This window comes from Kitasatospora purpeofusca (assembly GCF_034043715.1).
GTDB classification, from domain to species: domain Bacteria; phylum Actinomycetota; class Actinomycetes; order Streptomycetales; family Streptomycetaceae; genus Kitasatospora; species Kitasatospora purpeofusca_A.
On sequence record NZ_JAXCLC010000016.1, the window covers coordinates 1 to 55,936 of the forward strand.

Here is a 55,936-nt window from a genome sequence, read left to right on the forward strand (position 1 = left end):
CCGCGGGCCGGCCGCCCCCGGCCGGCCCCGCCCCCCCACGGCCGTGCGCATTTTGGCGGGAATATCTTCGGTCCCGGGCGGAGTAAAGTGTCGCTGGACCGGGAACAGGGCGCGCCCGCCGCCCTGGTCCGGGAACGAATCCACCGCACCGCCAGCGCCGCCGGCTCCTGCCCGGCGAGAGCCCGGACGGGCCCGGAACCTGAATACATGTCAGGCCGGTGTCAGAATTCTGGCGGGGATTTCAGGTAATACGTCCGCTATGTCCGGCGGAGAATGCATTACTTTATCCCGATTGCTCCCGTCCTGTCCTGCGGTGCCGCGGGTGAATTCCCCGCCATTGACCCTGTTGCAGAGGGCGTCGATCCGGATACATTCAGCCGCGGTCGACGCAATCGCCCGTTCGCCGGATGCCGTTCGGCGTCATCGGGAGGATTGCGGCGTGCGCGGCTGTGCCCAGGGGGGGTTCCCCGGGCCGGCCTCCAACCAGACCCGGGCCCGCAGACCTGCGGGCGCGTGAAGGGCCAGCACAGCACTAGGGGAGTTCGGAATGGCTCAGGGCACCGTCAAGTGGTTCAACGCGGAGAAGGGTTACGGCTTCATCGCGGTCGACGGTGGTGCGGACGTCTTCGTCCACTACAGCGCGATCCAGATGGACGGCTACCGCACCCTTGAGGAGGGCCAGCGGGTCGAGTTCGAGATCTCTCAGGGGCAGAAGGGTCCGCAGGCGGACATGGTCCGCGCGGCGGTCTGACCTTTCCGACACCCGGGAGTTCTGCTCGGCCCATCGGCTGGTGCACCTCTTGATTCTCACGGCGGGCCCGTGCGACCTCGGTCGTACGGGCCCGCCGCCGTGTCCGGCGCCCCGTGTCCGCCGCCGTGTCCGGCGCCCCGGGGCCGTGTCCGGGTCGGCCGCGGAGATCCCGGCGCGGTCGGGATCCGGGCCGCTCGGAGGCGGTCCGGGGCGCCCCCGGGCGGGTGCGCGGGGCGGGCGGCGCGGCTCGCGGATTGCCCGATTGGGCTTGCACTCACCCACCCGGAGTGCTAATCATTGGCGTTAGCACTCACAGCTTGAGAGTGACAGCGGACCGGGTCGGTGAGGCCCCAGGGAGCGGTAGGGGAATGGACCCCCGCACACCAGGGCCGTCCGTCGCGGGCACCCCTTGGTCCGAGCAGTCGACCGTGTCCCGGAGGACCACTTCAGATGGCTAAGATCATCGCCTTTGATGAGGAAGCTCGCCGCGGCCTTGAGCGTGGCATGAACCAGCTTGCTGACGCAGTGAAGGTCACGCTCGGCCCCAAGGGTCGCAACGTCGTTCTGGAGAAGAAGTGGGGCGCCCCCACGATCACCAACGACGGTGTCTCCATCGCCAAGGAGATCGAGCTCGAGGACCCGTACGAGAAGATCGGCGCGGAGCTCGTCAAGGAGGTCGCCAAGAAGACCGACGACGTCGCGGGTGACGGCACCACCACCGCCACCGTGCTCGCCCAGGCGCTCGTGCGCGAGGGTCTGCGCAACGTCGCCGCCGGCGCCAACCCGATGGCCCTGAAGCGCGGCATCGAGAAGGCCGTCGCCGCCGTCTCCGACCAGCTCCTGGCCCAGGCCAAGGACGTGGAGACCAAGGAGCAGATCGCCTCCACCGCCTCCATCTCGGCCGCCGACACCCAGATCGGCGAGCTCATCGCCGAGGCCATGGACAAGGTCGGCAAGGAAGGCGTCATCACCGTCGAGGAGAGCAACACCTTCGGTCTGGAGCTCGAGCTCACCGAGGGTATGCGCTTCGACAAGGGCTACATCTCGGCCTACTTCGCCACCGACCTGGAGCGTATGGAGACCTCGTTCGAGGACCCCTACATCCTGATCGCCAACTCCAAGATCGGCGCGGTCAAGGACCTGCTGCCGCTGCTGGAGAAGGTCATGCAGAGCGGCAAGCCGCTCGTCATCATCGCCGAGGACGTCGAGGGCGAGGCCCTGTCGACCCTGGTCGTGAACAAGATCCGCGGCACCTTCAAGTCCGTCGCCGTCAAGGCCCCGGGCTTCGGCGACCGCCGCAAGGCCATGCTCCAGGACATCGCCATCCTCACCGGCGGCACCGTGATCTCCGAGGAGGTCGGCCTCAAGCTGGAGAGCGCCGGCGTCGACCTGCTGGGCAGCGCCCGCAAGGTGGTCATCACCAAGGACGAGACCACCATCGTCGACGGTGGCGGTGACAGCGAGCAGGTCGCCGGCCGGGTGAACCAGATCCGCGCCGAGATCGAGAACAGCGACTCGGACTACGACCGCGAGAAGCTCCAGGAGCGCCTCGCCAAGCTGGCCGGCGGCGTGGCCGTCATCAAGGCCGGCGCGGCCACCGAGGTGGAGCTCAAGGAGCGCAAGCACCGCATCGAGGACGCCGTCCGCAACGCGAAGGCCGCTGTCGAGGAGGGCATCGTCGCCGGTGGTGGCGTCGCGCTGCTGCAGGCCTCGGTCGTCTTCGACAAGCTGGAGCTGGAGGGCGACGAGGCCACCGGTGCCAACATCGTCAAGGTCGCGCTGGAGGCCCCGATCAAGCAGATCGCGACCAACGCCGGCCTCGAGGGTGGCGTCGTGGTGGAGAAGGTGCGCAACCTCCCCGCCGGTCACGGTCTGAACGCCGCCACCAACGAGTACGTCGACCTGGTCGCCGCGGGCATCATCGACCCGGCCAAGGTCACCCGCTCCGCGCTGCAGAACGCCGCCTCCATCGCGGCGCTGTTCCTCACCACCGAGGCCGTCATCGCCGACAAGCCGGAGAAGGCCTCCGCGGCCGCCGGCGGCGGCATGCCGGGCGGTGACATGGACTTCTGATCCTGATCGTTTCGATCGGATCGGCAGGTCTTTCGTCCGCGAGGGCGGTTCCCCGACGGGGAGCCGCCCTCGCGGCGTTTCCCGGGGCCGCTCCCCGGGCCTCTCCTCGGGACGTGCCCCGGGGTGGGGGTTCGCGGGTTCCCGGTCGCCGGGCGTTCTTTGGGAGACTGGACGGATGGCTACGACAGACGACATCGAGACGGCGCTGCACACCGCGCGGGCGCTGATCCTGGCCGACCTGACCGCGCGGGAGGCCGCCGACCCCGCCGTGGTGTCCCTGGTGGAGCAGGCCGTGACGCACCGGCGCTGGTGGCTGGAGCAGTGGCCGGACGGCGCCGAGTACGTGCTGGGCCTGGTCGCCCAGGACGTCCAGGACGCGCTGCTGGAGAGCCACGGCCGCTGGCCGCTGTGCGCCGACTGCGCGGCCGACGGCGACCCGCACGCGCTGGGCGTGGAACCGGAGCTGGGGCCGGAGCCGCACTGGGTGTGCGGCAAGCGCGGCGCCGTCGTGGCGGCGGTGGGCGGGCTGTAGCCGCCGATGCTTCCTCCTCCGTTCCGCCGTCGCACCTCCGGGTGCGGCGGCGGTTTTTTTGTGCCGATGGGACCCGCTGGACTGTATATGCAGTCCACCGACATATATAGTCCGTCCGAGTCCTTCTTTTCGGCAATGAGTGGGGAGAACCATGTCCCAGCCCGATCCGGCCCGTCCGGTCCTCGAACTGCGCGCTGTCACCCGGACGCACGGGCACGGCGAGGCCGAGGTGCATGCCCTGCGCGGCGTCGACCTGGCCGTGCACGCCGGCGAGTTCGTCGCCGTCATGGGGCCCTCCGGCTCCGGCAAGTCCACCCTGCTCACGCTGGCCGGCGGCCTCGACCGGCCCAGCGCCGGGCAGGTGCTGGTCGAGGGCGTCGAGCTGAGCGGGCTGAACCGCACCCGGCTGGCCGCCGTGCGCCGCCGCTCGGTCGGCTACGTCTTCCAGGACTACAACCTCGTCCCGGCGCTGACCGCGGCCGAGAACGTCTCCCTGCCCCGGGAGCTCGACGGGGTGTCCGGTCGGACCGCCCGCCGGGAGGCCCTGACCGCCCTGCGCGAGATGGGCATCCCCGACCTGGCCGACCGCTTCCCCGAGCAGCTCTCCGGCGGCCAGCAGCAGCGCGTCGCGATCGCCCGGGCCCTGGTCGGCGACCGCCGGCTCGTCCTGGCCGACGAGCCCACCGGCGCGCTCGACTCCGCCACCGGCGAGGCCGTGCTGGCCGTGCTGCGGGCCCGCTGCGACGCCGGCGCCGCGGCCATGATGGTCACCCACGACGCCCGCCACGCCGTCTGGGCCGACCGCGTGGTCGTCCTGAACGACGGCGGCGTCGTCGACGGGGGCGTCGGGCAGGCCGCGCACCCGCTGCTCGCCGGTGGGAACGGCGGACGGCGATGAAGCTCTCCGCCCTGCGCGTCGCGCTGCGCATCGCCCGCCGCGACGCCCTGAAGGCCAAGGGCCGCAGCGCCCTCGTGATCGCCATGGTCGCGCTGCCGGTGCTCGGTGTCACCGGCGCCGACATCGTGCACCAGAGCGGTTCGCTCACCCCCGCGGAGCGGGTCGAGCGCCTGATGGGCGGGGCGGACGCCCTGGTCTCCGCCCACCGCCCGGGCCGCTCCGTCGAGCAGGCGCCCTTCGCCGAGGACGGCGTCCTGGTGCTGCCGGAGGCCCGGACCGACCCCGCCTCCGCCCCCGCGGCCGCCGCGGCGGCGACCTCGGCCGAACTGCTGGGCGGGCTGCTGCCGTCCGCCTCGGTGCTGCTGCCGGCCACGCCCGGGCCCGAGGTGAGCGCCTCGACCCGGGAGGGCCTGTTCACCACCTCCACCGCCGAGGCCGATCTGACCGATCCGGTCTGGTCGGGACGGCTCGACCTGGTCGAGGGCCGCGCGCCGGCCGCGCGCAACGAGGCCGCCGTCACCCGGGCCTTCCTCGACGAGGCCGGACTGCGGCTCGGCGACTCCACCACGGTCAAGGGACTGGAGCAGACCCCGTTCCTGCTGACCGGTGTGGTCGAGCACCCCGGTGAGCTCAAGAAGGTCGAACTGGTCGCCCGGCCCGGTCAGGTGATCTCCCCGCTGGCCGCCGCGGCCGCCGCCGCTCCGGACGCTCCGGGCGGACCGGTCGCCGCGGGCCGGGACGAGGGCGTCCGCACCGAGCGCTGGCTGGTCCGGCTGCCCGCCGGCACCGGACTCGACTGGGCCGCCGTCCAGAAGCTCAACCGGTACGGCTTCACCGTGAGCTCCCGGGCGGTCGCCCTCGACCCGCCGCCGACCTCGGCCGTCCCCTACGACGCCAACCGGTGGAGCACCCCCGAGAGCGACAACCGGACCGTCATCCTGGTCACCGTGATCGGCATGGCGCTGCTGGAGGTCACCCTGCTGGCCGGACCGGCCTTCGCGGTCGGCGCCCGGCGCTCCCGGCGGCAGCTGGCCCTCGTCGGCGCCGCCGGCGGCCACCGGGGCCACATCCGCGCCATCGTGCTCGGCGGCGGACTGGTGCTCGGACTGGCCGGAGCCGCCCTCGGGGTGGCGCTCGGCACCGGCCTGGTCGCCGCGCTGCGGCCCTGGCTGGAAGGGGCGGGCGGCAGCCGCTTCGGCCACTTCGCGATCGCGCCGCTCGACCTGCTGGCGATCGCCGCCGTGGGAGTGCTGACCGCGCTCGCCGCCGCCGTGCTGCCCGCGGTCCAGGCGGCCCGCCGGGACGTGGTGGCCGGTCTGACCGGCCGCGACACCGTGGCCACGCCCAGCCGCCTGCTGCCGGTCCTCGGCCTGCTGCTGGTCGGCGCCGGTGCGGCGGTGGCGCTGTACGGCGCCGGGACCTACCAGAGCGGCACCATGCCGGTGCTCGGCGGGCTCAACAAGCGGGCGCTCTCGGTGCTCGCCGGCGCGGCCACCGCCGAGGTCGGCATCCTGTTCTTCACCCCGATGCTGATCGCCCTCTTCGGCCGGCTCGCCGGCCGGCTGCCGCTCGGCCCCCGGCTCGCCCTGCGCGACTCGGCCCGCCACCGCGGCCGGACCGCGCCGGCCGTGGCCGCCGTGATGGCCGCCGTCGCCGGAGCCGTCGCCGTCGGCGTCTACAGCACCGGCACCGAGGCCCAGGAGCGGGCCTCCTACCGGCCGGCGGCCCCGCTGGGCGCCGTCGTGCTCGACGCCCCGGCGGCTCCGGGCAGCCCCCAGACGGTCCGGCTGCGCCGCGCCGTCGAGCAGGCCCTGCCGGACCTGGGCGCCCGCGCCGACGTCCAGGACGTGACCTACGTGTTCTGCGACAACTGCTCCAGCAGGGTGCAGGTCAAGGGGTCCGGTGCGCGCCTGGAGCACGGCAACGCCGGGAGCCGGGCGCTGTCCGGTGACAAGACGGTCCTGCACAACCTGTTCGGCGTCCGCGACCGGGCGGCCGAGGAGGCCCTGGCCGCGGGCCGGGCGGTGGTCTTCGACCGCGCCTACGTGAACGACGGCCGGGCGACGCTGACGATGCAGGGCGCCGCCGGCGGACCGGTCCAGCCCGGACAGGTGCCGGGAACGGAGCGGATCGAGGTCACCGTCGAGGCGGTCCTGGTGGAGAACCCCGACGCGGCCCGGTACGGCGCGGTGCTGATGGGCCCGGAGGCCGTGCGCAAGGCCGGACTCACGCCCAGCCCCAACGGATCGGTCTGGCGTCCCGACCTCGCGCCCGACCGCAAGGCGCAGCAGCGCGCCGAGGCGGCCGTGGCCCAGCTCGCCCCGTACGCCCAGCTGGCGGTGGAGCGCGGCTACCAGCCGAAGGGGGACATGAACACCCTCGCGCTCGGCGGGTTCGCCGTGGTGGTGGTGCTCGGCGCCGCGGCCGTGGCCACCGGGCTGGCCGCCGCCGACTCGCGCAACGACCGGGCCACGCTGGCCGCGGTGGGTGCGCCGCCGCGGATGAACCGGATCCAGGCCGGGCTGCAGTGCACGCTGATCGCGGGCATCGGCGCGGTGCTGGGCACGGTGAGCGGGTTCGTGCCCGCGCTGGGGCTGCTGCGGTCGCACGCGTCCGGGCAGCTCGGCGCGCCGGCGGTGCCGTTCGCCGCGCCCTGGGGGCTGCTGGTGCTGATCACGGTGGTGCTGCCGGTGGTGGCTGGGTTGGGGGCGGCCGCTTTCAGCCGGGGCCGGCTGCCGCTGGCGCGGCGGGCGGGCTGACGGCCCGCTGAGGCCGGGCTGACGGTGGGCCCGTACCGGTGGTCGGTCACCGGTACGGGCCCGCGGGCGCCTTCGGGCGCCGTCAGCCGCTTGCGCCCGGTGCCTCAGGCCCGGTGGGGTCGGTGTGTTCGGCGGGCCCGGTTTGTTCGGTGGGCCCGGTGAGCTCGGCGAGCTCGGCGGCGAGGTTGGCCCGGGCGGGGGCGTCGAAGCGCCGGTGCGCGGTGGTCGTGCGGTACAGCGCGGGCAGCGCGAGCAACTGGCGCAGCACCGCCGCGCGCCCGGCGCGGAAGTCCGGCCCGGGCACGAAGGCGTACTCCTCCCGGACGGCCGCCGCGTACGCCGCGTAGGCAGCCGGCGCGCCGCCGAGCACCGCGAGGTCGGCGTCGCACAGCACCTCGCCGTCGCGGTCGCCGGGCTCGGGGTGGTGGGTGACGGTCAGCCGGACCAGCCGGGCGACCTCCGCGACCCGGGCCGCCGGGAGCCCGCTCCCGCCGAGCGCCCGGACGGCCAGGGCGGCGCTGCGCTCCTCGTTCTCGGAGCGGTCCGGCCGGTACACGGCGTCGTGGAACCAGGCGGCGAGCCGGACGGCGTCCGGGTCGTCGGCGTGCTCGGCGAGCGTGTCGATGTGGCCCAGCACCGCGCGCAGGTGGTCGACGGTGTGGTACCGGCGCTGCGGCTCGGACCAGCGGCGCAGCAGCTCCAGCCCGGCAGGTCCGGGGTCGGTGGCCGCGCCGCAGCGGTGCAGCAGGGCGGTCCAGGCGGTGAGGAGGTCCTCGGTGGCGGGGGCGTCGGCTTCCGGCATGGCGCCATTCTGCTGGGCCGGGCCGCGGCGCCAAAGATTCCGCTGGACATGATATGTCGACGAAAGGTATATGTAGCTCCATGACTGAACGGGCGATGCAAGAGCCGACGCTGCTCCTGCTCACCGCGCTGGCCGACGCCCCACGGCACGGCTACGCGCTGATCCAGGAGATCTCCGCGATCTCGGACGGCCGGGTGACGATGCGCACCGGCACCCTGTACGGCGCGCTGGACCGGCTGCTGCAGCAGGGGCTGATCGAGGTCGCGGCCGAGGAGATCGTCGACGGCCGGGCCCGGCGCACCTACGCCCTCACCGAGGGCGGGCGCGGTGCGCTCACCACCGAGGCGCAGCGGCTGAGCGCCGTCGCCGAGGAGGCCCAGAGGCGGCTGGCCGCCGTCCGCGAGCCGACCGCCCGGCCGGCCGCCGTCCGTCCCGTGGCCGGGGGCGGCAAGCTCGCGTTCTTCAAGGTCAGGGAGGCATTTGCATGACGATCCAGTTCTTCCCGGGGGCGACGGACCCGGTGGCGTTCCGGGCCGCGCTCCGGCTCTACCCGGCCCGCTACCGGCGTGAGCGCGGCGACGAGATGTCCGCCGTCTTCGCCGACTCCACGGCCGAGGGCGGCAAGCTCGCCACCGCGCGCGAGGTGCTCGACCTCGGGGCGTACGGGCTGCGGATGCGCACCGGCCTGACCTCCTCGTCCACCGCCGGGCGGCTGTTCGCGCTGGCGGCGCCGCTGATCGCCGGCGCGGTCGCGGGGCTGGGGGTGACCCGGGTGCTGCACGACGCGACCGGCCGGGCCCCGGACTGGATGTGGGAGATGCCGGACCGGGCCGCGCAGGTCCCCTTCCACGCCTGGTACTACGGCGCGCTGCTGGTGCCGCTGCTGCTGGTCGGCGCGGTGCTGACCGGCCGGTGGCGGCTCGCCCGGACGGCGGCCGTCGCGCTGGCGGCCGTGGGGGCGCTGGGGGTGGCGCTGGCGGTGCTGGCCGAGCCCGACTTCTGGCTGATGTTCAACAAGTCCTGCGAGGCGACCCCGCAGCTGTTCGCCGGACTGCTGTTCGCGTTCGCGCCCCAGGAACTGCTGCGGCGGCGGCCGACCTGGAGCGACCGGGCGATGGTGCTGGCCGCGGCCGCGGGCGGCGGGCTGCTCCTGGTGGCGGAGGACTTCTACAGCTCCTGGGTGCTGACGGACGGAAGGGCGGGCGCGGCGCTGGTGCTCGTCCCGCTGCTGGCGCTGCTCTTCGTGGCGCGCGACCGGCTGGTCCCGGCCGCGATGGGGCTGGCGGTGCTGCCGCTGACCCTGATGTTCAGCCTGTTCCGGATCTGGCAGTCGATCGGCGGGGTCTGGCGGCTGATGCCGGTGGTGGGCCTGGTCCTGGTGGCGATGATGGTGGCCGGTGGGCTGCTGCACCGCGATACCGGGGCGGGAGGTCGCCGGAGCCTCGCCTGAGCGGGGACGGCCGGGGCCTCGCCGCTCCGAACGGCCGGACGACCGGGGTGCGGGCCCGGGCCGTCCGGCCGTTCCGCGTTTTCGGGGTGTGCCGTTCCGGGTCCTCCCGGGCGCGCTGTTCCGCGTTTTCCGGGGCGTGCCGTCCGCGCTTTCCGGGGCGTGCGCGTGGTCCGGCCAAGTGGGCGCACGGGGCTCGCCGGGGCCGGGGCGATGTGGCACTCTGTGTAATATGTCTAGACCAATTTTCGAAGTCATCGCGCTGACGCCCCAGGATGCCCAGGCCGCCGAGTCGGGCGGCGCCGACCGGCTCGAACTGGTCACCGACATGGCCGCCGACGGCCTCACCCCCGGGGTGGAGGACTTCGCCAAGATCCGGGCCGCCGTCGACCTCCCGCTCCGGGTGATGCTCCGGATCCGGGACGGCTTCGCCCCCGGCGACCTGGACGCGCTGCGCGACCGCGCCGCCGCGCTCCGGGCCGAGGGCGCCGACGAGTTCGTCCTCGGCTTCCTCGACGCCGACGGCGCGGTCGACCTGGCCGCCACCGAGGCCGTCGCCGAGGCGATCGCCGGCTGCCGCTGGACCTTCCACCGGGCGATCGACCACAGCGCCGACCGGGCCGCCGTCCGGGCCGCCGTCGGCGCGCTGCCCGGGCTGGACACCTTCCTCACCTCCGGCGCGGCCGGCGGCGTGGACGCGGGGCTCGACGTCCTGCTGGCCGAGCTGGCCCGGGCCGGCGAGCCCGGCTACACCCAGCGGATCCTGATCGGCGGCGGTCTGCGGGCCGAGCACCTGCCGGGGCTGCGCGGAGCGGGCTTCGACGCCTTCCACGTCGGCGGCGCGGTGCGGGTCGACGGCTGGCAGTCGCCGGTGGACGTCGCCAAGGTCGCCGAGTGGCGGGCACTGATCGACGGCTGAGCAGTGGCCGGGCGACGGGCGGGGCGCCGGCCGGGCGGTTGCCGCCGCCCCGCCGCCGCCCCGCCGTCGCCCGTCGGGCTCAACCCAGCTGCGCGGGCAGCGGCTCGGCGTGCAGCACCTCCAGGCCGGAGACCGCACGGGTCAGCGCCACGTACAGCCGCCGCAGCCCGGTCCGCTCGTCCGGCTCGCCGGCGACCACCGCGGCCGGCTCGTCCAGCACCACGTAGTCGTACTCCAGACCCTTCGCCAGTGAGGCCGGCACGAGGGTCAGTCGGGCCTCCGCGCTGGTCTCGGCGCCCGGGGCGAGGTGCGGCAGCCCGGCCGCCGTCAGCGCCTCGGACAGCAGCGGGACCCTCGCGTCGGCGGCGATCAGACCGGTCGAACCCTCCTTGCCGAGCGCCCGCAGGCAGGCCTCGACCACGGCCCCGGTCCGCTCCTCCGGGTCGACCCGGCGGACCGTCAGCGAGCCCGGGGCGTCACGGACCGAACCGGCCGGCGCCAGACCCGGGGCGATCGACGGCAGCAGCCGGGAAGCGTACGCGATGACCTCCTCCGGCACCCGGAAGCCCTTGGTCAGCTCCTCGATGTGCGCGGCCGGCTTGCCCAGGTGGTGCAGCGCCTCCGGCCAGCTCGCCGTCGCCCAGGGGGTGGTGCCCTGGGCGAGGTCGCCGAGCACGGTCGCCGAGCCGGTGCTGCAGCGGCGGCCGACCGCGCGGTACTGCATCGGGGAGAGGTCCTGCGCCTCGTCCAGCACCACGTGCCCGAGCGAGGCGGTACGCCGCACCAGGTCCGTCGCCTCGTCGACCAGCACCGCGTCGGCGGAGGTCCAGCGGGCGGTCCGCACCGAACGGCCCGGCCGGGGCCACAGCACGGCGGCCTGCTCCTCGGCCGTCAGCACGCCCTCCGCGCACCCGGCCAGGAACTCCGGGTCGGACAGCAGCCGCAGCACCAGCTTGGCCGGGTCGACCGGGGGCCAGCACTGCTTGACCGTCGCCTTCACGGCGGCGTTGCGGGCCACCGCGTCCTGCACCCGGTCGTCCGGGGCCTCGCCGGACTGCTCCATCTTCAACAGCACGGCGTGCGCGATGCGCTGCGGCAGCGCCTCCGCCGCCGCGCCGTAGCGGGTCTCCCGGCCCTTCAACTCCTCGATGATCTCCGTCAGTTCGTGGACCTGGACGCGCCAGCGGCGGGAGCCGCGGACCACCACGCAGGGCTCGGTGGGCAGGGCGATGCCGGAGCGCACCGCCCGCCGCAGCACCTCGGCCATCCGGGCGTCGCCCTTCAACCGGGCCGCCTCGGGGGAGTCCTCGCCGCGCACCTCGACATGCCCGACCAACTGCTGCACGGTCGCCTGGGCGACCTCCAGCTCGCCGAGCGCGGGCAGCACCTGCTCGATGTAGGAGAGGAAGGCGTTGTTCGGGCCGATCACCAGGGTGCCGGTGCGGGCCAGCCGCTCCCGGTGCGCGTACAGCAGGTACGCCACCCGGTGCAGGCCGACGGCGGTCTTCCCGGTGCCGGGCGCGCCCTGGACGCAGAGGGTGCCGGAGATGTCGGCGCGGACGATCTCGTCCTGCTCCGGCTGGATGGTGGCCACGATGTCGCGCATCGGGCCGACGCGCGGCTTCTCGATCTCGGCGGCCAGCAGGGCGGAGGCGGTGTCGCCCTCGGCCGGATCGGTGAGGTGCTCGTCCTCGTACGCGGTCAGCTCGCCGCCGGTGTAGCCGAAGCGGCGGCGGCGCTCGACGTCCATCGGGGCGGTGCGGCTGGCCCGGTAGAACGGCTGGGAAACCGGCGCGCGCCAGTCGATCACCATCGGGTCGCCGTGGGCGTCGTGCACGTGCCGGCGGCCGATGTAGAAGCTGTCCCCGCCGGAGCCCTCGCTCAGTTCCTCGCCGATGGCGTGCAGGTAGTCGAGCCGGCCGAAGAACAGCGGGGTGTGGGAGAGGTCGGCCAGGGCGGCGATCCGGGCCTCGATCTGCTTCTGCAGCACGACGGCGGTGACCCAGGTGCCGGTCACGTCGCGGATGTCCAGGGACTCGACGTCCTCGCGCATCGAGCGCAGGGCGGACCTGGACGCGGCCAGGTGGTCCCGCTCGCGCTGCAGGGGGTCGGTGGTGGGGGTGGCGGGCACAGCGAACCTTCCCGGCTGCCCCCGGAAACCGGGCACAGCGGATCGTAGGAGCTCACAGTGGATACAGCCGACCGGTTGCCGTGCGGTCGGCACCTCCCCCGGCTGCCCGCGCGACTACAGCGGGTACCACGGTTCGGGAGGGGGCAGACGGACGATCCTAGCCGCGTCGGCCTCGGGGATCCAGCCCTGACGGACTCGGGGCCTTCGTACTCCGCGAGGACGACCTCCGTCCCGTCGGGTACGGCCTTCGGGGTGATGGCGGCGGCCGTTCGGGTGCCTACCGTGGAATGCATGAGCACATCGCAGCACCGCACCCGCACCGCCCCGTCCGGCGCCACCGCCGCCAACGGCCGCCGCCGCAACCCCCTCGCCACCACCGTCCGCAACGTCGGCATCGCCCTGGACACCGCCGCGCGCGTGATCCTCCTCGGCCGCGACGGCGTCCGCTACTGAGCGCACCGCCCTACTGAGCGCACCGCCCTGCCGGGCTTTCCGCGTAACGGGCCCTCGCGCGCCGGGCCCCCGCGCCGCCCGCTACAGCACGTCGTCCGCGTCGATGATGCGGTAGGCGTAGCCCTGTTCGGCGAGGAAGCGCTGGCGGTGGGCCGCGAAGTCCTGGTCGACGGTGTCCCGGGCGACCACGGAGTAGAAGTGGGCGGAGTGGCCGTCCGCCTTGGGGCGCAGGACCCGGCCGAGGCGCTGGGCCTCCTCCTGCCGGGAGCCGAAGGTCCCGGAGACCTGGATGGCGACGGTCGCCTCCGGCAGGTCGATCGAGAAGTTGGCCACCTTGGAGACGACGAGGACGCCGATCTCCTTGTTGCGGAAGGCCTCGAACAGCTTCTCGCGCTGGGCGTTGCTGGTCTCGCCCTTGATCACCGGGGCGTCCAGGACCTCGCCGAGCTCGTCGAGCTGGTCGATGTACTGGCCGATGATCAGCGTCTGGTCCTTCTCGTGCTTCTTGACCAGCGCCTCCACCACCCGGCGCTTGGTCGCCGTGGTGGCGCAGAACCGGTAGCGCTCCTCCGGCTCGGCGGTGGCGTAGGAGAGCCGCTCGGAGTCGGTGAGGGTGACCCGGACCTCGCAGCAGTCGGCGGGCGCGATGTAGCCCTGGGCCTCGATCTCCTTCCACGGCGCGTCGAAGCGCTTCGGACCGATGAGGCTGAACACGTCGCCCTCGCGGCCGTCCTCGCGCACCAGGGTGGCGGTCAGGCCGAGCCGGCGGCGGGCCTGGAGGTCGGCGGTGAACTTGAACACCGGGGCCGGCAGCAGGTGGACCTCGTCGTAGACGACCAGGCCCCAGTTGCGCGCGTCGAACAGCTCCAGGTGGGCGTAGACGCCCTTCCGCTTGGTGGTCATCACCTGGTAGGTCGCGATGGTGACCGGGCGGATCTCCTTCCTGGTGCCGCTGTACTCGCCGATCTCCTCCTCGGTCAGCGAGGTCCGCTTGACCAGCTCGTGCTTCCACTGGCGGGCCGAGACGGTGTTGGTGACCAGGATCAGCGTGGTCGACTTGGCGTGCGCCATGGCCGCCGCGCCGACCAGGGTCTTGCCGGCGCCGCAGGGCAGCACGACCACGCCCGAGCCGCCGTGCCAGAACCCCTCGACCGCCTGCGCCTGGTAGGGGCGCAGGCTCCAGCCGTCCTCGTCCAGCTCGATGGGGTGCGCCTCGCCGTCCACGTAGCCGGCGAAGTCCTCGGCGGGCCAGCCGAGCTTGAGCAGCACCTGCTTGATCTGGCCGCGCTCGGACGGATGCACGACCACGGTGTCCGGGTCGACCCGGTCGCCGACCAGCGGCACGATCTTCTTGGAGCGCAGCACCTCCTCCAGCACCGGGCGGTCGGTGGTGCTCAGCACCAGGCCGTGGGTGGGGTGCTTGGTCAGCCGCAGCCGCCCGTACCTGGCCATCGTGTCGGCCACGTCGACCAGCAGCGCGTGCGGCACCGGGTAGCGGGAGTAGGTCACCAGGGCGTCGACGACCTGCTCGGCGTCATGGCCCGCGGCCCGCGCGTTCCACAGCCCGAGCGGTGTCACCCGGTACGTGTGCACGTGCTCCGGCGCCCGCTCCAGCTCGGCGAAGGGCGCGATGACCCGCCGGCACTCGGCGGCCCTGGGGTGGTCGATCTCCAGGAGAAGAGTTTTGTCGCTCTGGACGATGAGCGGTCCGTCGTTCACGCGGGGAAGCCCTCCACTGGCTGACAGGTCTGTCGGGACCGCAGATCCTGCGGTACACCGACCCTCCAGTGTCGCGCATCCGGCCGGGTGGCCGGGACCGCCCTCGGCGAGCGGCTACTTCCACTCGTAGTAGGCGCCGGTGGACTTGCCGTCCGGGGTGGCCTCGTACTCGAAGACGCCGACGATGTGGTTGAGGCGGTCGAGCTGCGACGAGGCGGTGGAGAAGAAGAGGGCGCCGCGCCAGCTGGTGCCGCCGCCCTCGGTGAAGTGGCCGATGCCGTGGGCGCGCCAGGTGACGCTCTGGCCGTCGGCCGTCATGTCGACGCCCTGGCCCTCGCCGCGCAGACTGCCGTCGGCGCGCAGTTCCGACTCGTAGGTGCCGAAGCCCTTGACGGCGGTGCCGTAGTAGCTGCCGTCGGCCTCGAACGAGACCTCGACCACGACGTGGCCGTCCCCGGCGTCGAGGACGCGGCGGCCGGTGTCCCGGTTGTCGTTCCGGCCGATGAGATCGCCGAGCATGATGACTCCTCTCGTCACCCCCGTGTTCCGGACTACGCCGGTGGGGACGGGGCGTCAACCGGTGGCACGGCCCGTGCGGCCGGGGACGCGGGGGGTGACCGTGGCGGGAGTGGCTCGTTGATCCGCGTATGAACAAGTCGAAGCGTGTCCTCACCGCTCTCGCCCTGGCCGGTACGGCCTTCGCCGCCACCGCCTCCTCGGCCGGCTCCGCGCACGCCGTCGCGGGTGTCGGCGAGGGGCCCGGCGGGCTGTTGGCGGCGCCCGGGTTCCTGCTCGCGGACCTGGCCGGGGCGAACTCCGTGATGCCGGTCGGGCAGGGCGACCTCGCGGCCATGGCCGACAAGGCGATGAAGGAGAAGCAGGCCGAGCAGGCGGCCCAGCAGGGCCACTGAGCCGGCGGGTCACTCGTCGAGTTCGGCGACTCCGGTGATCCGGTGCAGCGCGAAGGTGCGCAGCTCGCCGTCGTGGTGGTCGAAGGCGGTGACGTAGCCGCCCTCGACCTTCACCGGGTCGACGATCCGCTGGCTGGCGAGGCCCTCCGCGTTGAGATAGCCGATCCACATCCGCTCGCCGAGCAGCACCGCCGTCTGCAGGGTCGCCAGGGTCTCGGCGGCGGCGGTGCGCGGCAGCCGGCGCCCGGACGCGGCGGCGGGCTCGCGGCGGACGGCCGTGGCGGCCCGGTCACCGGCCCGGATCGCCTTGACGGCGGCGGCGAGCAGGGTGTCGTCCGGGGTCGGCGGGCCGTCCGGGACGGGCACCGGCGCCGCCCGGGGCGGGGTGCGGTGGCTGTCCGGGCGGGTGATCAGCACATCGCCCTCGGCGGACTCGGCGGCCGGCGCGTACCCCATCGAGCGCAGCGTGCCGAGCACGACGTCCGGCGCGGCCTGGGCGGCCAGCACGGTCGGCGCGAGCAGCCGCAGCCGCAGGTCGGCGGAGCGGCGGTCGGCCAGGATCTCGTTCAGCAGGGACGGGTCGTCGCAGCGCAGGTAGGACGAGGCGGCGCCGACCCGCAGCAGGCCGTGCCGACGGGCCACGTCGTCGATCAGGTAGCCGAGCGGCTGCGGGAGCGGCGTGCGGGAGTGCTGGTCCAGGAAGGCCCGCAGGTCGGCGGCGCTGCGCCCGGCGTCGAGGGCGCGCCGGACCGACTCCGGGGTGAAGCGGTAGACGGTCGCGCCGCCCTTGGACTCGATGTCGGCGCAGAGCGCGAGCGCCTGGGCGAGCGGAGTGAGCAGCGGGCCGGGCGCGATCGCGGTGAGGTCCGGCTGGAGGATCACGTGGTCGAGCGGCTGGGGCAGCAGCGGGGCGAGCACGGTGGCGGGATCGGCCTCGGCGGTGAGCAGCGCGCGGGCGGGGGCGGCGAGGGCGCCGCGGCCGGTGACGCCGAGGAGTTCGGCCTCGGCCAGGGTCCAGCCGACCAGGTGTTCGCGCAGGTCGCGGCCGTCGGGGTCGGTCGGCCCGCCGCGCAGCGGGCGCTGCCAGCGCAGGGTGGGCAGGAGGTCGGCGGGAGTCGCCGCGGTGCCGGGCGGGAGTTCGGCGAGCAGGGCCAGGGCGGCACGGCGGACCGACGGGGCGAGGGTGCGGTCCAGGTCGGGGCCGAGCGCGGCGCGCTGCTTGCCCTTGCCGTCGGCGGTGCCGGCCAGGGCCGGGACGCGGGTCGTGGCGAGCCAGGCGCGGGCGAGCACGGTCCAGCGTCCGGCGGTGTCCAGGCGCAGCCACTCGTCGAACCCGGGTGTCGGCGCCCAGTGCTCGTCGACCTCGCCGTCCGGGGCCAACAGGCCGGACACGTGGGCGAGTTCGAGCCAGAACGCGGTGATCTGCTCGGTGCTCTCCAGGGCCTGGGCGGTGCGCTTGAGATCGCGCACCCCGAGGCCGCCGGCGCGCAGGGTGGTCGGCGGGGTGAGGCCCCAGAGCTCCAGCAGCTCCTCGACGGTCCGGACGGCGGCGTGTGCCTGCCCGGCGGCCGCGCCGTCCACCGTCCCGGGATCGCGCGGGGCGGCGGTGGGCGCGGGCTCGGGCTGGAGCGGTTCGACGACGCGGTGCGAGCGTCCGCCGCGCAGGTGCAGGGCGAGTTCGCGGGGCAGCACGACGCTGCCCGGGCTGGTGGGCAGCAGCAGGCCCCGGGCCAGCAGCCATTCGACCGGGCTCTGGGCGTCCTGCGCGGTGACCGGGCGGGTGGCGTCCGGGACGGTGCCGGTGGGCGGTCCCCAGACCAGCCGGTCGAGCAGTCGCAGCGCGGCCTCGGGGGCGGTGGCGAGCAGGGCCTCGCAGCGGGCGCGGTCGCCGAGCAGGTCGGTGAACGCGGCGACGGCGGTGACCGGGTCGGGCGTCGCGGGCTGCCCGGCGGAGGCGAGCAGTTGCTGGAGCCGGGCCGGGGACATGCCGGCGCTCGCCTCGGCGAAGGTCGGGCCGAGGCCGGTGCGGCCGGGGTTGGCGGCGGTCGGCGCGAGCGCCTCGCGGGCCGCGATGACCAGGCGCAGACCGTTGTCGGGACCCCAGAGCAGGGCCCGGTCGCGGAGGGTGGCCAGGGCGCGGGGCAGCGCGGCCGCGACGGCGGCGCGGTCGGCGGCGCTCAGCGGGGTGGCCTCGGGGTGCGGCTTCACCTTGGCCGGTCCGGTCAGCAGGGTGCGCACGGCGGCCGGCGAGGAGGCGTCGGGGAGCGCGGCCAGGGCCTCGGCGGTCTGCAGGGTGAAGCGGTCCAGGCGCTCCAGCGCGCGCAGGGCGGAGGCGCGGGAGGAGAGCCGGGCGGTGAGCTGGGTGAGGTCGCCGGGCACGGGGTTGAGCAGGTCGGGCCGGGACCGGAGCAGGGCGACCAGGTCGTCGTCGGGCCGGGCGCGCAGCTCCTCGGCGAGGGTGCGGGCGCCCGCGGGGGACTTGGCCTGGCGCTGTGGGCCCTGCTGTGTGGTCATTCGACCTAGGTTAGTCGGGCGGCGGCGGGGCGGGAGGGCCCCGGCGCCGGTGGATCCGGGGGCGTCGGCGGGTACCGCGGGGGCGGCCGGGTGGCGTTCCGGCTCGCGTGGCGGGGCGGCGGGTGGGTACCGTCACGGTCGGCGGGGCTGACGCCGCGTCCGGGGACGGGTGGCGGGTCCGGTTCGGGGCGGCGATCGGTACGGGCGGTCGGTACCGGCCATCGGTACGGGCAACGGGTACGGGCAACGGGTACGGGCGAGGCGGGGTGCGTGGGGATGTCGGACGGCGAGTGGTGGCGCAAGCAGGGGCCCTGGAGTGAGCCGCCGGGGGGTGTCGGGGCCACCGGTGGAACTGGCGACGGGGACAGCGTGTACGCGGGGGAGCCGGCGCCCGCCGTCCCGCCGCGCCCCCAGGAGCCGCCGCGTCCCGCCGGGCCGCCGTCCGGCGGGTCGGACGGCGGGACGTCCGGCGGGTCGTCCGGGTCGCCGGTCGCGTTCCTGCCGCCTCCTACGCGTTCCGGCCGGGACCAGGGCCGGGACCGGGGCCGGGACCGTGGTGCTGACCGGGGCGCGGACCAGGGCCGGGGCGCGGACCGGGCCGGCGGCTCGCCGTGGACGGCGAAGCCGGTCGAGGACGCCCCCGCCGACCCGGAGGCGCTGCCGCCGGCCTACCGCGCCGTGAGCACGGGCGACTGGGACTACGTGACCATCGACTTCGGGGACGGCCCGCTCGCCTCCAACCGTCCGATCCCGGAGCAGCGGACCGCCGCCGACGCCGGTTCGGCGCCAGGGGCGGGCGGGGACGCGGCCGAGGGCGACCCGGCGGCGCCGGACGCGGGGGACGCGGCGCCGACGGAGGGCGGGGCGGCCGGGAAGGGCGGCCGGAAGGGCAGGGCCAAGGGCAGCGGGAAGGAGCCGGCCGGGAAGAGAACGGGCGGGAAGAAGGCCCCGGCCCGGGGGAAGAACGGTCCCGCCGGGGCGGGCCCCGCCGGGGGCGCGCCCGCCGCGAAGGGCGGTCCGGCCAAGGCCCCCGGCGGGCGGCGCCCCTCGCTCCTGCTGCTGCTCTCCGCCGCGGTGCTGGTCGGCGGCGCCGTCACCGGCCAGCTGATCGCCATGCTGATCGGCTGGGCGCTGGGCTACCTGTCCCGCCAGCTGTCCGACTTCACGCGGAAGCTGGCGGTGTTCGGGATCCCGCTGATGGTGATCAGCGGCAGCTCGCTCTTCTACTGGGGCCGCGCGCAGGGCCGCTGGGGTGTGGCCCCGCCGCCGGGCGAGCAGGGCTCCCACACGATGTGGGAGGCCGCGCCCGGGGTGCTGCGGGTGGCGGCGGTGCTGTCGGCCGTCTTCCTGCTCCTGATGTCCCTGCGCCGGAAGGGCGGCGGAGCGGCGGGAGCCGGCCAGTAGCGACGGTCGGCCGGACCGCTGCCGGGCCGCTGTCGCCGGGTCAACTCCGTTGGCCGGAGCGGTGAAAGGGCGAAGACGTCGTCTGCTGTTCACGGGGCGCTCCATCCCCGTCTGATGGAATTGCCGGCCGTGGTGTCACCCGTGCGCAACAGCTGCAGGAGGTCTCCCGTGCCGTCGTCCCCGTCCCCGCTGCCGTCCCCGTCGTCCCCGCCGCCCAGCCCCTCGTCCCCGCTGTCCCAGGTGTTCCCGGTGCCGTCGCCGTCCGCCCCCGGGCGGCCCCGGGCCGCCGCGATCGGCCGCCGCGGCCTGCTGGTCGGCGCGGCCGTCGCCGTGGGCGCCCAGGCGCTCAACATCCGTACGGCGCACGCGGAACCGATCCGCCGGGACCCGTTCCTGCTCGGTGTGGCCAGCGGCGACCCGCTGCCGGACGCCGTGGTCCTGTGGACCAGGCTGGTCGCCGACCCCTTCGACGCCGCCGCCATGGGCCCCCGCTCGGTGCCGGTGGCCTGGGAGGTCGCGGCGGACCCGGGCTTCCGCCGGGTTGTCCGGCGCGGCGTCGCCACCGCCGAGGCCGGCCGCGGGCACAGCGTGCACGTCGACGTGCGCGGGCTCCAGCCCGGCCGCGACTACTGGTACCGCTTCCGCGCGGGCAGCCGGCTGAGCCCGTCCGGCCGCACCCGCACCGCCCCCGCGGCCGGCGCCCACCCCGGCCGGCTCCGCCTCGGTGTGGTGAACTGCCAGGACTGGCAGAACGGTTACTGGCCCGCGTACACCGCCCTGGCCGCCGAGGACCTCGACGCCGTCGTGCACCTCGGCGACTACATCTACGAGACCGACCCGCACAGCCAGTACCCGGACCGCCTGCACACCACCCCCGAGACCCCCGGGCTCGGCCAGCTCCTCACCCTGGCCGACTACCGGGCCAGGCACGCGCTGTACAAGACCGACCCCGCCCTCCAGGGCGCGCACGCAGCCTTCCCCTGGATCGTCACCTGGGACGACCACGAGGTCGAGAACAACTACGCCGGCCTGGTCGACGAGGTCGACGACACCGGCGCCCGCCACCAGGACACCGCCGCCCTCGCCCGCGAGCGCGCCGCCGCCTACCAGGCCTACTACGAGCACATGCCGCTGCGGAACCCGTACCGCACCGGCTCGCCGGACTACCGCCTGTACCGCCGCTTCGACTTCGGCGACCTGCTGCGCCTCAACGTGCTCGACACCCGCCAGTACCGCACCGACCAACCGGGCGGCCACTCCCAGGACTTCGGCCCCGCCGCGGACGGCCTGGGCAACACCGCCGGCACCCTGACCGGCGCCGAGCAGGAGCAGTGGCTGCGCCGCGGCCTGTCCGGCTCCCGGGCGCGCTGGAACGTCATCGCCCAGCAGGTGATGATGAGCCGGATCCGCTTCCCCAACTTCCTCGACCCGGCCCACCCGCTGCCTCCGCTCGCCAACCTCGACCAGTGGGACGGCTACGACCCGGCCCGCACCCGGCTGCTGCGCTTCCTGCGGGACGCGGCGGTGGCCAACCCCGTGGTGCTGGCCGGTGACATCCACTCCTCCTGGTTCAGTGACCTGCGGATCGACCCCGACGACCTCGCGGCCGCGCCGGTCGCGGTCGAGTTCACGGCGACCAGCGTCAGTTCGGACTTCCCGGTCGCGTTCGACGCGCCGCTCAAGGCGCTCAACCCCACGCTCAACCCGCACGTCCGGTACTTCGACGGCCTGCGCCACGGCTATCTGCGCCTGGACGTGGACCGCGAGCGGTGGCTGACGGACGCCCGGACGGTCGACAGCATCGCCGTCCGGGAGTCGCCGGTGCGGACCTCCGCCTCCTGGGCGGTGGCGGCCGGCGAGCCGGGCCTCGTCCCGGCCTGACGATGCGCCGCCCGGCCGGGCGTCGTTCCGGTCGGTCGACGGTCCGGTCGGGCGGTGGTCCGCTCGGGCGGGTGGTCCAGTCGGGCGGTGGCCACGGGAGCGGTCGGGCGCGATCAACCGGCTCCGCGTGGTCGACCCCGGTCCTTCCTAGCCGCCCTCGTGCCCACCGCTCCTGCGCCCGCCGCCGCCCTGGTCGTGCTTGCGGCCGCGCAGGAGGCCCCGGCTGCGCCGACCCTGGCCCGGGCCGGGGCCCGGTCGGCCGCCGTGGCCGTGGCCGAGCCGGTGACCGGGAGGGGGACCGGGGGCGTCCTCGGAGCGGTGGGCGCGGACCTCCATCCCGGAGCGGACCGTCCGGCTCAGAGCGCCGGCCGCCGCCGCCAGAAAGACGAAGTTGTAGACGATCTGCAGAAGCACCACCAGCCGCGGCCCCTGGCCCGACGCGGTGATGTCGCCGTAGCCGATGGTCGCCATCGTGACGACCGTGAAGTACAGCGCGTCCAGACGGGTCACCAGCCCGTCGAACTCGCCCGGACGGTCGGCCAGGACGTAGTAGGTGCCGGCGAAGACGGTCAGTGAGAAGCAGATCAGGAAGGCCAGCCAGACGCCGGGATGGCGGCCGGTGCCGCGGATGCTGTCGACGATCCGGGCCAGCAGCAGCCCGGTCAGCAGGGTCAGCACCGCGGCGAAGAGCACCCAGCTCAGCAGCGGGTGGTCGTCGCCCAGGGCGCGCAGCGGCAGGGTGAAGTAGCCGAGCATCAGCAGGGCGAACGAGCCCAGCAGCAGTCCCCAGGCCCGCGGGTCGGGATGCACCAGGGGCGGGGTCGGCGGCGGCTGCTCGTTCGCGGACATCCCGGCCAGCCTGCCCCGGTGCGGCCCGGCCCGCCGTCCGGGCTGCTCCGTCCGGGCTGTTCCGTGGGGCCTGTTCCGTGGGGCCCGTTCCGTCGGGGTTGTTCGGTCAGGTCGAGGGCTGGAGGCCGAGCACCGGTACGGCTGCCGGGCCGGACACGACGAAGCCCCCGCCGTCGGGCGGGGGCTTCGGTCGGCTTAGTACCGCCGCAGGTCAGGCGGTGGTGGACCGGGGCGTCTCGGTGGCCTTGGTCACATTGGTCGGGTTGACGGCGGCCGGGCGGGGCTCGGCGGCCGGCTGGGCCGGGGCGGCGGTGCTCTGGGCGGTACCCGGCGCGGCGTCGGCGGTGGCGGGAGTGTCGTCCTCGCGCATCGCCTTCGTCTCCGCCTTGAGGATCCGCATCGACTTGCCGAGGCCGCGGGCCATCTCCGGCAGCTTCTTCGACCCGAACAGGAGGATCACGACAGCCAGCACGACAAGCACGTGCCAGGGCTCCAGACCGTTACGCAGCATCCCTGGCCACCGGTCCCTTCTCGTCTAGAGTCATACGTCACAGTTGGGCAAAGCGCCCGTCCTGGCCAGTATGCCTGTCCGCGGCGGCGAACGTATACACCGGCCGGGAAACGCTGGTCAAAAACCAGGTGCTGCGCGGACGGACGACCGAGGGGTCCGGGATGCCCGTCCGCCACCCGTCCGGTCAGGTCCGACGGGCCAGCAGATAGCCGCGGCGGGTCGGCGCCTCCTCGGGGTACGGGTCGCGCTCCAGCCGGGCCGTGACGGTGAAACCGGCCTCCGTCAGCAGGCCGGCGACGGTGTCGGGCTCCAGGGAGCGGAAGTCCACGTCCACCCGGTGGCCCCACCACTGGTCCAGCGTCGTCACCTCGGTGCCCTGGTGGAACGAGACCAGCAGCACCCCGGACGGCCGCAGTACCCGCCGCATCTCCGCGAAGGCGGGCCGCAGCTCGCCGGGTTCGAGGTGGATCACCGAGTAGAGCGCCACCGCGGCGGCGAACTCCCCGTCGGCGGCGGGCAGCGCCAGCAGGTCGCCGACCCGGAACTCCGCCCCGGGGTGCTCCCGCCGGGCGACCGCCACCATCGCGGGCGACAGGTCCACCCCGACCGCCGCCGCCCCCCGTTCGCCCAGCCATCCGGTGATGTGCCCCGGCCCGCACCCGAGGTCCGCCACCGCGCCTCCGGCGGCCTCCTCCAGCACCACCCCGAGCAGCGCCCGGTCCATCACCTTGAACGCCAGCTCGCCCCCGATCCGCTTCCGGTACTCCTCCGCCACCGTGTCGTAGCTCGCCCGCACCCGCCCGTGTACCCCGTTGTCGCTCATCCCGGCAGCCTGGCACGTGGCTCCTCCCCGCACGGCCGAACGGCCGAAACGGTCGAACAAGCCTGCGGCCGGGCCGACAAACCCTGCGACCGGACAACCCTGCGACCGGACAACCCTGCGACCGGACAACCCTGCGACCGGACAGCCCTGCGACCGGACAACACCGCGGCCGAACGCGGCGGCCCCCGCCCGGGTGGGCGGGGGCCGCGATGACGCGCGTGCGGGGGACCGGGTGGAGCGGGCGGGTCAGGCGGTGGCGGGCTCGGGGGTCCTGGCGGCCGGGGCGGCGGCGGGGAGGTGGCGCATCAGGCGGTAGGCGAGGAGGGAGGCGACGACCGCGAGGACCAGGCCGACCACGGCGGCGACGTGCAGGCCGTCGGTGAACGCGGCCCGGGCGGTGGCGAGCAGGTCGGTGCCGAGCCGGCCGGGCAGCTGGGCGGCGACGGTGACGGCGCCGCCGAGGGTGTCCTGCGCGGTGCGGGCGGCCTCGCCGTCCAGGCCGGCCGGGAGGGCGCCGTCCAGCCGGGAGCGGTAGACCGCGGCGCCGGCCGCGCCCAGCAGGGCGATGCCGAGGGAGCTGCCCAGTTCGACGGCGGTCTCGGAGGTGGCGGAGGCGGCGCCCGCCCGCTCGATCGGGGCGGCGGAGACGACCATCTCGGCGGTGAGGGTCATGGTGCCGACGGTGCCGGCGGCCAGCACGCCGGCCGCGGTGAGGATGAGCGCCAGCGGCGAGTCCGGGCCGACCAGGGTCATCATCGCGAAGCCGGTCGCGCCGATCAGGAAGCCGCCGGCCATCATCGCCGCCGGGCGGACCTTCCCGGCGAGCGCCGAGCTGAGACCGACGGCCGCACCGACGCCCACGCTGGGGACGAGCGACCAGAGCGAGGCGGTGAGCGGGCTCATGCCCTTGACCAGCTGCAGGTACTGCGAGGTGAAGAGGGTGAAGCCCATCATCGCGAACATCGCCACGGTGTTGACGGTGATCGCCCCGCTGAAGGCGCGGATCCGGAACAGGGCCAGGTCGAGCAGCGGGTTGGCGGCGGTGCGCTGGCGCCAGTAGAACGCGCCGGCCAGCAGCAGGCCGACCGGGACGGCGAGCGCGGCGACCGGGTCCCAGCCGTCCACCGCGAGCGTCTTGACGCCGTAGACCAGCGGCAGGACGGCGGTCATCGAGAGGACGGCGCCGAGCAGGTCGAAGCCGCCGCGCTGCGGGGAGCGGTACTCGGGGAGCAGGGCCGGGGCGGCGAGCAGGACCAGGGCCATCACCGGGACGGCGAGCAGGAAGACCGAGCCCCACCAGAAGTGGTCGAGCAGCAGGCCGCCCGCGACGGGGCCGAGGGTGGCGCCGGCGGTGAGGATGCCGCCCCAGGCGCCGAGCGCGATCTGACGCTGCTTGGGGTCGTGGAACATGTTGCGGATCAGCGCGAGGGTCGAGGGCATCACGGTGGCCCCGGCGATGCCCAGGGCGGCGCGGGCGGCGATCAGCTGGCCGGCACCGTCCGCGTAGGCGGCGAGCAGCGAGGCGCCGATGAATCCGGCCGCGCCGGTCATCAGCAGCCGTCGGCGGCCGATCCGGTCACCCAGCGCGCCCATCGTGATGAGCAGCCCGGCCAGCAGGAACGAGTACATGTCCATGATCCACAGCTGCTCGGTGCCGCTCGGCGCCAGCGTGGTGGAGATGTAGGGGACGGCGAAGAAGAGGACGCCCATGTCCATGGTCAGGACGAGGGTCGGGAGCAGGAGGACGGCGAGGCCGATCCATTCGCGACGGCCTGCGCGGCCGGTGGTGGCGGTCATGAGGAAGACGGTACGGACGTGTCAGACGTTTGTCTAGTACGAATGTCTCAATCGATCGTGCGAGACCTCGGTGCTAGACGGCCGTGCCAGACGTTCGTGCAAGACAAACGTCTTGATCGGACGTAGCATGCGGGCATGGGAAATCGTGAGGACCTCATGGCCGGCGCCAAGCAATGCCTCTTCGAGAAGGGCTACGCCCGCAGCACCGCCCGGGACATCGCCACCGCCTCGGGCGTCAGCCTGGCGGCGATCGGCTACCACTTCGGCTCCAAGGAGGCGCTGCTCAACGCGGCGCTGATCGAGGCCACGGAGGAGTGGGGCTCGGTGCTGGCGGCGGTGGTGGCGCGGGCGACCGAGGCGTCCGACGAACCGGCGGAGCGCTTCGTCGCGGTCTGGGACGGTGTGCTCGGGACCATCGCCGAGCACCGCGGACTCTGGGCCTCGCAGTTCGAGGTGATGCTGCAGGCGGACCGGGTGCCCGAGCTGCGGGAGGCGCTCGCCGGGATCCAGAAGGAGGGGCGGCTCGGACTGTCGGCGCTGTTCCAGGGACTGCCCGAGGTGCCGGACACCGAGGAGGAGCTGTCCCGGGGCATCTTCTACCAGGCGCTGCTGGTCGGCCTGGCCGGTCAGTGGCTGGCCACCCCCGACCTGGCGCCCCGCGGGCAGGACTTCCTGCGCGGGCTGGAGCTGGTCGGCGGCTCGGTGCTCAAGTCGAAGGGTGCGGCGGACGCTCCGGGATGGCACGGGCCCACCGGCTGAACCTCAGACGGTGACGGCCGTCAGCAGCACCACCGAGTCGACGTGCGCGAGCAGGCCGTGCCGCTCCTGCGGGACGGCCTGCAGCTGACCGGCGGCGAGTTCCTCGCGCCGCCCCGCGACGGTGACCGACACCCGGCCGCGCAGCACCTGGAGGCTGGCCGCGGCCGGGGCGTTGTGCTCGTCGAGCGAGGTGCCCGCGGTCAGGGCGATCACGGTCTGCCGCAGGACCCCGTCGTGCAGCACCAGATGGGCGCTGCGGCCGTGCGGGCTCTCGGCGGCCCTGGCCGCGTGTTCCGCGACGAGCTGTTCGAGATCGACCATCGCGCGTCCTCCTGCCGTCCTGCTGTCGCCCCGTCGTGCCGTCCCGCGGCGCGGCCGTCCGGCTGCCGCGTCGGGGGATCCCTTGCGGCCCAGCGTCCCGGACCCGCCCCGCGCCCGCACGCCGAGCGGCGCCCGCACGCCGAACGGGGCCCGCACGCCGGGCGGCGCACGCGTGCGGACGCGCTCGGCGTGCGGAGGCGGCCGACTGCGTCCATCGTGGAGGACATGGCGACCAACGAGCGTTCTTTCAGCGGGTTCCAGGTCAACCGCTCGCTGCTGGCCGGCGGCGCGGTGCTCACGGGCATCGGCGCGCTGTTCGGGACGGCGGGTGCGGTGATGGTGTGCGCGGCGCTGGCCACGGCCGGCCGCGACTGGATGCGGCGGCTGGACACCGCGCCGACGGCCTTGGCCCAGCGGGCCCTGCACGAGGCCAAGGTGGCGTCCTCGGCGGGCTGGGAGGCCTGGCGCACCGAGCACCACTCGCCCAACTGATCGCGGGGCCGGGGCCGTCCGCCGTTCGCCGTCCGAGCGTCCACCCGTTCGCCCGTCCGCGCAGAGCCGGACGGGCGAACGCTGCCGTCGGCCGGGCGTCGGCCGGGCCGGACTACAGACCGAGCGACTTGGCGACGATGCTGCGCATGACCTCGCTGGTGCCGCCGTAGATCCGGAAGACCCGGTTGTCGGTGTAGAGCCGGGCGATCGGGTACTCCAGGATGTAGCCGTAACCACCGTGCAGCTGCAGGCACTTGTCGATCACGACGGACGCCGACTCGGTACAGAACAGCTTCGTCGCGGCGGCGTCCGAGACCGTCAGCTCGCCGTTCTGGTACAGCTCCAGCGCGCGGTCGACCATTGACTGCTGCGCCATCACCTGCGACTCGCAGTCAGCCAGGGTGAACTTGGTGTTCTGGAACTCGGCGACCGCCTTCCCGAAGACCTTGCGGTCCTTGACGTACTGCACCGCGAACCGCACCGCCGCCGCGGCGGCCGCGTACGCGCCGACCGCGATCGCCAGCCGCTCCTGCACCAGGTTGTGGGTCAGGTAGGTGAACGCCCGTCCCTCGTCGCCGAGCAGGTCCTCCACCGGCACCTTGACGTCGGCGAAGGCCAGTTCGGCGGTGTCCGAGCTGCGCAGGCCGATCTTCTGGAGCTTGCGGCCGACCGTGTAGCCGGGGGAGGTGGTGTCCACGCAGAGGATGGAGAGCCCGGCCCGGCGGTTGTCCGGGTCGTACGGCGAGGTACGGCAGACCACCAGGACGAGGTCGGCGAGGACGCCGCCGGTGATGAAGGTCTTGGCGCCGTTGAGGACGTAGTGGGTGCCGTCCTCGGAGAGCCGGGCGGTGGTGGAGATGCCGGCGAGGTCGGAGCCGGCGCCGGGCTCGGTCATCGCGATCGCGGTCATGATGTCGCCGGAGACGAAGCCGGGCAGCCAGCGCGCCTTCTGCTCCTCGTTGGCGTACTCCAGCAGATACGGCAGCACCAGACCGGTGTGCACGCCCGAGGACCCGAAGCCGACGCCGGCCCGCGCGGTCTCCTCGGCCACCACGGCCTGGTACTTGAAGCCGCTCTCGCCCGCGCCGCCGTACTCCTCGGGCACCTCGATGCCGTAGACGCCGAGCGCGCCCAGCGTGCGGTAGAAGTCCCGCGGCGGGTGGCCCGCGGCCTCCCAGTCCTCGTACACGGGGACGACCTCGTTGGCGATGAAGTCGCGGATGGTCTCGCGGAAGGCCTCGTGGTCCTCGGTGAACACGGTGCGGCGCACGGGGGCGCTCCCTTCGACGTGCCCGGCACGGCGCGGCCGGGCGGCCCGCCGATGGCCCCACAAGTTAATCGGGGGTAGCTTCGGCTGTCCAGGGTCGGCGGAGGGGCGTTCACGCTGCTGTCGACGGTTGGGGGGAAAGGACCGGCGGGGCCTCAAGTGAACGGCTGCTAGCCTGCCGGACACTGTCGGAGCGGGCGTCGAACGGGTGTCCAGAGGGGTGTCCGGAGGGATGTCCGGTGGGATGTCCGGAGGGGTGGGCGTCATGGTGGTGCGGCGGCCGCCCGCGCGGGCCCGGCGGGCGCAGATCCTGGCCGTGGCCGCCGAGCGCTTCCACCGCGAGGGCTACCACCAGGTGTCGATGGCGGAGGTCGCGGCCGGGGTCGGCATCACCGCGCCCGCCCTGTACCGGCACTTCCGGAGCAAGCCCGAACTGCTCGACCGCACCGTCGGGGTGGGCCTCGAGGCGCTGGCCGACGCGGTGCGCACGGCCGGCTCGACGGCCGACCTCGCCGCCGCGCTGGCCGCCGTCGCGGTCGCGCACCGCCCGCTGGGCACCCTGGTGCAGCGCGACGCCCGGCTGCTGCCGCCGGACCGGCGGGCGGCGCTCCGGCGCGAACTGCGCGCTGATGTCCGCCTGATGGCCGCCGTGCTGCGCGTCGAACGCCCCGGACTCGCCGCCGCGGACGCCGAACTGCTGTGCTGGTCGGCGCTGTCGGCGGGGGCCGGGCTCTCCCACCAGTCGGCGGCCCCGCAGCCGCGCCGGGCCGAACGGCTGCTCCGGGAGGTGCTCGGGGCGGTGCTCGCGGTCCGCCTCGACGCCGACGGTCGGGCGGCCGAGTCGGCGGCCGAGCCGGATCCCGATCCTGATCCCGATCCCGGTCCCGCGTCCGCGCCCCCTCACGCAGGGGTGCCGGGGCCGCGGCGGCGTCGGGAGGAACTGCTGACGGCCGCCGTGCGGCTGTTCCACCGGCGGGGCTTCGACAACGTCAGCACCGGCCGGCTGGGCGCGGCGGTCGGGATCTCGGGGCCCAGCGTCTACCGGCACTACGACAGCAAGGCGCAGTTGCTGGCCGCCGCCCTGGTGCGGGGCCGGGAGCGCCTCCGGCACGAGGTCGGCGGCGCGATCACCGGCACACCGGGCGGTCCGGAACGGGCGCTGGCGGCGGGGCTGGCCGCGTACGTGGACTTCGCCCGGAGCAACGGGGACTACCTGGGCATGATGCTGAGCGAGACCGAGCGGCTGGCGCCGCCGGACCGCCGGGCCGCGGTGGACTTCCGGCGGGACTTCCTGCGCGGCTGGGTGGACCTGCTGCTCCGGGTCCGCCCGGAGGAGGGCGCGGTGGCCGCCCGGATCCGGGTGCACGCGCTGTTCTCGCTGGTGAACGACGGGGTGCGGAACCCGCCGCACAGTGTCCGGCCGGATCTGGACGACTGTCTGCTGCGGCTCGGTCGGGCCGTCCTCGGTCTCCCGGAACCGGCGGACCCGGGAGACCGGAGCGACGCGGCCGGGTGAGCACCCCGCCGGCGTGGGGTGCCCACCCGGCCGCGATTCGGCGGATGCGCCAGGGGTTGTCCGACACTTCGCGCGCGCGGCGGGAACGGTCGGACGACCCCTCAGGGGCGGAGCGTCGCTCAGCCGCCGATCTGCGGGGCGAACAGGGCGGCGAGGTTGCCGTTGCCCTGGAGGGCCCCGATGTTGCCGGCGTTCCCGGTCGCGGCCAGGGTGTTGCCCTGGTTGCTGGCGCCGGAGCCGGTGGCGGTCTGCTGGGCGCTGACCACGTTGCCGTGGACGTTGCCGATGATGTTGCCGGAGCCGGTGTTGCTCACCACGCTGCTGTTGGAGTGGTGGTCCGCGCCGGCGCCGTTGTCGGCGTGGGCGGTGCCGATGCCGATGCCGGCGAGGAGGAAGGCCCCGAGGGCGGTGACGGCGGCGGCTGCGCGGATACGGGACACGATGGTCTCCCTGAGGGTGGAGTGCGAATGGTGGCGCGTTCCGGAGTGGCCGCTCCGCAGCGCCGTTGCCTGACGTCGCACGACCAGGATTCATCAGGGCCGGGGGGAACTCCACCGAACGGCCGAGGATTCGCCCGATGGTGGTACCCGGATGATTGTCCGACTGCTGTCCCGACCAGGGATGTTCGAAGGTTCCTTGGTGAATGCTTTACTGTTCCATTGCCAAGAGTCGACCTTTCAGGCCCCCAGGAGTCCATCCCGTGACCAGCCTCGCCCTCGGCCCGTCCTGGCTCGATCCGACCTACCTGATCTCCACCTTCGGGCTGATCGGCATCCTGGCCATCGTCTTCGCCGAGTCGGGCCTGCTGATCGGCTTCTTCCTCCCGGGTGACTCGCTGCTCTTCACCACCGGTCTGCTGGTGGCCGGCGGCACCTATCTGCACCAGCCGCTCTGGGTGGTCTGCGCGCTGATCGTGGTGGCGGCGGTGGCCGGCGACCAGGTCGGCTACCTGTTCGGGCGGAAGGTCGGACCGGGCCTGTTCCGCCGCCCCGACTCCCGGCTGTTCAAGCGGGAGAACGTGGAGAAGGCGGCCGCCTTCTTCGACCGGCACGGACCCAAGGCGATCGTGCTCGCCCGGTTCGTGCCGATCGTGCGTACCTTCACTCCGATCGTCGCCGGGGTGAGCGCGATGAACTACCGGGTCTTCGTCCTCTTCAACCTCATCGGCGGCGTGCTCTGGGGCGCGGGCGTCACGGTGCTCGGCTACTTCCTCGGGCAGATCCCGTTCGTCCGGGACAACATCGAGGCGATCCTGGTCGGCATCGTGCTGGTCTCGGTGGTCCCGGTGGCCGTCGAGCTGCTCCGTGCCCGGCGCGCCGGCCGGTCCGCCGCAGCCGCATCCGCATCCGCAGCCGTCGGTGCCGAGCGCACCGAGCGCACCGACCGCGCCGCGGCGCCCGCAGCCGGGGCCGGCGGCCGCCACCGCGCCGGGTAGGCGTCCGCGCCGGCCCGGGCCCGCCGTCCCGTACATGTGCGTCCGGCAGTTCGATCGGGCATGGTGTATCCGGAGATCGAACGGCGACCCGGGGGACCGGCACCGCCAGGGGCGGCAAGGAGCGGAAGTGCCGAAGCGGGGCCGGCCGGGCGGCGGCAAGAAGGCCAGGGGCGGCCGGGGCGGTCGGCCGCCCCGGCCGCAGTCCCGGCCCGCCGCGGAGGCGCGTCCGCTCCACCCGTCCGCAGCGCCGCCCACCGAGGGCCTGCTCGGGCGCCCCGCCCCGGTCGTCGAACCGACCGTGGAGATCCCGCTGCTCCTGCCGGCGCCCGAGACCAGGGGCCTGCTGGCCCCCGAACCCGAGCCGGAACCGGACACGCCACCGGTCGACACGCCACCGGTCGACGTGCCACCGACGGACGCGCCACCGACGGACGCGCCACCGGTCGACGGCGAACCGGCCGCCCCGGGCCGCCGCCGTTCGGTGGCCGAGGACACCCTCACCCCCGAGGAGTGGCGGGCCGCCGGCTACACCCCGCCGCTCGGCATCCCGGTCGGCGCCCTCAGTCCCGGCGCGCCCGGCGAGGCGCCGTGGCCGGACCGGATGCGCACCCTGCTGCGCACCCCGATGTCCGAGCGCCCGGCCTTCGAGCGGACCGCCCGCGAGCTGCACCCCTCGGTCGCCGCCGGCCGCAACGTCCCGCGCGTCCTCGACCTGACCCTGCGCATCGGCGAGCTGCTGCTGGCCAGCGGCGAGGCCGCCGAGGACGTCGAGGCGGCCATGCTCGGCATCGCGCACGCCTACCGGCTGGACCGCTGCGAGCCGCAGGTCACCTTCACCCTGATCGGCATCTCGCACCAGCCCTCGCTGGTCGAGCCGCCGGTCACGGCCGACCGGGTGGTGCGCCGCCGCACCGCCGACTACACCCGGCTGAACGCGGTCTACGAGCTGGTCGCGGACATCACCGCCGAGCGGGTGAGCGTCAACGACGCCTACCGCCGGCTCGCGCTGATCCGCCGCAACCGGCACCCGTACCCGGCCTGGATGCTCGCCCTGAACACCGGTCTGCTGGCCGGTGCGGCGACCTTCCTGGTCGGCGGGCAGATCGACGACAAGGCCTGGCTCGTCTTCCTCAGCGCCTTCGTGGCCGCCGTGCTCGGCGACCGGCTGGCCTCGCTGATCGCCCGCCGCGGCCTGCCGGAGTTCTACCAGTTCGTGCTGGCCGCGATGCCGGCCGCGGCCTCCGGCATCGTGCTCTCCTTCAACGACCTGGGTCTGCGCGGCTCGGTGGTGATCACCGGCGGGCTGTTCGCGCTGCTGCCCGGACGCGCCCTGGTCGCCGCCGTGCAGGACGGTCTGACCGGCTTCTACATCACCGCCGCGGCCCGGCTGCTGGAGGTGATCTACCTGGTGGCGGGCATCGTCATCGGCGTGATGCTGATCCTCTACCTGGGGGTCGGCTTCCAGGCGAAGCTGAAACCGGACGAGTCGCTGGTCGGGATCAGCTACCCGCCGGTCCAGATGGTCGCGGCGCTGGTGCTGACCTGCGCCTTCGCGATGCTGCTGCAGACCGACCGGCGCTCGCTGGCCCTGGTCACCCTGAACAGCGGCATCGGCTGGGCCAGCTACGGGGTGCTGGCCTACAACGCCCAGCTCTCGCCGATCGTCGCGACCGGCGTCGCGGCCGGTCTGGTCGGCCTCTTCGGCCAGCTGATGGCGCGCTACCGCAACGGCTCCGCGCTGCCGTACGTCACCGCCGCCATCGGGCCGCTGATGCCCGGTTCGGCGCTCTACCTCGGCATGCTGTCGTTCGCCCAGGGCCACCCCAGCGGCGGCCTGGTCCAGATCACCAGGGCCGCGGCGATCGCCCTGGCGCTGGCCATCGGGGTGAACCTGGGCGGGGAGATCGCCCGGCTCTTCATGAAGCTCCCGGTCGGCGTCGAGCGGCCGTCGCTCGCCCCGGTGATCCCGCGCCGGGCGGCCAAGCGCACCCGCGGTTTCTGACGCCGATCGTTGGCCTCCGGGCCATGTCGTGGCAGACCGCACGCAGCACCAGGAACGAAGGTAAGACGCATGACCACACTGCTGGACGGCTACCGCGAGCACATCGTCGACGCGCACAAGCAACCGCTGTTCCTGCTGCTGGTCGGGTTCATCACCTCGTTCGTCTTCATCCGGTTCAGCGTGCGGATGATCAGGGCCCAGGTCCGCTGGTGGCCCGGAAACGTGACGCCCGGCGGGCTGCACATCCACCACATGGTCTTCGGCCTGGGCTTCCTGCTGGTCGGCGGCATCGGGGTGTTCGCCACCTACGGCGGACACCCGTGGATCGACCTCTTCGGCCTGCTCTTCGGCATCGGCTGCGGTCTGGTGCTGGACGAGTTCGCGCTGATCCTGCACCTGGACGACGTCTACTGGAGCGAGCAGGGCCGCAAGTCGGTGGACGCGGTGATCTTCGGCATCCTCTTCACCGGCCTGCTGCTGGTCGGCTACGTGCCGCTCGGCGCCGAGCCCACCGGGGAGACCAGGTGGGGCCTGGTCACGGTGATCTCGGTGAACGCGCTGGCCATGGTCGTCACCCTGCTCAAGGGCAAGATGTGGACCGGCCTGCTCGGCATCATGGTGCCGGGCCTCTCCTGGGTCGGCGCGATCCGGCTGGCCCGGCCGAGCAGCCCCTGGGCGCGCTGGCGGTACGCCGGGCGCCCGCGTCGCCGGGCCCGGGCGCTCCGGCGCGAGCGTCGTCTGCACCGGCGTGCGGACGTCGCCCGCACCTGGCTTTTCGACCTGATCGCCGGGGCGCCGGACAAGGTGTCGGCCAACCACCCGGCCGCCCACCGGGTGGCCGAGCGGATGGCCGCCCGGGCCAGCGCCCACCTGGACGCGCACGCCGCCCGGGCGCTGTCCCGGCGCTCCGCGCGACTGGCCGACCGGCGCTCGGCGGCGGGCGGGGAGCACCCCTCGGGCAGCCGCCGGACCACCGGGGCGAACGGCGGCAACGGGGGCGCCGCCGGCAACGGGGCGGCGTACGGCGGGGCGGGCGGCTACGGCGCGCCGGGCGAGCAGGAGGGGCCGCTCGGCGGGTCCCAGCGGCGCCGCCGCACCGTCCGGGCCGGCCGCGGCCGGACGTACGCCGTCCGGCCGACCGGGCAGAGCCTCCGTCCGGGGCGACACCGCTGGCTGCGGCCACGGACGCGTCGGATGAGCCGTTAGTTCGTATACCCTGGCGGCCCCAAGGGGACCGTTTTGCGGTCGGATCATCAGATGGTCACCCGGCCGGCGGTGCGAATTTGAGGTGTGAAACCCGTCCCGCTTGAGAACATGGCGAGCAGTGACCGTCTTGTCACGGAATGGGATGTTCTGCCGCACCTGCCGGCCTCGGACAGGCGAGGGGCGGGCGACGGTCCGGCGATCCGCCGGAGCCGCTCGGCCCCGCCGTCGCCGGTCCCGTCGCCGCCCCGGCCGCACCTCGGCGCGGGTGTGCGGCCGCACCCTCGTGACCGTTCGAAGGGATGAACCGTGGCGCGCGGATTTCTGCCGACCCTCCTGTTGTCCCTCACCGCCCTGCTCGGGCTGCTTCCCGTCGCCGCGGCCGCTCCGGTGGAGCCGGGCGAGCCCAGCGCGGCCGCCGAACCGTCCGGCTCCGGTTCTTCCAGTTCTTCCAGTTCTTCCGGCTCGCCCGGCTCTTCCGGTGGACCCGGTTCCGCCGGAGCGCCGGGGGAGGAGGCCTACCCCTCCGCCGAGGAGGTCGACCGGTCCCGGGCCGAGGCCGACGCCGCGGCCGGCTCGGTCGCCGTCATCGAGACCGGCCTCACCGCCGCCAGGGCCGAACTCGACACCGCCGCCCGGACCGCCGAACAGGCCGTCGAGGCGTACAACGGCGCCCAACTGGCCCTCACCCGGGCCCGGGCCGAGGAGTCCGCCGCCGCCGACCGGTCGGCGGCGGCCGAGGCCGAACGGTCCGCCGCCGCCGAGGACGCCGCGGCACTGGCCGCCGAAACGTACCGGCAGGGCACCAGCGCCGAGCTCTCCGCGATCAACGCCCTGCTCGGCGCACGCGGCCCGCGCGAGGCCGGGGACCGGGCCGCCGTGGTCGGGGTCGCCAGCGACCGTTCCCGGCAGATCCTCGACGCGGCCGTCTCCACGGCCGCCGGGTCCGGGCGGGCAGCCGCCGCCGCGCGCACCGCGGCCGAGGCCGCCGAACGGGCCGCCGCGGCGGTCGGCGCCGCCCGGGAGCAGGCCGAGGCCCGGCTGACTGACCAGCAGAACCAGGTCGCGGCCACCGGCCTGAGGCGCGAACAACTGCTCGCCGAACTGGCGGCGGCCCGCCACACCACGGTCGAACTGGAGCGGCAGCGGCGCGAGGCGCTGGAGGCGATCGCGGCCCGGGAGGCCGAGGCGGCGGCGCGCGCGGCGGCGGAGAAGGCGGCTGCCGAACGCGAGGCGGCGGAACGGGCCGCGGCGGAGCTGGCCGCGGCCGAGAAGGCGGCCGCCGAACGGGCCGCCGCCGAGGCCGCCGCTGCTTCCGTCTCCGCCTCAACCCCTGGGAAGACCGGCCAGGCCGCCCCCGCACCCCCGGCCGGGCGGCCCTGGTCCGCCGAGGGCGCGGCCGCCGCCGTGGCCTTCGCCCGTGCCAGGATCGGCCTGCCCTACATCTGGGGAGGCGAGGGCCCGGCCGGCTACGACTGCTCCGGGCTGACCATGATGGCCTGGCGCGAGGGCGGCCGGCGGCTCAACCACTTCGCCGCCGACCAGTACAAACAGTCCACCCCGGTCACCTACCGCCAGCTCCGCCCCGGCGACCTGGTCTTCTGGAGCGCCACCGGCCGCGCCGCCGACATCCACCACGTCGGCCTCTACATCGGCGACGACCAGATGATCGAGGCCCCCCGCGCCGGGATGCCGATCAAGCAGGCCAGCCTCTGGATCATGGGCACCCCGGACTTCTACGCCCGCCCCTGACCTGCCGCCGCCGGTCCCGAGGGCGTTCCGCGGCCCGCACCAGGGTTTCGTGCGTCGGGGCGGGCGGTGGGCCGGGGCGCCGGGCGGTCCGTCAGGGTCGGCTTCCGGCCGGGAATAAATCGGATGCCGTCGCCGAACCCCCGCCGTACCGTGGGCGAATGGGCAACGAGACGAACGGCGGGCCCGGGGAGCCGGGCAGCGGCCGACTGGGCGAGCGGACCGACGCGGGTGACGGGATCGAGATCCGCGCGATCGGCGAGGACGAGGTCGAGGCGTGGGACCGGGCGCTCGTCAAGGGCTTCCTGCGCCCGCACGTGGGCTCGGCGGCGGAGTTCCGCCGTCGGCAGTGGGAGCCGGGCCGGATGCTCGGTGCCCTGGCCGACGGCCGGTTCGTGGCCACCTTCCGCAGTTTCGACACCGAGCTGACCGTCCCCGGCGGCGCGGTCGTCACGGCCGACGCGATCACCGCCGTCACCGTGACCGCCACCCACCGCCGGCGCGGCCTGCTCCGCCGGATGATGACCACGGACCTGGAGGCCGCCCGGGACCGCGGCGCCGCGGTCGCGATCCTGATCGCCGCCGAGTACAACATCTACGGCCGCTACGGCTTCGGCCCAGCGACCCGGGGCCACGGCTGGAACATCGACCTGCTCAGGGCCGGAGGGCTGCGGGACGGCCTGCCCACCGTGCCCGGCGGGCGGATCGACCTGGTGGAGATGGCGGAGCTGCGCAAGCTCGGCCCCGAGCTGTTCGACCGCTGGCGGGTCACCCAGGCCGGCGTGATCGCCCGGGACGAGCTGACCTGGCAGCGGCAGACCGGCGAGATCGAGGTACCCGGCTTCGACTGGAAGGAGCCGTTCGCGGCCGTCCACCGGGCCGCCGACGGCACCCCGACCGGTCTGGCCGTCTACCGGATCGACGACGAGTGGGACGGCTCCTACCCCAACTGCACCCTCACCCTCGTCGACCTGTTCGCCCTCGACCGACCCACGGCCACCGAGCTGTGGCGGTTCGTCTGCTCGATCGACTGGGTCCGCAAGGTCGTGGTCGAGAACGTCGGCCCGGACGATCCGCTGCCGGTGCTGCTGAACGACCCGCGAGCCGCGACGCCGCACGTCGACAACGCCGACTACATGTGGCTGCGGGTGCTCGACATCGAGGCCGCGTTCAACGCCCGGACGTACGGTGCGGCCGGCCGCGCGGTGCTGGAGGTCGACGACCCGGCGGGCCACGTCGCCGGACGCTGGGCGGTCGAGGTCGCCGCGGACGGCACCGGCCGCTGCGTCCGGACGGCCGACGAGCCCGATCTGGCGCTGGACGCCTCGGCGCTGGGCTCCCTCTACCTGGGCGGCGAGACGCTGCCGCGGCTCGCCGTGGCCGGACTGGTCACCGAGCTGCGCCCCGGCGCGGTGGCAGCCGCGGACCTGCTGTTCCGCACGCCGCTGACGGCCTGGAACATCGACGGATTCTGATCGGGCCCCACTGCCCTTGGAATGGCCGGCCCGTTCCCCGCGGGCCGGCCTTCCTCTCGTTCCCTCGCGCTATTTGACGGCGGTCTTCCCGATGGTGGGAAGAATGAAGTCCTGGATGAGCCCCTTGGCGTCGCGGACGATCGGCCGGAACACCCGATAACGCGAGAGGTTGATCACCCGGGCCGCCATGGGGGTGGACCGGCGGACGAATTCCCGGGTCCGCCCGGTGTCCTCGGTCCGGTCGAAGACCCAGTAGAGGACGACGACCATGAGGTGCAGCCAGAGCACGTCGGGCAGCAGCTCGACCAGTTCGGCGTCCAGCTTCGGTGCCAGGTCCGAGCCCTGCAGGACCTCGCGGAACAGCGCGACGGCGGTGGCCCGGGCCGGGTGCGACTCGTTGGAGAACGGGCTCAGGGCGCTGGTGGGGTCGGCCGCCGTCCGGAAGAACTGCGCGGCGAACTCGTGGTACGGGGCCGCCGTATCGAGCCAGGAGACCAGGGCGATCTCCAGGCGCTCGGCGAAGTCCCGGGTATCGGCCATGCGATTCCTGGCGTCCGCCGCATGGTCGTACGTCATCCGGTCGTAGAAACCCTGGATGAGGAATTCCTTCGCCGAAAAATAGTAATAAGCATTTCCGACCGAAACGCCCGCCTCGGCGGCGATGGCGCGCATGGTGGTCTTCTCGTAGCCGCGCTCCTGGAACAGCCGCATCGCGGTCTCCAGGATCAGGGCCCGGGTCTGCTCGCTCTTGTCGGTCTTCGGCTGGGCGCGGCTGCCACGGGTCTCGGCGGGCGCCGGGGGGGCGCTGCTGTCGGTGCCGCCGCCGTCGGTGCCACTGCCGTCGTTCGTCGCGCTGGGGCCGTTCGTCGCTGCCAGGTCGTCCACGGCCCCGAGCCTAGCCCGATCGGCTCAGTCCCCGGTGGTGCCGGCAGGGACGGCACCGGAGGCCCCTTCGCGTCCGGTGCGGCCGGATGAGAGGCTCGTTCCGTGATCACCACCATTCGCCGGGGGAACGTCCGGGACGCCGAGGCCGTCGCCGCACTGCACGCCGCCAGCTGGCGCAGCGCGTACGCCGGCATCGTCCCCGACGGCGCCCTCGGCGACGGGCTGGCGGACGAGCGGCGCGAGATCTGGGAACTGCGGCTGAGCGTCGACTACGGCGCCCCGGAGGCGACCCCCGAGCTGCTGATCGCCGAACGCGCGGGCGACACCGTGGGATTCGCCTACCTCGTCCCGATGCCGGACGGCCGGGTACTGCTCGACAACCTGCACGTCCGACCCGGGCTGACCGGCACCGGAATCGGCGGGGACCTGCTGGACGCGGCCCGCGCCCATGTCGCCCGACAGCACCCCGGGGCCGACCTCTACCTGGAGGTGCTGCAGGCCAACACCCGCGCGGTCGCCTTCTACGAGCGCGCCGGCGGCAGACGCACCGCGACCGGGCAGGGCGTCTTCCCCGGCGGCCACACGCTGCCCGAGTACGAGTACACCTGGCCGGCCGTCGCGCCGTCCGGTCAGTCGTGGTCGTAGACCGTCACCGGCACCCCCCGTTCCGCCAACCGGGCCCGCACCAGCGGCTCCACCGACTCCCAGCGCCCGCCCGCCAGCCCGCAGCCGATCCGCGGCATGTGCACCGAGGCGCCCAGGCCCAGCGCGTGCCCGCCGAGGGTTGTCAGCGCCGTGTCGATCGCCTCGTAGCGCACCGGCGGCCCGGAGGAGCGGCCCGTCCGGATGCCGCGCTGGCCGACCAGGTTGGCCACCCAGAGGTACTCCGCCACCCGGACCAGTTGCACCGCACCGAGCCCGAAGTCGTTCCCCGCACGCTCCCGGTGCCACCGCCGGTACGCGGCCTCCGGCTCGGCCCAGCGCCGGGAGACCGCCAGCACAAAACCCTTCCCCCATCCCCAGTTGCTCGCCCGCTCGCCTCCGGGGCGCTTTGGTCCGGTGCCGACGGTCGGCGCTCCGATGCCCCTTCGTTCCTCAGGGGCCTCCTCACGCTCTCCCTTTCGGCACCGGCGCGCCCCTTCGGCTCGGGGCGGGGCATTGCAGACATGCGCGATCACCTTCACCCCTTTGCCCAGGGGCACCGTGGCGTCGCCACGGACGTAGTCGATGGTGCTCGCCGCCGTCGCCATGTCCCGAAAGCTAGCGCGTGGCACTGACAGTGGGTTCGGAAGCCGTCCGACCCGGAGGCCGGGGGCCGACGCCCAGGTGACGGCGGCCCGCGAGGGCGATCAGCAGGGCGAGTGCCGCCGCCCCCGCCGGGATCCAGTAGCCCGCGCCGGGGCCGGCGTGTTCGGCGAGCGTGCCGGCCAGTGCCGAGCCGGTCGATATGCCGATCATGATCCCGGACACCGCGATCGCCATCGCCTCGTTCAACTTCCTTTGCGGCAGCAGCTCCTGGATCAGCGTCATGCCGGTGACCATGGTCGGCGCGGTGCCCGTGCCGGCCGCGAACAGGGCCACCCCGAGCAGTGCGAGCCCCGCGCCGCCCAGCCCGGCGGCGAGCGGCAGGAGCAGGAGCCCCGCCATCGCCGCCACGCCCCGCAGGAAACGGGCACCCGCGGGGCCGGTCGGCCGCAGGGTGCCGAACACCAGCCCCGCCACGCAGGAGCCGGCCGCCACCAGGGCCAGCAGCCCGCCCGCGACCGGCCGGTTCCCGAGCGCGTCCGCGTACGCGACGGTGGTCAGGTCGAGCGCGCCGAAGACCATGCCGGTGCTGAGGAAGGTCAGGGTGAGCACCCGGAGCGCCGGCACCCGCAGCGGCGAGCGGTCCGCGACGACGGTGGCGGTGGCGGTGGCGGTGGCGGTGACGGCGGGGCGGTCAGCCGTCGGCGGCTCGGTCCGCCGCTGGGCCGAGAAGAGCAGCGCGCCGCCCGCGCCGGCCCCGCCGGCGGCGAGCATCCCGGCCTCCGGGGCGATCGTCGTGCACAGGACCATGCCGAGCACCGGTCCGGTCATGAAGCAGAGCTCGTCCAGGGCCTGTTCGAGGGAGTTGGCGAGGTGCCGGTCGTCCGGTGCGTCCCGGAGCAGGTGCGCCCAGCGGGCCCGCGCCATGCCGCCGAGGTTCGGCACCGCCGACCCGGCCGCCCAGCAGAGGTAGAGCGTCCAGTCGGGCGCACCGAGGCGGACGCAGAGCAGCAGCCCGCACAGCGGCACCAGGTTGTACAGCACCGCCGGGACGGTGACCCTGGCCTGCCCGAACCGGTCGACGAGCCGGCCGATCAGCGGCATGCCGATCGCCACGGCGACCAGCCCGGCCGCGGCGACGGTGCCCGCGAGCGCGTAGGAGCCGCGCCGTTCGGCGATCAGCACCACCAGGGAGACGCCGGTCATCGACATCGAGAGGCGGCCGAGCAGTCCGGCCAGGGTGAAGGCGACGGTGCCGGGCCGGGTGAACAGACGTCGGTACGGGGCGAACACGGGACTCCGCGGGGAGGAGGGGAAGGGAAGGGCTCCAGCCTCGGGCCGCCGGTCGTTCGCGGTCCAACACCTGTTCCGCCGCATTGACAACAAAGTGCTGTTCATCCGGGCCGGGTGCTCTCCGTACGGCACCGCCCGGCCCGGTCGGCCGCGCGTTGCTAGCCTGCCGCCATGCCCCACGACCTGCACCCCCGCCTGCTGCGCGGCTTCGTCGCGACCGCCGAGACGCTGCACTTCGGCCGCGCCGCGGAGCGGCTGCACGTGGCCCAGCAGGCACTCAGCCGGGATGTCCGGACGCTGGAACGGCTGCTCGGCGACACGCTGTTCCTCCGCACCACGCGCAGCGTCGAACTCACCACCGCCGGGCACGGGTTGCTGCCCAAGGCCCGCCGACTGCTGGCCCTGCACGACGAGATCCTGGCCGGGGTCGCGCACCGGCCGCTGCTGCTCGACCTCAACAGCGACGTCACCGGCCCGGACCTCACCAGTGACCGGCTGCTCCAACGGGCCCGCGCCGCCTGGCCGGAGGGCGAACTGCTGGCCCGTTTCCACGGCGGTCTGGCGGCCGCGGCCACCGAACTGCTCGCCCATCGGCTGGACGTGTCGTTCGGCCGCTACGCCGGACTGCCCGCCCGGGTGCGGGACCGACTCGCCCAGCGGCCGGTCAGGTTGGAGGCGGTCTCGGTGATGATGGCGGCCGGCCACCCGCTGGCCGGACGGCCGGCCCTGCGGCTCGCCGACCTGGCCGGGCATCCGGTGGACATCTGCGCGGGCAATCCCGCGACCACCGAGTGGGCCGACCTCGGCCGGCGACTGCTGGACGAGCACGGTCTGGACGCGGCGCCACCGCGGGTCCCGCCGGTGGGGGTGGACGAGACGGCCCGCTACCTGGCCCGGCACGGCGACCCGATGCTGACCACCGTCGGCGGTCCGTTGCTGCCGGGTGCGGTGAACGTGCCGCTGGTCGAGCCGGTCCCGCTCAGTCTGGTGAGCCTGGTGCACCGTCCGGACCTGCGGCATCCCGGGCTGACGGCGCTGCTGGCGGCGGCGGCCGACCTCGGCGCGCGCGAGACCTGGTTGCGCCGCCCGGCGGGCAGTTGGCTGCCGGCGCCGGACGCCGCGCTGCTGGCGGTCTAGCCGGGGTCCGTCCTGCCGAGCGGACCCACCGGATCACGGTTCACCGGATATCAGCGGATATCAGCGGATCAGGAGCCGCCGGACCAGGAATCACCGCGCCAGGATTCACCGCGCCAGGATTCACCGGATCAGGAATCACCGCGCCCCGACGGGTTGTTGGGGCGGGATACGACTCCGCCCCTGCCGCTCGGGGGTCGGCAGGGGCGGAGTCGGACGCGGGCGGGCGGTCGGCCGGGGGCCGACGCGCGCCCGCGCGATCGAGGGGGCCGCAGGGCCCGCGATCGAGGTCGGCCGGGTCAGGCCGCCTTCACGGCGGAGATGTCGAAGGTGAGCTTGACCTTCTCGCCGATCAGCACGCCGCCGGTCTCCAGTGCGGCGTTGTAGGTCAGGCCCCAGTCGGTGCGGTCCAGGACGGCCTTGCCCTCGAAGCCGACCCGGTCGGCACCGTAGGCGTCGACGGCGTGGCCGGTGAAGTCGAGGTCCAGGGTGATCGGGCGGGTGACGTCCTTGATGGTCAGCTCGCCGCTCATCCGGTAGGACTCGTCGCCCAGGCGCTCGGCGGCGGTGCTGCGGAAGCGCATCTCCGGGAAGCTCTCGGCGGCGAAGAAGTCGCCGGTGCGCAGGTGCTCGTCACGCTGGGCCTGGTTGGTGTCGATGCTCGCGACCTTGATCACCAGATCGGCGCGGGAGTCGGTCGGGGTGGTGCCGTCGAGGTGCAGCTTGCCCTCGTACTCGGTGAAGCGGCCCTTGACGTTGGTGACCATCGCGTGGCGGACGGCGAAGCCGATCTCGCTGTGGGTGGTGTCGATGGTCCAGTCGCCGGTCAGGTGGCCGAGCCCGAGGTCCTGGCCGGCCGGGTTCTCGGCGACGGCGACGGCGGTGGTCGCGGTGTCGGTGGTCTTGGTGCGGTTGAACAGGCCCATGGCTCCTCCTCGGGTTCGAAGCCATTTGTTTAGGCTTCAACTTGATGTCTCTACTGTAGACCCAGCTCGTTCAAAGTTCAACCACTAATCACGGGAATCCAGCCCGGCGTGTTGGCCGGCGGTATCGTCGGAGCCGGTCCGGCCGCCCCGCTTGACCCTCGACCCGGTCGAGGCCCCAGAGTCCCCGGCATGGAGAGCGACCTGCGCAGCATCGGCGAACTGGCCCGTGACAGCGGTCTGAGCGTCAGCGCCCTGCGTTTCTACGACGGCGCCGAGGTGCTCGCCCCCGCCCGCGTCGACCCGCGCACCGGCTACCGCTGGTACGCCCCCGGGCAGCTCGCCGACGCCCGCCTGCTCGCCAGGCTGCGCCGGGTGGGCCTGCCGCTGGCCGGCATCCGGGCCGTGCTCGGCGCGGCGCCCGGCAGCGGTGCCGCCCAGCGACTGATGGACGAGCACCTGCGCCGGCTGGAGGACGGCCTCGCCGACGCACGCCGCGAACTCTCCCTGATCCGCCGGTTGATCGACCAGAGGGAGAGCCCCATGACCACGACCCCCGCCGAGCACCGCTTCACCGTCCCCGCCCGCGAGCTGGCCGAAGCCCTGGACGCGGTCCGCTTCGCCGTCGGCGGCGACCCCGAGCTGCCGGTGCTGTCCGGCGTGCTGTTCGACCTCGACGGCGGCCTGCTGCGGCTGGTCGCCACCGACCGCTACCGGATCGCCCTCGCCGAGGTGCCGGTGGTGCCCGAGGGGCCCGAGGTGCCCGAGGAGTCCGCCGCGTCCGTGGCAGCCGCAGTACCTGCCGCGCCTTCCGCGTCGGCCGTCGTGCCGGTCGCGCTGGCCGACGCCGTCCGCGCGCTGCTCGGCTCCGCCCCGAACGCGGTGGAGCTGGCGTTCGGCGCCGGAACGGTGCACATCACGGTGGGCGACCACCGGATCGAGGGCGCCGCACTCGACCACGACTACCCCGACTACCGGGCCCTCGTCCGGCTGGAGCCGGTCCACCGGATCGGCCTGCCCACCGCCGAGCTGCGCGCGGCCCTCGTGTCCGCCGCGACCAGCAGCCTGCCGTCCGGACCGCACGGCGCGGCCTGCGAGGTCACCCTGCTGACCGTCGACGGAGAGGGCCGGTTCGCCGTCACCGCCCCGGGTGCCGGGGCCGACGGGGCCGCCGGCGCCCTCCGGGTGGCGGTCAACCGCGACTTCCTCCTCGAGGCCCTCCCGGCCGACGCCCCGGGGCAGCTGCTCCTCGAACTCGGTGGCCCGATCGCCCCCCTCGCCGTCCGCACCGCCGACCGCCCCGGCACCTTCTCCGTCCTGATGCCGGTCCGCCTCCCCGCCTGACCCGGCTGTCCGATCTCAGTGAGGCTGGGCCATGACGGTGCTGCGACCAGCAATGGTTTGGATCGAGTGAGACAGGTGGTCCTGGCCTGTCTCACTCAACCTGTAGCTTCCTGCCCTCCGTGTCCGCCCCTGTGGCGGGACGCGGAGGACAGGAAGGGGCCGAAATCCCGTCGCAGCGGCTCCGGATCCTCCGGGATGCTTGGCTCATGCGCGTGAACTTCGACGGGATTACTCCAGTGCCGCGGATGCTGCTGCTCAGCGAGTTCGTGCTCCACTCTGACTTCCATGTCGGACTCGACAAGCCGGTGTTCGTCGCAGCGGGGGACCGGGTCTCATGCGAGGACGACGACGTCGTGGTGACTCGCCCGAGTGGTGAGCGACGCAGGCACCCGGCCAGCAACAGGTACTGGATCTGCCGCTGGTAGGTCCAGGTGTAGAGACCGCCGTTCCCCCAGCCGGGAGTCGCGGCGGTGCACGCGCTCAGGGGAGGTTATCGCTGACGATCCTGCAGTGCTGACGGTCCGTCGACCAGATGATCTCGAACTCATTGGCCGACAACCACTGTGGGTCGTGCCCTTCCCACTCAGAGATGGGCGGTCCTGCAGTGAGACCGTGGGCGCTTTCGTACTCGGCCGACCGGCCGTCTCCTTGGGCTTCCTGCCGGTCGACCAGCGAGGCGGCGGCCAAGGCCTTGCCTCCGGGCTCCTGCACCTCGACTTGCCGGATCGCGTGCCCATCGGTCTCCAGCTCGAAGTAGAACGAGACGACTTCCTCGTCCCAGAAGCAGCGAAGCCAGCGTGTCCCTGGTTCAGGGTGCGGGCGCGAGCTCCAGCTCAGGAAGACCGAGACAGATCAGAAGCTGGCCGAGGTCGACTGAGACACGCGGTCACGGTGCAGAACGGCCGAGACTTGTTCACCTTCATGGAGGCCGGACAGCCCCGTCCCGGGCCGGCCGTTTGCTGGTGCTAGCAATGTGCTTGCAATTGCAAGCGCGGTGGGGCAGGGTGTTCGCATGGCCTCACTGAACGTCGGCCCGCTGGGCGAGTACATCCGCGAGCAGCGGCGCAATGCGCAGTACTCGCTGCGGCAGCTGGCGGAGGCCGCCGGCGTGTCCAACCCCTACCTCAGCCAGATCGAGCGAGGGTTGCGCAAGCCGAGCGCGGAGATCCTGCAGCAGATCGCCAAGGCGCTGCGGATCTCGGCGGAGACGCTCTACGTCCAGGCCGGAATCCTGGAGGAACGGCGGGGTGAGGGCCTGGAGCTGCGGGCCTCGATCCTGGCCGATCCGCTGATCAACGAGCGGCAGAAGCAGGCGCTGCTCGCGGTCTACGACGCCTTCCTCAAGGAGAACGCCGCCGGGCGGCCGTCCGGCGCCGGCCCGGCGAGGGCAGCGGCGGCGGACCCGGCGACGAAAGCGGACGGAGCCGCGGACGGAGTCGAAGGTCCGGCCGGGGGCGTGGGCGTGAGTACGGACGAGCACCGGGGCAAGGCACCCTAAACACCACGGGAGGACCGGCCATGCCGATCACGGACGACATCAAGAAGACCCTGACCGACCCGACCCCGCTCTACGCCCTCGCCGGCGCCGGGGACCTCGCCTACGAGAAGCTGCGCGAGGTGCCGGGCCGGGTGGAGGCACTCGCGGCCGACCGCAAGGGCACCCAGGAGAAGGCCACCGCCGCGCTGGCCGAGGCCCAGGCCCGGCTGGTCGACGCGCAGGCCAAGGTCAGCGGCTCGGTGACCGCCCTGCCGACCGACCTGAAGGCACTGCAGGAGAAGGCGCAGACCTTCGCCCTCCAGCAGGTCGGCCGCGCCGTCGAGCTGGCGGTCAAGGCCAAGGAGACCTACGACGAGCTGGCCGAGCGCGGCAAGGTCGCGGTGGACCGGGGCCGTGGCGCCGACGCCGAGGTCGTCGCCGGTGCGGGCGAGGCGGTCGCCGAGCGGGTGGACGCGGAGTCCGCCGAGGCGGGCGAGCTGGTCGAGGGCGAGCTGGTCGAGGACGAAGCGCCCGTCGCCCCGAAGCGCGGCCGGTCCCGCAAGAGCGCGGAGTAGCTCCTCCCGGGCCGGGCCGGAGGTCCGGCACCCCGGGGCACGTCGGGTGCCGCCGGGCCGTTCGACCCCGTGGTGGACCCCGCGCCGTGCCAGGATGGGCGGGCAGGTGTGCCGCAGCGAGACGCAGAGGAGGCCGTGATGGGCGGAGTGGCCCAGATTCTGATCCTGGACTACTTGAACCCGTTCTGGTGGCTGGCCGTCGCCATCCTGGGCTACAAGCTGTTCGCGCTGGTCGACGCGGCCACCCGTCCGGAGGACGGGTACCGGGCGGCCGACAAGAAGACCAAGGGCTTCTGGCTGGCGATCCTCGGTATCGCGTTCGGTCTGGACCTGCTCTTCGGCGCCAACTTCATGACCAGCTTCCTCACCCTGGGGGGTCTGGTCGCCGCGATCGTCTACGTGGTCGACGTCCGCCCGGCGATCCGCGCGCTCACCGACCGGGGCGGCGGCCGGGGCGACCAGCGCAACATGGGGCCGTACGGGCCCTGGTAGCCGTAGCAGGCCCTGGCGACGGGGCCTGACAGCGCCCTCACGGCAGAGAACGGCCGAGCCCCGGTCCGTCCGGCGGGTCCACCCGCCCGGACAGCCGGGGCTCCGTGCTGCCCGCCTCCCGGCCGTCAGCCCAGGATCAGCTGCGCCGGGTTGCGCTCCAGCAGCAGCACCGCGACATCGTCCGTCAGGGCGCCGCCGTTCAGCTCCTCGACCTCGGCGATCGCGCTGTCGACCAGCCGCCCCCGGGTGAGCCCGGCGGACTGGTGGTCGCCGATCAGCTCGGCCAGGCCGTCCTGGCCGAGCCGGCGCGAACCGGCGCCGATCCGGCCCTCGATCAGTCCGTCCGTGTAGAGCAGCAGCCGCCAGCCGAGGGGCAGCTCCAAGGTGTGCGCCGGCCAGACGGCCTGGCCGTCGTCGCAGGGGAGCAGTCCGAGGGCGGGGCCGGCGTGCTCGGCGGGGAGGCCGATCGGGGTGTGGCCCTCGCCGAGCAGCAGCGGCGGGGGATGCCCGGCGAGGTAGAGCCGGGCCCGTTCGACGGCCCCGGGGGCGCTGGCGTCGGCCGGCTCGATGACCAGCATGCAGAGCGTCGCGAAGATCTCGTCGCTGCGCCGTTCGTGCTCCAGGACGTGCTGGAGGGTGGTCAGCAGGGTCTCGCCGGTGAGGCCGGCGAAGACCAGGGTGCGCCACGCTATCCGGAGCGCCACCCCGAGCGCGGCCTCGTCCGGTCCGTGGCCGCAGACGTCCCCGATCACCACGTGGACGGTGCCGTCGTCGGTGCGGACCGCGTCGTAGAAGTCGCCGCCGAGCAGGGCGCGGCGGCGGCCGGGCCGGTAGCGGCGGGTGAAGGAGAGGTTCGCGCCGTCGAGCAGCGGGGTGGGGAGCAGATGGCGCTGGAGGCGGGCGTTCTCCTGGCCGCGCAGCTCGGCCTCGACGAGCCGGCGCTGCGACTCGTCGGCGCGCTTGCGTTCGACGGCGTACCGCAGGGCGCGGGCGAGCAGCGGGCCGTCGGTCTCGTGCTTGATCAGGAAGTCCTGGGCGCCGGCGGCCACGGCGGCCGCTCCGAGTTGGGCGCCGGCGGCGTCGGTGAGCACCACGACGGCGGTGTGCGGTGCCCGGCGGAGTAGCTCGTGCAGCCCTTCCAGACCGTCGGACGGATCGGAGGGGTGGGGCAGGTCGGCGGGCGCGGCGAGGTCGAGCAGGACGCAGCTGAAGTCGCCGCCGCGGCCGGAATCGCCGCCGCGCGACCGGCTGCGCCGGGAGCCGGACGAGGTGGGGGCGAGCAGCCCGAAGGCCTGGTCGAGGCCGCGGGTCCAGTGGATCTCGATCGGGGCGCCGCTGTCGGCGACCGCGGCCTTGAGCAGCCGGGCGTCGGTGGCGTCGTCCTCGATGACCAGCAGTTTGAGCGGGGCGCTGGCGGGGGTGGTGGTCGAGGCCGGTCCGGCGGTGGCCTTCGACCGGGGACGGGGTATCGGCGCGGTGGCCTTGGCGGCGCGGTCCGACCGGTCCTGGGCGTGCCCGGGCCGGGCACCGCCCGGGGCGCCCGGCGAGCCCGGGGCACCAGGTGCCCGCCCGTCTCCCGTTGCGGGCATCGACTGATCCTCCCTTTCCCCGAGTGCGTAACGGCCGAGGTCCGTCCGCGGTGCCCGCTCGGCACCCTGCGTCGGGGAACTTCTCGCGACCATAACGTGATCTCCGGGTATTTCTCTGGCCGGCCGGCGCCGTTGTGGTTCGTGCCAAGCCGGTGGCAGTGTGACGGACGGGGCGGGGAAGCGAGCGGTGGCCCGTGGGGCGGGCGCTGGACGGGGCGGGAAGAAGGGTTGTGACATGGTGACGCGCATCACCCTGGTCGAGGGTGACATCACGGCGCAGCAGGTGGACGTGGTGGTGAACGCCGCGAATTCCTCACTGTTGGGCGGCGGTGGGGTGGACGGTGCGATCCACCGCCGGGGCGGACCTCGGATCCTGGCGGAGTGCCGCGAGCTACGGGCCTCACGGTACGGGCGGGGGCTGGCCACCGGGCAGGCGGTGGCGACCACGGCCGGTGACCTCCCGGCCCGCTGGGTGGTGCACACCGTGGGGCCGGTCCATCTGGCGGACGAGTACGAGGAGCGGGCGGAGCTGCTGGCCTCCTGCTACCGCGAGTCGCTCCGGGTGGCGGCGGAGCTGGGCGCGCGCACGGTGGCCTTCCCGGCGGTGTCGGCCGGGATCTTCGGGTGGCCGCCGGCGGATGCGGCCAGGATCGCGCTCGGGACCGTCGCGGCGGTGGTGGCGGAGCGCGAGGACGGGCCGGAGGAGGTGCGGTTCGTGCTGTTCGGGGCGGAGATGTACGAAATCTTCGCCGGCGTCGGACGGGAGCTGGGACTGACGGGGCAGGAGTGAGGTGCTGACCGGGTGCTCCCATGGTGGCGTGACGGGGCGTCAACACGCCAGAGATATTCGATAACTCGTTCGAGTGAATCCGTGGACTCGCTCGTGATCGCTCGGTGAGCTGCCCGCTCGGTGAGCTGCCCGTGCGATGACCTGCCCGCTCGGTGAGCTGCGCGTCCGGGGCCGCGTCCGGGGCTGAGGCTGGTGGATGCCCGGCGTCGCCCTGCGGCGGGAACCGCCCGCCCGCCCCCTAAGGAGCCAGGGCCGTCCAGGGCAGGGTGGCCTCCCCCTGCCGCCACCGGCCGCGCGCGTCCACCAGCGGCCAGGCCCCGGCCAGCGCGGTGCACGCGGCCACCCAGCGCTGCCGGGCGCCGAACGCCCCGTAGGGCGCGGCCGCGGCCCAGGCGCGGTCGAAGTCGCGGAGGAACGCGTGCACCGGCCGGCCCGGCACGTTGTGGTGGATCAGCGCCTTCGGCAGGCGTTCGGCCAGGTCGGACGGCCGGTCGAGGCCGCCCAGCCGGGCCGCGAAGGTGACCGTCCTGGGCCCCTCCGGGCCGAGTGCCACCCAGACGTGTCGGCGGCCGATCTCGTCGCAGGTGCCCTCGACCAGCAGCCCGTCCGGGGACAGCCGGGCGCACAGCCGCTCCCAGACCGAGGCCACCTGGGACTCGTCGTACTGGCGCAGCACATTGGCGGCCCGGATCAGCTGGGCGGACCCGCCGCCGTCCAGCGGGACCTCGAAGCCGCCGCGCCGGAAGGTCAGCAGCGGCGGCACCGCGTACCGCAGCGCCGCGGCGACCCGGGCCGGCTCGATCTCGATCCCGACCACCCGGACGTCCGGCCGCACCGTCCGCAGCCGCCCGGACAGCTCGACCGCCGTCCACGGGGCGGCGCCGTACCCGAGGTCGACGGCGGTCGGCGGGCGGTCGGCGGACCGCAGCGCGGGCCCGAGCGTGTGGGCGATCCAGCGGTCCATCCGCCGCAGCCGGTTGGTGTTGGTGGTGCCCCGGGTCACGGTGCCCACCGGCCGCCGGGCCGGTCCGCGGGCGGGCGCGGTCGCGGAATCGAAGGAGGAGGCGGCCATGTCCCTCAGGGTACGGGCCCGGCCACAGCCGGACGGCGGGCCGGTACGGAGGCGGGTCGGCGGAGCCCCGGGGCGGGCCCGCGGGCGTCGCGCGACGAAGTCCGGACCGGGCCCGGGCCGGGTTCGCACGGGTTCGCACGGGTTCGCACGGGTACGCACCGGGCCCACGGGCACCGGCCCCCGGCCACGTGGGCCATCTCATGCGGCGACCCGGGAATGCCGGTCGCCGATCGCGTGGTTGGGAGACTGTTGGTGATGTGTGCCCGGACGGGGCGGCAGGCCGACGCGTGCCCCGGCGAGCGTCCGGCCGGGTGGCGCGGGCGGCGGCGCACACGCCGAACAGCAGCAAGCAGGCAGCAGGCAAGGGCTGCGAGGCGGGCAGCACACGAGGAGGCTTCAGCCAGGTGATCCAGCACCCCGTCCGTTCGGTACGCCGTGCCCAGCCGGCCACGCCCGCGCGCGGCCGGCTCCAGTCGCTCGTCCAGGCCGGCCGGCGCCGCCCGCGCCGGATAGCCATGCTCAGCGTCCACACCTCCCCGCTGCACCAGCCGGGCACGGGCGACGCGGGCGGCATGAACGTCTACATCGTGGAGCTGGCCAAGCGCCTGGCCGCGCTCAACATCGAGGTCGAGGTCTTCACCCGGTCGATCTGCTCGGACGACGAGCCCACCGTGGAGCTGGCCCCGGGCGTGCTGGTGCGGCACGTCACGGCCGGTCCGTACGAGGGCCTGGTGAAGGAGGACCTGCCGGCCCAGCTGTGCGCCTTCACCCACGGGGTGCTGCGCACCGAGGCCGGCCACCGGCCCGGGCACTACGACCTGGTCCACTCGCACTACTGGCTCTCCGGCCAGGTCGGCTGGCTGGCCGCGCAGCGCTGGGGCGTCCCGCTGGTGCACACCATGCACACCATGGCGAAGGTGAAGAACGCGGCGCTGGCCGAGGGCGACACCCCCGAGCCGGCGGCCCGGGTGATCGGCGAGACCCAGGTGGTGGAGGCGGCCGACCGGCTGATCGCCAACACCACCGAGGAGGCCGCCGAGCTGGCCCGCTTCTACGCGGCCCGCCCCGAGCAGCTGGCCGTGGTCCACCCGGGCGTCAACCTGGACGTCTTCCGCCCCGGCGGGGCGGGCGCCCCGGCGGCGGCGGAGGCCCGCCGCGCGGCCCGGGCCCGGCTGGGACTGCCCGCCGACGCGGCGGTGCTGCTCTTCGCCGGCCGGATCCAGCCGTTGAAGGCCCCGGACGTGCTGCTGCGCGCGGTCGCGGTGCTGCTGGAGCGGCGTCCGGAGCTGCGCGAGCGGCTGGTGGTGCCGGTGGTCGGCGGCCCGTCCGGCACCGGCCTGGCCCGTCCGGAGAGCCTGCACAAGCTGGCCGCCCAGCTCGGGATCGGCGACGTGGTGCGCTTCCACCCGCCGGTCGGCCAGGCGATGCTCGCCGAGTGGTACCGGGCCGCGACAGCGCTGGTGATGCCCTCGTACAGCGAGTCCTTCGGGCTGGTCGCGCTGGAGGCGCAGGCCTGTGGCACACCGGTGGTCGCGGCCGCGGTGGGCGGCCTGCCGGTCGCGGTCCGGGACGGTTCGACGGGCACCCTGGTGCACGGCCACGACCCGGCGGACTGGTCGCGGGCGCTGGAGCCCTACGTCGTCGATCCGGAGCTGGTGGCCCGGCGGGGCGCCGCGGCGGCGCGGCACGCGGCCGGGTTCGGCTGGGAGACCGCGGCCGCGACCACGGCCGAGGTGTACGCCGGGACCCTGGCCCGCCCGGCCGGCCGGCTGACCGGGGCCCGCAGGCTGCTCGCCTGAGCGTCCTGCTCGCCTGCTCGCCTGCTCGCCTGCTCGCCTGAGCGGCCGGGGGGCGCGGGGGCGCCGGGCCCGTCGCGCCCGGTCCCGACGGGCGCTGCTGCGCGCGGCCGTACCCCCGAGTAACGTCAGCTCCATGGCATTCCGCACCAAGGACGAGGCCCTGACCCTCCTGCGCACCGCCCTGGACGAGGCCGGGGTGGCCTGGGAGCCGGCCCCCGCCGACCCGTACACCCTGGTGGCGGCCCTCCCGGGCACCCGGAAGCTGAGCACCACGTGTGCGCTGCGGATCGGTGACCACACCCTCTCGGTCAACGCCTTCGTGGTCCGGCGCCCGGACGAGAACCACGAGGCCGTCTACCGCTGGCTGCTGGAGCGCAACACCCGCCTGTACGGCGTGGCGTACGCGGTCGACCGGCTCGGCGACGTCTACCTGGCGGGCCGGCTGCCGCTGGAGGCGCTGACCCCGGACACCGTGGACCGGTTGCTGGGGACGGTGCTGGAGAACGCCGACGAGCCGTTCAACACGCTGCTGGAGCTGGGCTTCGCCACCGCGATCCGGCGGGAGTGGGAGTGGCGGACCAAGCGCGGGGAGTCGACCCGCAACCTGGCGGCCTTCGCCCACCTCGCCGCGCCCGCGACGGACACCGCTGCTACGGACGCCGCTGCTACGGACGCCGCCGCGGCGCCCGCCGCCGAGTAGCAAACCGACGCCGGCCGGGCCGGAACGCTCAGCCGCCCGTCGCGGCCCGCTCCGGCGCGGCGGTCTCCGTCGGGACCACCCGCACCGTTCCCGTCCCCAGCACGTCGGACTTCGCCAGCGCCGCCCCCGGCCGTCGGCCGAGCAGCACGTACCCGCCCGCGGCGACCGTGCCGAGCACCGCGCACGCCCCCCACATCACCCCGCTGCCGGCCCGCTCCAGCAGCACCCCGCCCGCGGCCGGCCCGAGGCAGGAGGCGAGCGACCAGGAGAGCGAGTAGACGCCCTGGTAGCGCCCCCGTGCCTCGGCCGGCGACAGCTCGGCGACCAGGCCCATCATGGTCGGCGCGTTCAGGATCTCGCCGAGCGTCCAGACCACGACGGTGAGGGCGTAGAACCAGGCCGAGGAACCGGCCAGCGAGGTCAGTCCGAAGCCCCAGCCGATGAACAGTGCGCTGGCGACGAGCAGTGCGGTCCGGTCCCGGCGTTCCATCCACCGGGTGAGCGGGATCTGGAGCACCACGATCAGCAGGCCGTTGAGGCCGATCACCAAGCCGTACTGGGTGGAGGTGATGCCGGCCCGGCCCATGTCCACGGCCAGCGTGGTGGAGCCCTGCTGGGCGACCAGGGCGAGCAGCAGGTTGAGCGCCACCACCGCCATGAAGCGGCCGTCCCGGAAGACCGCGACGAGGCCGATCCTCGGCCGCGCCCTCGCGTCGTCCGCGGTCAGGGCGGGCGTGTCGGGCTTGGTCTCCGGGATGCGGACGAAGATGACCACCGCGCAGATCACCGTGGAGAGCGCGTCCAGCAGGAAGAGCGTGAGGTAGCCGTGGGTGGCGATCAGTCCGGCCGCCGCCGCGGAGAGGCCGAAGCCGATGTTGATCGCCCAGTAGTTCAGCGCGAAGGCGCGGACCCGGTGCTCGGCGGGCACGATGTCCGCGATGATCGCCGAGGTGGCGGGCCGGGTCGCGTTGTTGCAGAAGCCGACCAGGAAGGCGACCACCGCGATGGCCACCTGGCCGTCGGTGAAGCCGAGCACCGCGGTGAACAGCGCGGTCCCGAGCTGCGCGGCGACCAGCGTCGGCCGCCGTCCGATCCGGTCGCTCAGTACCCCGGCGACGAGCGAGGCGATCGCCGAGCCCAGGCCGAACAGCGAGGCGACCAGCCCCGCGTAGGAGGCCGAGTAGCCGCGCTCGGTGGTCAAGTAGAGTGCCAGGAACGTCACCACGAACGCGCCCAGCTTGTTGATCAGGGTGCTGGTCCAGAGCCACCAGAACTGCCGCGGCAGTCCGCTCATGGCTTCGACGACGCCTCTGGCCATGCGGGCTGGGACAAGAACGGGCATGTGGGGGCTCCCGGGCAGGCGGCCGACCGCCGAGCGCGCGGGCAGGACCGCTCGGCGAGTAGGTAAGTGTCACTGATACGATGCACACCTTACTCGTCAGGGGAGCCGCCCACCAGGGGTTTTAGCGGGCTCCACTAAGCTGGGCGCCATGGCTGACACGACGTACCGACTCATCCTGCTCCGCCACGGCGAGAGCGAGTGGAACCAGAAGAACCTGTTCACCGGTTGGGTCGACGTCGACCTCAACGAGAAGGGCGAGAAGGAGGCCGCGCGCGGCGGAGAGCTGCTCGCCGCCGAGGGCTACCTCCCGGACGTCCTGCACACCTCGCTGCTGCGCCGTGCCATCCGGACCTCGCAGATCGCCCTGGACAAGGCCGACCGCCACTGGATCCCGGTCAGCCGCAGCTGGCGCCTGAACGAGCGGCACTACGGCGCGCTCCAGGGCAAGGACAAGGCCCAGACCCTGGCGGAGTTCGGCGAGGAGCAGTTCCAGCTCTGGCGCCGCTCGTACGACACCCCGCCGCCGGTGCTGGCCGACGACTCCGAGTACTCGCAGGCCGGTGACGCCCGCTACGCCGGGATCCCGAGCGAGCTGCGTCCGCGCACCGAGTGCCTCCAGGACGTCGTCGAGCGGATGCTGCCGTACTGGTACGACGCCATCGTCCCGGACCTCACCGCAGGCCGGACGGTCCTGGTCACCGCCCACGGCAACAGCCTGCGCGCGCTGGTCAAGCACCTCGACGGCATCTCCGACGCCGACATCGCGGGCCTGAACATCCCGACCGGCATCCCGCTGGTCTACGAGCTGGACGCCGACTTCAGGCCGACCGTCCCCGGCGGCCGCTACCTCGACCCGGACGCTGCCGCCGCCGCGATCGAGGCGGTCAAGAACCAGGGCAAGAAGTAACCCGGAACGGCCGTCGAGGGCCCCGCTCCCGGTGTCCGGGAGTGGGGCCTTTCGCGTTCAACTTCCTGGTGGTGGCGAGGAGTTGAGCCGGTCCGCGAAAGTGGTTCAGACCATTGACGGCCCCGGTGGCGGCTCCTACCGTGTGAGCACCGACCCGGCGCAGGCATGTCGAGCCCCCCACGCGCGCGTGTCCGCGCCCGGCGCACTCTCCACCCACCCCCACGGAGGAGCACCATGCGCACACGCCATGTCGTCGGAGCCGTGATCGCCGCCCTGTCGGTGCCGGTCGCGGTCGCCCTGCCGGCCCGGTCGCACGGCTACATCAGCACCCCGCCCAGCCGGGCCGCGCTCTGCGCGGCGGGCACCGTGAAGGACTGCGGCGCGATCCAGTGGGAGCCGCAGAGCGTCGAGGGGCCGAAGGGCTTCCCGAGCAGAGGTCCGGCCGACGGCACGATCTGCGCCGGCGGCAACAGCCGGTTCGCCGAACTGGACGACCCGCGCGGCGGCGGCTGGCCGACCACGGCCGTCTCGGCGGGCCAACGGCTCACCTTCACCTGGAAGTTCACCGCCCGGCACGCCACGACCGGCTTCAAGTACTACCTGACCGGGGCGGGCTACGACGCCACCCGGAAGATCACCCGGGCCGACCTGGAGCCGACCCCGTTCCTGAACGTCCCCTACAACGGCACGCAGGTGCCCAGCACCCTCAGCCACACCGCGACCCTGCCGGGCGGTCGGACCGGGCACCAGGTGGTCGTCGCGGTCTGGGAGATCGCGGACACCGGCAACGCCTTCTACTCCTGCACCGACGTCAGGTTCTGACGCCGGTCGCTCCGGTGGACCCCGTCGGCGTCCCGGCGGTGCGGAGTCCGGGGTGCGCGGCCGTCTCCCACGGCGGCCGGGCACCCCGGAGCTCCGCGGCGGCACCGGGGACGGGTCCGGCGGAGCGGACGGGCCGGACGCCTCTCAGTGGCCG

The 55,936-nt window shown here is 74.2% G+C and carries 50 protein-coding genes; 31 read left to right on the forward strand and 19 right to left on the reverse strand.

Translation table 11 applies throughout. The annotated features are described in order from the left end of the window. Positions 1-547 precede the first annotated feature (547 nt). From SM793_RS11045 to SM793_RS11065, 5 genes are all read left to right on the forward strand, one after another. Entirely contained in the window at positions 548-751 is a 204-nt protein-coding gene (locus SM793_RS11045; protein WP_030289665.1) for a cold-shock protein, read from the forward strand. 450 nt (positions 752-1,201) lie between these two features. Continuing rightward, positions 1,202-2,824 carry a chaperonin GroEL gene (groL, locus tag SM793_RS11050; protein ID WP_320437925.1) on the forward strand — a complete coding sequence of 541 codons (1,623 nt, stop codon included), beginning with the start codon at positions 1,202-1,204 and terminating at the stop codon, positions 2,822-2,824. 175 nt (positions 2,825-2,999) lie between these two features. Beyond that, positions 3,000-3,356: a hypothetical protein gene (locus tag SM793_RS11055; RefSeq protein WP_320437926.1), complete on the forward strand. Its 357-nt coding sequence runs from the start codon at positions 3,000-3,002 to the stop codon at positions 3,354-3,356. Positions 3,357-3,507: 151 nt separating this feature from the next. Further along, positions 3,508-4,254 (forward strand): ABC transporter ATP-binding protein, encoded by a 747-nt coding sequence (locus SM793_RS11060; protein WP_320437927.1) that lies wholly within the window; start codon positions 3,508-3,510, stop codon positions 4,252-4,254. Then, on the forward strand, positions 4,251-7,013 hold the full coding sequence (locus SM793_RS11065) for an ABC transporter permease (protein WP_320437928.1): 2,763 nt from the start codon (positions 4,251-4,253) through the stop codon (positions 7,011-7,013). Before SM793_RS11060 ends, SM793_RS11065 begins: the two co-directional genes overlap by 4 nt. 82 nt (positions 7,014-7,095) lie before the next feature. Here the strand turns inward: SM793_RS11065 and SM793_RS11070 are convergent, their stop codons facing one another. After that, positions 7,096-7,815, reverse strand: a complete 720-nt coding sequence (locus SM793_RS11070) for a hypothetical protein (RefSeq protein ID WP_320437929.1) — start codon at positions 7,813-7,815, stop codon at positions 7,096-7,098. An 80-nt stretch (positions 7,816-7,895) separates the two neighbouring features. Here SM793_RS11070 and SM793_RS11075 point away from each other — a divergent pair, with 80 nt between their 5' ends. The 3 genes from SM793_RS11075 (at position 7,896) to SM793_RS11085 (ending at position 10,181) form a co-directional block, all read left to right on the forward strand. Then, the gene (locus SM793_RS11075; RefSeq protein WP_320437930.1) at positions 7,896-8,303 is read left to right on the forward strand and encodes a PadR family transcriptional regulator; all 408 of its coding nucleotides are present in this window, start codon (positions 7,896-7,898) and stop codon (positions 8,301-8,303) included. Then, entirely contained in the window at positions 8,300-9,265 is a 966-nt protein-coding gene (locus tag SM793_RS11080) for a hypothetical protein (protein ID WP_320437931.1), read from the forward strand. Before SM793_RS11075 ends, SM793_RS11080 begins: the two co-directional genes overlap by 4 nt. Positions 9,266-9,494: 229 nt before the next feature. After that, a complete protein-coding gene (locus SM793_RS11085) occupies positions 9,495-10,181 on the forward strand; it encodes a copper homeostasis protein CutC (protein WP_053645572.1) in 687 nt (228 codons plus the stop codon). A 79-nt stretch (positions 10,182-10,260) separates the two neighbouring features. Here the strand turns inward: SM793_RS11085 and SM793_RS11090 are convergent, their stop codons facing one another. Further along, positions 10,261-12,312 (reverse strand): AAA family ATPase, encoded by a 2,052-nt coding sequence (locus SM793_RS11090; protein WP_320437932.1) that lies wholly within the window; start codon positions 12,310-12,312, stop codon positions 10,261-10,263. A 291-nt stretch (positions 12,313-12,603) separates the two neighbouring features. Here SM793_RS11090 and SM793_RS11095 point away from each other — a divergent pair, with 291 nt between their 5' ends. Beyond that, positions 12,604-12,765, forward strand: a complete 162-nt coding sequence (locus SM793_RS11095; protein WP_320437933.1) for a hypothetical protein — start codon at positions 12,604-12,606, stop codon at positions 12,763-12,765. 81 nt (positions 12,766-12,846) lie between these two features. Here SM793_RS11095 and SM793_RS11100 read toward each other — a convergent pair whose 3' ends face one another. Both SM793_RS11100 and SM793_RS11105 read right to left on the reverse strand, forming a co-directional pair. After that, positions 12,847-14,484 (reverse strand): DNA repair helicase XPB, encoded by a 1,638-nt coding sequence (locus tag SM793_RS11100; protein WP_320437934.1) that lies wholly within the window; start codon positions 14,482-14,484, stop codon positions 12,847-12,849. Positions 14,485-14,598: 114 nt separating this feature from the next. Further along, the gene (locus SM793_RS11105) at positions 14,599-15,003 is read right to left on the reverse strand and encodes a hypothetical protein (protein WP_320437935.1); all 405 of its coding nucleotides are present in this window, start codon (positions 15,001-15,003) and stop codon (positions 14,599-14,601) included. A 128-nt stretch (positions 15,004-15,131) separates the two neighbouring features. Between SM793_RS11105 and SM793_RS11110 the strand changes: the two genes are divergently transcribed. Continuing rightward, positions 15,132-15,395: a hypothetical protein gene (locus SM793_RS11110; protein ID WP_320437936.1), complete on the forward strand. Its 264-nt coding sequence runs from the start codon at positions 15,132-15,134 to the stop codon at positions 15,393-15,395. A 9-nt stretch (positions 15,396-15,404) separates the two neighbouring features. Here the strand turns inward: SM793_RS11110 and SM793_RS11115 are convergent, their stop codons facing one another. Then, a complete protein-coding gene (locus tag SM793_RS11115; protein ID WP_320437937.1) occupies positions 15,405-17,909 on the reverse strand; it encodes a helicase C-terminal domain-containing protein in 2,505 nt (834 codons plus the stop codon). A gap of 369 nt (positions 17,910-18,278) precedes the next feature. On the opposite strand from SM793_RS11115, the gene SM793_RS11120 reads away from it, so the two are divergent. After that, entirely contained in the window at positions 18,279-19,313 is a 1,035-nt protein-coding gene (locus tag SM793_RS11120) for a hypothetical protein (RefSeq protein ID WP_320437938.1), read from the forward strand. A gap of 168 nt (positions 19,314-19,481) precedes the next feature. Beyond that, on the forward strand, positions 19,482-21,194 hold the full coding sequence (locus SM793_RS11125) for an alkaline phosphatase D family protein (protein ID WP_320437939.1): 1,713 nt from the start codon (positions 19,482-19,484) through the stop codon (positions 21,192-21,194). Between the two features lie 147 nt (positions 21,195-21,341). Here the strand turns inward: SM793_RS11125 and SM793_RS11130 are convergent, their stop codons facing one another. The 4 genes from SM793_RS11130 to SM793_RS11145 form a co-directional block, all read right to left on the reverse strand. Continuing rightward, positions 21,342-22,043, reverse strand: a complete 702-nt coding sequence (locus SM793_RS11130) for a potassium channel family protein (RefSeq protein WP_320437940.1) — start codon at positions 22,041-22,043, stop codon at positions 21,342-21,344. A gap of 211 nt (positions 22,044-22,254) precedes the next feature. After that, positions 22,255-22,554 (reverse strand): Sec-independent protein translocase subunit TatA, encoded by a 300-nt coding sequence (gene tatA / locus SM793_RS11135; protein WP_320437941.1) that lies wholly within the window; start codon positions 22,552-22,554, stop codon positions 22,255-22,257. Between the two features lie 184 nt (positions 22,555-22,738). Next, positions 22,739-23,377: a methyltransferase domain-containing protein gene (locus SM793_RS11140; RefSeq protein WP_320437942.1), complete on the reverse strand. Its 639-nt coding sequence runs from the start codon at positions 23,375-23,377 to the stop codon at positions 22,739-22,741. Positions 23,378-23,623: 246 nt separating this feature from the next. Then, a complete protein-coding gene (locus SM793_RS11145) occupies positions 23,624-25,174 on the reverse strand; it encodes an MFS transporter (protein ID WP_320437943.1) in 1,551 nt (516 codons plus the stop codon). A gap of 135 nt (positions 25,175-25,309) precedes the next feature. Between SM793_RS11145 and SM793_RS11150 the strand changes: the two genes are divergently transcribed. After that, positions 25,310-25,933, forward strand: a complete 624-nt coding sequence (locus SM793_RS11150; RefSeq protein ID WP_320437944.1) for a TetR/AcrR family transcriptional regulator — start codon at positions 25,310-25,312, stop codon at positions 25,931-25,933. 3 nt (positions 25,934-25,936) lie between these two features. Here SM793_RS11150 and SM793_RS11155 read toward each other — a convergent pair whose 3' ends face one another. Then, complete coding sequence (locus SM793_RS11155) at positions 25,937-26,254, reverse strand: cupin (RefSeq protein WP_320437945.1); 318 nt, start codon at positions 26,252-26,254, stop codon at positions 25,937-25,939. A 225-nt stretch (positions 26,255-26,479) separates the two neighbouring features. Here SM793_RS11155 and SM793_RS11160 point away from each other — a divergent pair, with 225 nt between their 5' ends. Beyond that, positions 26,480-26,746, forward strand: a complete 267-nt coding sequence (locus SM793_RS11160) for a hypothetical protein (protein ID WP_320437946.1) — start codon at positions 26,480-26,482, stop codon at positions 26,744-26,746. A 112-nt stretch (positions 26,747-26,858) separates the two neighbouring features. On the opposite strand, the gene SM793_RS11165 is transcribed toward SM793_RS11160, so the two are convergent. Further along, positions 26,859-28,016, reverse strand: a complete 1,158-nt coding sequence (locus SM793_RS11165) for an acyl-CoA dehydrogenase family protein (RefSeq protein WP_320437947.1) — start codon at positions 28,014-28,016, stop codon at positions 26,859-26,861. 241 nt (positions 28,017-28,257) lie between these two features. Between SM793_RS11165 and SM793_RS11170 the strand changes: the two genes are divergently transcribed. Further along, the gene (locus SM793_RS11170; protein WP_320437948.1) at positions 28,258-29,529 is read left to right on the forward strand and encodes a TetR/AcrR family transcriptional regulator; all 1,272 of its coding nucleotides are present in this window, start codon (positions 28,258-28,260) and stop codon (positions 29,527-29,529) included. A 119-nt stretch (positions 29,530-29,648) separates the two neighbouring features. Here the strand turns inward: SM793_RS11170 and SM793_RS11175 are convergent, their stop codons facing one another. Next, positions 29,649-29,969 (reverse strand): hypothetical protein, encoded by a 321-nt coding sequence (locus tag SM793_RS11175; RefSeq protein ID WP_320437949.1) that lies wholly within the window; start codon positions 29,967-29,969, stop codon positions 29,649-29,651. 260 nt (positions 29,970-30,229) lie between these two features. Here SM793_RS11175 and SM793_RS11180 point away from each other — a divergent pair, with 260 nt between their 5' ends. The 5 genes from SM793_RS11180 (at position 30,230) to SM793_RS11200 (ending at position 37,393) form a co-directional block, all read left to right on the forward strand. After that, positions 30,230-30,964, forward strand: coding sequence for a DedA family protein (locus SM793_RS11180; protein ID WP_320437950.1), 735 nt, complete (start codon positions 30,230-30,232; stop codon positions 30,962-30,964). 127 nt (positions 30,965-31,091) lie between these two features. Next, positions 31,092-32,966, forward strand: a complete 1,875-nt coding sequence (locus SM793_RS11185; RefSeq protein WP_320437951.1) for a threonine/serine exporter family protein — start codon at positions 31,092-31,094, stop codon at positions 32,964-32,966. A 69-nt stretch (positions 32,967-33,035) separates the two neighbouring features. After that, the gene (locus SM793_RS11190) at positions 33,036-34,172 is read left to right on the forward strand and encodes a hypothetical protein (RefSeq protein ID WP_320437952.1); all 1,137 of its coding nucleotides are present in this window, start codon (positions 33,036-33,038) and stop codon (positions 34,170-34,172) included. Positions 34,173-34,478: 306 nt separating this feature from the next. Next, a complete protein-coding gene (locus SM793_RS11195; RefSeq protein ID WP_320437953.1) occupies positions 34,479-35,921 on the forward strand; it encodes a C40 family peptidase in 1,443 nt (480 codons plus the stop codon). Positions 35,922-36,079: 158 nt separating this feature from the next. Further along, a complete protein-coding gene (locus SM793_RS11200; RefSeq protein ID WP_320437954.1) occupies positions 36,080-37,393 on the forward strand; it encodes a GNAT family N-acetyltransferase in 1,314 nt (437 codons plus the stop codon). Positions 37,394-37,462: 69 nt separating this feature from the next. Here SM793_RS11200 and SM793_RS11205 read toward each other — a convergent pair whose 3' ends face one another. Further along, entirely contained in the window at positions 37,463-38,269 is an 807-nt protein-coding gene (locus SM793_RS11205; RefSeq protein ID WP_413815925.1) for a TetR family transcriptional regulator, read from the reverse strand. A 111-nt stretch (positions 38,270-38,380) separates the two neighbouring features. On the opposite strand from SM793_RS11205, the gene SM793_RS11210 reads away from it, so the two are divergent. Further along, positions 38,381-38,923 (forward strand): GNAT family N-acetyltransferase, encoded by a 543-nt coding sequence (locus SM793_RS11210; protein ID WP_320437956.1) that lies wholly within the window; start codon positions 38,381-38,383, stop codon positions 38,921-38,923. On the opposite strand, the gene SM793_RS36385 is transcribed toward SM793_RS11210, so the two are convergent. Next, positions 38,908-39,528 carry an Appr-1-p processing protein gene (locus SM793_RS36385; RefSeq protein WP_413815924.1) on the reverse strand — a complete coding sequence of 207 codons (621 nt, stop codon included), beginning with the start codon at positions 39,526-39,528 and terminating at the stop codon, positions 38,908-38,910. The two genes, SM793_RS11210 and SM793_RS36385, sit on opposite strands and share 16 nt — an antisense overlap. Before the next feature lie 10 nt (positions 39,529-39,538). Continuing rightward, positions 39,539-40,816, reverse strand: a complete 1,278-nt coding sequence (locus SM793_RS11220) for an MFS transporter (RefSeq protein WP_320437957.1) — start codon at positions 40,814-40,816, stop codon at positions 39,539-39,541. Between the two features lie 171 nt (positions 40,817-40,987). On the opposite strand from SM793_RS11220, the gene SM793_RS11225 reads away from it, so the two are divergent. After that, a complete protein-coding gene (locus SM793_RS11225) occupies positions 40,988-41,953 on the forward strand; it encodes a LysR family transcriptional regulator (protein WP_320437958.1) in 966 nt (321 codons plus the stop codon). Between the two features lie 296 nt (positions 41,954-42,249). Here SM793_RS11225 and SM793_RS11230 read toward each other — a convergent pair whose 3' ends face one another. Beyond that, positions 42,250-42,876, reverse strand: coding sequence for a YceI family protein (locus SM793_RS11230; protein WP_320437959.1), 627 nt, complete (start codon positions 42,874-42,876; stop codon positions 42,250-42,252). A 189-nt stretch (positions 42,877-43,065) separates the two neighbouring features. Between SM793_RS11230 and SM793_RS11235 the strand changes: the two genes are divergently transcribed. The 4 genes from SM793_RS11235 to SM793_RS11250 all read left to right on the forward strand — a co-directional run bounded on the left by SM793_RS11235 (position 43,066) and on the right by SM793_RS11250 (position 46,761). Continuing rightward, positions 43,066-44,217, forward strand: coding sequence for a MerR family transcriptional regulator (locus SM793_RS11235; RefSeq protein ID WP_320437960.1), 1,152 nt, complete (start codon positions 43,066-43,068; stop codon positions 44,215-44,217). Between the two features lie 1,012 nt (positions 44,218-45,229). Next, a complete protein-coding gene (locus SM793_RS11240; RefSeq protein WP_320437961.1) occupies positions 45,230-45,715 on the forward strand; it encodes a helix-turn-helix transcriptional regulator in 486 nt (161 codons plus the stop codon). Between the two features lie 20 nt (positions 45,716-45,735). Then, positions 45,736-46,269 carry a hypothetical protein gene (locus SM793_RS11245; protein WP_320437962.1) on the forward strand — a complete coding sequence of 178 codons (534 nt, stop codon included), beginning with the start codon at positions 45,736-45,738 and terminating at the stop codon, positions 46,267-46,269. Positions 46,270-46,407: 138 nt separating this feature from the next. After that, positions 46,408-46,761 carry a DUF2516 family protein gene (locus tag SM793_RS11250; RefSeq protein ID WP_320437963.1) on the forward strand — a complete coding sequence of 118 codons (354 nt, stop codon included), beginning with the start codon at positions 46,408-46,410 and terminating at the stop codon, positions 46,759-46,761. A 125-nt stretch (positions 46,762-46,886) separates the two neighbouring features. On the opposite strand, the gene SM793_RS11255 is transcribed toward SM793_RS11250, so the two are convergent. Beyond that, positions 46,887-48,350, reverse strand: coding sequence for a PP2C family protein-serine/threonine phosphatase (locus SM793_RS11255; RefSeq protein WP_320437964.1), 1,464 nt, complete (start codon positions 48,348-48,350; stop codon positions 46,887-46,889). Positions 48,351-48,588: 238 nt separating this feature from the next. Between SM793_RS11255 and SM793_RS11260 the strand changes: the two genes are divergently transcribed. Continuing rightward, the gene (locus SM793_RS11260) at positions 48,589-49,140 is read left to right on the forward strand and encodes an O-acetyl-ADP-ribose deacetylase (RefSeq protein ID WP_320438027.1); all 552 of its coding nucleotides are present in this window, start codon (positions 48,589-48,591) and stop codon (positions 49,138-49,140) included. A gap of 238 nt (positions 49,141-49,378) precedes the next feature. On the opposite strand, the gene SM793_RS11265 is transcribed toward SM793_RS11260, so the two are convergent. Beyond that, the gene (locus tag SM793_RS11265; protein ID WP_320437965.1) at positions 49,379-50,212 is read right to left on the reverse strand and encodes a class I SAM-dependent methyltransferase; all 834 of its coding nucleotides are present in this window, start codon (positions 50,210-50,212) and stop codon (positions 49,379-49,381) included. Between the two features lie 407 nt (positions 50,213-50,619). Here SM793_RS11265 and mshA point away from each other — a divergent pair, with 407 nt between their 5' ends. Next, positions 50,620-52,011, forward strand: coding sequence for a D-inositol-3-phosphate glycosyltransferase (gene mshA / locus SM793_RS11270; protein WP_413815926.1), 1,392 nt, complete (start codon positions 50,620-50,622; stop codon positions 52,009-52,011). A 133-nt stretch (positions 52,012-52,144) separates the two neighbouring features. Next, a complete protein-coding gene (locus tag SM793_RS11275; protein WP_320437967.1) occupies positions 52,145-52,711 on the forward strand; it encodes a YbjN domain-containing protein in 567 nt (188 codons plus the stop codon). Positions 52,712-52,739: 28 nt separating this feature from the next. Here SM793_RS11275 and SM793_RS11280 read toward each other — a convergent pair whose 3' ends face one another. Next, a complete protein-coding gene (locus SM793_RS11280; RefSeq protein WP_320437968.1) occupies positions 52,740-54,005 on the reverse strand; it encodes an MFS transporter in 1,266 nt (421 codons plus the stop codon). A gap of 196 nt (positions 54,006-54,201) precedes the next feature. Between SM793_RS11280 and SM793_RS11285 the strand changes: the two genes are divergently transcribed. After that, positions 54,202-54,960, forward strand: a complete 759-nt coding sequence (locus SM793_RS11285; RefSeq protein ID WP_320437969.1) for a phosphoglyceromutase — start codon at positions 54,202-54,204, stop codon at positions 54,958-54,960. Positions 54,961-55,194: 234 nt separating this feature from the next. Next, positions 55,195-55,782: a lytic polysaccharide monooxygenase auxiliary activity family 9 protein gene (locus tag SM793_RS11290; protein WP_320437970.1), complete on the forward strand. Its 588-nt coding sequence runs from the start codon at positions 55,195-55,197 to the stop codon at positions 55,780-55,782. Positions 55,783-55,936: the final 154 nt, after the last annotated feature.

What these genes read in the sequence shown, in the direction of transcription:
- SM793_RS11105 (WP_320437935.1), bottom strand. Translation starts at nt 15,003, where the DNA reads ATGCTCGGCGATCTCATCGGCCGGAACGACAACCGGGACACCGGCCGC.
- SM793_RS11265 (WP_320437965.1), bottom strand. Translation starts at nt 50,212, where the DNA reads ATGGCCGCCTCCTCCTTCGATTCCGCGACCGCGCCCGCCCGCGGACCG.
- SM793_RS11115 (WP_320437937.1), bottom strand. Translation starts at nt 17,909, where the DNA reads ATGACCACACAGCAGGGCCCACAGCGCCAGGCCAAGTCCCCCGCGGGC.
- SM793_RS11230 (WP_320437959.1), bottom strand. Translation starts at nt 42,876, where the DNA reads ATGGGCCTGTTCAACCGCACCAAGACCACCGACACCGCGACCACCGCC.
- SM793_RS11235 (WP_320437960.1), top strand. Translation starts at nt 43,066, where the DNA reads ATGGAGAGCGACCTGCGCAGCATCGGCGAACTGGCCCGTGACAGCGGT.
- SM793_RS11055 (WP_320437926.1), top strand. Translation starts at nt 3,000, where the DNA reads ATGGCTACGACAGACGACATCGAGACGGCGCTGCACACCGCGCGGGCG.
- SM793_RS11225 (WP_320437958.1), top strand. Translation starts at nt 40,988, where the DNA reads ATGCCCCACGACCTGCACCCCCGCCTGCTGCGCGGCTTCGTCGCGACC.
- SM793_RS11070 (WP_320437929.1), bottom strand. Translation starts at nt 7,815, where the DNA reads ATGCCGGAAGCCGACGCCCCCGCCACCGAGGACCTCCTCACCGCCTGG.
- SM793_RS11075 (WP_320437930.1), top strand. Translation starts at nt 7,896, where the DNA reads ATGACTGAACGGGCGATGCAAGAGCCGACGCTGCTCCTGCTCACCGCG.
- SM793_RS11060 (WP_320437927.1), top strand. Translation starts at nt 3,508, where the DNA reads ATGTCCCAGCCCGATCCGGCCCGTCCGGTCCTCGAACTGCGCGCTGTC.
- SM793_RS11240 (WP_320437961.1), top strand. Translation starts at nt 45,230, where the DNA reads ATGGCCTCACTGAACGTCGGCCCGCTGGGCGAGTACATCCGCGAGCAG.
- SM793_RS11245 (WP_320437962.1), top strand. Translation starts at nt 45,736, where the DNA reads ATGCCGATCACGGACGACATCAAGAAGACCCTGACCGACCCGACCCCG.
- groL (WP_320437925.1), top strand. Translation starts at nt 1,202, where the DNA reads ATGGCTAAGATCATCGCCTTTGATGAGGAAGCTCGCCGCGGCCTTGAG.
- SM793_RS11190 (WP_320437952.1), top strand. Translation starts at nt 33,036, where the DNA reads ATGACCACACTGCTGGACGGCTACCGCGAGCACATCGTCGACGCGCAC.
- SM793_RS11095 (WP_320437933.1), top strand. Translation starts at nt 12,604, where the DNA reads ATGAGCACATCGCAGCACCGCACCCGCACCGCCCCGTCCGGCGCCACC.
- SM793_RS11170 (WP_320437948.1), top strand. Translation starts at nt 28,258, where the DNA reads ATGTCCGGAGGGGTGGGCGTCATGGTGGTGCGGCGGCCGCCCGCGCGG.
- SM793_RS11280 (WP_320437968.1), bottom strand. Translation starts at nt 54,005, where the DNA reads ATGAGCGGACTGCCGCGGCAGTTCTGGTGGCTCTGGACCAGCACCCTG.
- SM793_RS11290 (WP_320437970.1), top strand. Translation starts at nt 55,195, where the DNA reads ATGCGCACACGCCATGTCGTCGGAGCCGTGATCGCCGCCCTGTCGGTG.
- SM793_RS11255 (WP_320437964.1), bottom strand. Translation starts at nt 48,350, where the DNA reads ATGCCCGCAACGGGAGACGGGCGGGCACCTGGTGCCCCGGGCTCGCCG.
- SM793_RS11150 (WP_320437944.1), top strand. Translation starts at nt 25,310, where the DNA reads ATGGGAAATCGTGAGGACCTCATGGCCGGCGCCAAGCAATGCCTCTTC.
- SM793_RS11285 (WP_320437969.1), top strand. Translation starts at nt 54,202, where the DNA reads ATGGCTGACACGACGTACCGACTCATCCTGCTCCGCCACGGCGAGAGC.
- SM793_RS11145 (WP_320437943.1), bottom strand. Translation starts at nt 25,174, where the DNA reads ATGACCGCCACCACCGGCCGCGCAGGCCGTCGCGAATGGATCGGCCTC.
- SM793_RS11140 (WP_320437942.1), bottom strand. Translation starts at nt 23,377, where the DNA reads ATGAGCGACAACGGGGTACACGGGCGGGTGCGGGCGAGCTACGACACG.
- SM793_RS11250 (WP_320437963.1), top strand. Translation starts at nt 46,408, where the DNA reads ATGGGCGGAGTGGCCCAGATTCTGATCCTGGACTACTTGAACCCGTTC.
- tatA (WP_320437941.1), bottom strand. Translation starts at nt 22,554, where the DNA reads ATGCTGCGTAACGGTCTGGAGCCCTGGCACGTGCTTGTCGTGCTGGCT.
- SM793_RS36385 (WP_413815924.1), bottom strand. Translation starts at nt 39,528, where the DNA reads ATGGCGACGGCGGCGAGCACCATCGACTACGTCCGTGGCGACGCCACG.
- SM793_RS11080 (WP_320437931.1), top strand. Translation starts at nt 8,300, where the DNA reads ATGACGATCCAGTTCTTCCCGGGGGCGACGGACCCGGTGGCGTTCCGG.
- SM793_RS11110 (WP_320437936.1), top strand. Translation starts at nt 15,132, where the DNA reads ATGAACAAGTCGAAGCGTGTCCTCACCGCTCTCGCCCTGGCCGGTACG.
- SM793_RS11045 (WP_030289665.1), top strand. Translation starts at nt 548, where the DNA reads ATGGCTCAGGGCACCGTCAAGTGGTTCAACGCGGAGAAGGGTTACGGC.
- SM793_RS11275 (WP_320437967.1), top strand. Translation starts at nt 52,145, where the DNA reads ATGGCATTCCGCACCAAGGACGAGGCCCTGACCCTCCTGCGCACCGCC.
- SM793_RS11200 (WP_320437954.1), top strand. Translation starts at nt 36,080, where the DNA reads ATGGGCAACGAGACGAACGGCGGGCCCGGGGAGCCGGGCAGCGGCCGA.
- SM793_RS11160 (WP_320437946.1), top strand. Translation starts at nt 26,480, where the DNA reads ATGGCGACCAACGAGCGTTCTTTCAGCGGGTTCCAGGTCAACCGCTCG.
- SM793_RS11065 (WP_320437928.1), top strand. Translation starts at nt 4,251, where the DNA reads ATGAAGCTCTCCGCCCTGCGCGTCGCGCTGCGCATCGCCCGCCGCGAC.
- SM793_RS11130 (WP_320437940.1), bottom strand. Translation starts at nt 22,043, where the DNA reads ATGTCCGCGAACGAGCAGCCGCCGCCGACCCCGCCCCTGGTGCATCCC.
- SM793_RS11155 (WP_320437945.1), bottom strand. Translation starts at nt 26,254, where the DNA reads ATGGTCGATCTCGAACAGCTCGTCGCGGAACACGCGGCCAGGGCCGCC.
- SM793_RS11085 (WP_053645572.1), top strand. Translation starts at nt 9,495, where the DNA reads ATGTCTAGACCAATTTTCGAAGTCATCGCGCTGACGCCCCAGGATGCC.